53 protein-coding genes and 1 tRNA gene (1 of these 54 only partly in view) are annotated in these 55,971 nt (G+C 61.3%); 20 read left to right on the top strand and 34 right to left on the bottom strand.

Translation table 11 applies throughout. The features are described 5' to 3' along the window. On the top strand, nt 1–42 hold the 3' end of the coding sequence (locus FEV16_RS05140) for an arsenate reductase ArsC (RefSeq protein WP_138166573.1). Its footprint begins 399 nt before the window's first position; 42 of the gene's 441 nt are visible here — the last part of the coding sequence; its start codon lies off the left edge, out of view; the stop codon is at nt 40–42. Between the two features lie 151 nt (nt 43–193). On the opposite strand, the gene FEV16_RS05135 is transcribed toward FEV16_RS05140, so the two are convergent. Further along, nucleotides 194–1,369 carry an amidase gene (locus FEV16_RS05135; RefSeq protein ID WP_138166572.1) on the bottom strand — a complete coding sequence of 392 codons (1,176 nt, stop codon included), beginning with the start codon at nt 1,367–1,369 and terminating at the stop codon, nt 194–196. A 956-nt stretch (nt 1,370–2,325) separates the two neighbouring features. Between FEV16_RS05135 and FEV16_RS05130 the strand changes: the two genes are divergently transcribed. Further along, nucleotides 2,326–3,015, top strand: coding sequence for a type 1 glutamine amidotransferase domain-containing protein (locus FEV16_RS05130; RefSeq protein ID WP_138166571.1), 690 nt, complete (start codon nt 2,326–2,328; stop codon nt 3,013–3,015). 184 nt (nt 3,016–3,199) lie between these two features. Continuing rightward, on the top strand, nt 3,200–3,553 hold the full coding sequence (gene smbP, locus FEV16_RS05125; RefSeq protein ID WP_138166570.1) for a small metal-binding protein SmbP: 354 nt from the start codon (nt 3,200–3,202) through the stop codon (nt 3,551–3,553). 149 nt (nt 3,554–3,702) lie between these two features. On the opposite strand, the gene FEV16_RS05120 is transcribed toward smbP, so the two are convergent. From FEV16_RS05120 to FEV16_RS05105, 3 genes are all read right to left on the bottom strand, one after another. After that, on the bottom strand, nt 3,703–4,002 hold the full coding sequence (locus FEV16_RS05120; RefSeq protein WP_138166854.1) for an antibiotic biosynthesis monooxygenase: 300 nt from the start codon (nt 4,000–4,002) through the stop codon (nt 3,703–3,705). Between the two features lie 1,220 nt (nt 4,003–5,222). Beyond that, nucleotides 5,223–5,300 (bottom strand) — tRNA-Pro (locus FEV16_RS05110). Between the two features lie 47 nt (nt 5,301–5,347). After that, complete coding sequence (locus tag FEV16_RS05105) at nt 5,348–5,947, bottom strand: MerR family transcriptional regulator (protein WP_138166569.1); 600 nt, start codon at nt 5,945–5,947, stop codon at nt 5,348–5,350. Between the two features lie 161 nt (nt 5,948–6,108). Between FEV16_RS05105 and FEV16_RS05100 the strand changes: the two genes are divergently transcribed. Genes FEV16_RS05100 through FEV16_RS05085 form a run of 4 tightly spaced genes read left to right on the top strand, consistent with a single transcriptional unit; the run spans nt 6,109 to nt 9,540 of the window. Then, nucleotides 6,109–7,221: a COX15/CtaA family protein gene (locus FEV16_RS05100; protein WP_138166568.1), complete on the top strand. Its 1,113-nt coding sequence runs from the start codon at nt 6,109–6,111 to the stop codon at nt 7,219–7,221. A gap of 9 nt (nt 7,222–7,230) precedes the next feature. After that, the gene (locus FEV16_RS05095) at nt 7,231–8,148 is read left to right on the top strand and encodes a TIGR04222 domain-containing membrane protein (RefSeq protein ID WP_138166567.1); all 918 of its coding nucleotides are present in this window, start codon (nt 7,231–7,233) and stop codon (nt 8,146–8,148) included. Next, nucleotides 8,135–8,971 (top strand): DUF692 domain-containing protein, encoded by an 837-nt coding sequence (locus tag FEV16_RS05090; RefSeq protein ID WP_138166566.1) that lies wholly within the window; start codon nt 8,135–8,137, stop codon nt 8,969–8,971. The genes FEV16_RS05095 and FEV16_RS05090 overlap by 14 nt, the downstream gene beginning before the upstream one ends. Then, on the top strand, nt 8,962–9,540 hold the full coding sequence (locus tag FEV16_RS05085; RefSeq protein ID WP_138166565.1) for a hypothetical protein: 579 nt from the start codon (nt 8,962–8,964) through the stop codon (nt 9,538–9,540). Before FEV16_RS05090 ends, FEV16_RS05085 begins: the two co-directional genes overlap by 10 nt. A 109-nt stretch (nt 9,541–9,649) precedes the next feature. Here FEV16_RS05085 and FEV16_RS05080 read toward each other — a convergent pair whose 3' ends face one another. The 4 genes from FEV16_RS05080 to pqqB all read right to left on the bottom strand — a co-directional run bounded on the left by FEV16_RS05080 (nt 9,650) and on the right by pqqB (nt 13,391). Next, nucleotides 9,650–10,054: a flagellar export protein FliJ gene (locus FEV16_RS05080; protein ID WP_138166564.1), complete on the bottom strand. Its 405-nt coding sequence runs from the start codon at nt 10,052–10,054 to the stop codon at nt 9,650–9,652. A 175-nt stretch (nt 10,055–10,229) separates the two neighbouring features. Next, nucleotides 10,230–11,702, bottom strand: a complete 1,473-nt coding sequence (gene pqqE / locus FEV16_RS05075; RefSeq protein ID WP_138166563.1) for a pyrroloquinoline quinone biosynthesis protein PqqE — start codon at nt 11,700–11,702, stop codon at nt 10,230–10,232. Further along, nucleotides 11,695–12,465: a pyrroloquinoline-quinone synthase PqqC gene (pqqC, locus tag FEV16_RS05070; RefSeq protein WP_138166562.1), complete on the bottom strand. Its 771-nt coding sequence runs from the start codon at nt 12,463–12,465 to the stop codon at nt 11,695–11,697. Before pqqC ends, pqqE begins: the two co-directional genes overlap by 8 nt. Further along, nucleotides 12,462–13,391 carry a pyrroloquinoline quinone biosynthesis protein PqqB gene (gene pqqB / locus FEV16_RS05065; protein ID WP_138166561.1) on the bottom strand — a complete coding sequence of 310 codons (930 nt, stop codon included), beginning with the start codon at nt 13,389–13,391 and terminating at the stop codon, nt 12,462–12,464. Before pqqB ends, pqqC begins: the two co-directional genes overlap by 4 nt. Before the next feature lie 204 nt (nt 13,392–13,595). Between pqqB and FEV16_RS05060 the strand changes: the two genes are divergently transcribed. After that, a complete protein-coding gene (locus tag FEV16_RS05060; protein WP_138166560.1) occupies nt 13,596–14,816 on the top strand; it encodes an alpha/beta hydrolase in 1,221 nt (406 codons plus the stop codon). Between the two features lie 63 nt (nt 14,817–14,879). On the opposite strand, the gene FEV16_RS05055 is transcribed toward FEV16_RS05060, so the two are convergent. The 14 genes from FEV16_RS05055 to FEV16_RS04985 form a co-directional block, all read right to left on the bottom strand. Next, complete coding sequence (locus tag FEV16_RS05055) at nt 14,880–15,719, bottom strand: phosphatidylcholine/phosphatidylserine synthase (RefSeq protein WP_138166559.1); 840 nt, start codon at nt 15,717–15,719, stop codon at nt 14,880–14,882. A gap of 7 nt (nt 15,720–15,726) precedes the next feature. Beyond that, nucleotides 15,727–16,476 (bottom strand): phosphatidylserine decarboxylase, encoded by a 750-nt coding sequence (locus FEV16_RS05050; protein ID WP_281404842.1) that lies wholly within the window; start codon nt 16,474–16,476, stop codon nt 15,727–15,729. Nucleotides 16,477–16,499: 23 nt separating this feature from the next. After that, the gene (gene glp / locus FEV16_RS05045; protein ID WP_138166557.1) at nt 16,500–17,702 is read right to left on the bottom strand and encodes a gephyrin-like molybdotransferase Glp; all 1,203 of its coding nucleotides are present in this window, start codon (nt 17,700–17,702) and stop codon (nt 16,500–16,502) included. An 8-nt stretch (nt 17,703–17,710) separates the two neighbouring features. Next, nucleotides 17,711–17,896 (bottom strand): hypothetical protein, encoded by a 186-nt coding sequence (locus FEV16_RS05040; protein WP_138166556.1) that lies wholly within the window; start codon nt 17,894–17,896, stop codon nt 17,711–17,713. Next, nucleotides 17,893–18,936 (bottom strand): hypothetical protein, encoded by a 1,044-nt coding sequence (locus FEV16_RS05035; protein WP_138166554.1) that lies wholly within the window; start codon nt 18,934–18,936, stop codon nt 17,893–17,895. Before FEV16_RS05035 ends, FEV16_RS05040 begins: the two co-directional genes overlap by 4 nt. Nucleotides 18,937–19,004: 68 nt before the next feature. Next, nucleotides 19,005–19,484, bottom strand: coding sequence for a cyclic pyranopterin monophosphate synthase MoaC (gene moaC / locus FEV16_RS05030; protein ID WP_138166552.1), 480 nt, complete (start codon nt 19,482–19,484; stop codon nt 19,005–19,007). A 626-nt stretch (nt 19,485–20,110) separates the two neighbouring features. Continuing rightward, nucleotides 20,111–20,902: an indole-3-glycerol phosphate synthase TrpC gene (trpC, locus tag FEV16_RS05020; RefSeq protein ID WP_138166550.1), complete on the bottom strand. Its 792-nt coding sequence runs from the start codon at nt 20,900–20,902 to the stop codon at nt 20,111–20,113. A 119-nt stretch (nt 20,903–21,021) separates the two neighbouring features. Next, nucleotides 21,022–22,041, bottom strand: coding sequence for an anthranilate phosphoribosyltransferase (trpD, locus tag FEV16_RS05015; RefSeq protein ID WP_138166548.1), 1,020 nt, complete (start codon nt 22,039–22,041; stop codon nt 21,022–21,024). A 96-nt stretch (nt 22,042–22,137) separates the two neighbouring features. Beyond that, a complete protein-coding gene (locus tag FEV16_RS05010; protein WP_138166546.1) occupies nt 22,138–22,752 on the bottom strand; it encodes an aminodeoxychorismate/anthranilate synthase component II in 615 nt (204 codons plus the stop codon). Nucleotides 22,753–22,802: 50 nt separating this feature from the next. Then, a complete protein-coding gene (locus tag FEV16_RS05005) occupies nt 22,803–23,915 on the bottom strand; it encodes a site-2 protease family protein (protein WP_138166544.1) in 1,113 nt (370 codons plus the stop codon). Between the two features lie 154 nt (nt 23,916–24,069). Next, the gene (locus FEV16_RS05000; RefSeq protein WP_246657205.1) at nt 24,070–24,570 is read right to left on the bottom strand and encodes a winged helix DNA-binding protein; all 501 of its coding nucleotides are present in this window, start codon (nt 24,568–24,570) and stop codon (nt 24,070–24,072) included. 207 nt (nt 24,571–24,777) lie between these two features. Further along, nucleotides 24,778–25,284: a DUF6163 family protein gene (locus tag FEV16_RS04995; RefSeq protein ID WP_138166542.1), complete on the bottom strand. Its 507-nt coding sequence runs from the start codon at nt 25,282–25,284 to the stop codon at nt 24,778–24,780. Nucleotides 25,285–25,332: 48 nt separating this feature from the next. Further along, nucleotides 25,333–26,862 (bottom strand): anthranilate synthase component I, encoded by a 1,530-nt coding sequence (trpE, locus tag FEV16_RS04990; RefSeq protein WP_138166540.1) that lies wholly within the window; start codon nt 26,860–26,862, stop codon nt 25,333–25,335. Next, on the bottom strand, nt 26,859–28,766 hold the full coding sequence (locus FEV16_RS04985) for a SurA N-terminal domain-containing protein (RefSeq protein WP_138166538.1): 1,908 nt from the start codon (nt 28,764–28,766) through the stop codon (nt 26,859–26,861). Before FEV16_RS04985 ends, trpE begins: the two co-directional genes overlap by 4 nt. Before the next feature lie 209 nt (nt 28,767–28,975). On the opposite strand from FEV16_RS04985, the gene ppk2 reads away from it, so the two are divergent. Together ppk2 and FEV16_RS04975 are read left to right on the top strand one after the other, a co-directional pair. After that, the gene (ppk2, locus tag FEV16_RS04980) at nt 28,976–29,977 is read left to right on the top strand and encodes a polyphosphate kinase 2 (protein WP_138166536.1); all 1,002 of its coding nucleotides are present in this window, start codon (nt 28,976–28,978) and stop codon (nt 29,975–29,977) included. 335 nt (nt 29,978–30,312) lie between these two features. After that, the gene (locus tag FEV16_RS04975) at nt 30,313–30,750 is read left to right on the top strand and encodes a hypothetical protein (RefSeq protein ID WP_246657183.1); all 438 of its coding nucleotides are present in this window, start codon (nt 30,313–30,315) and stop codon (nt 30,748–30,750) included. Between the two features lie 2 nt (nt 30,751–30,752). On the opposite strand, the gene arsB is transcribed toward FEV16_RS04975, so the two are convergent. Genes arsB through FEV16_RS04960 form a run of 3 tightly spaced genes read right to left on the bottom strand, consistent with a single transcriptional unit; the run spans nt 30,753 to nt 32,686 of the window. Beyond that, complete coding sequence (gene arsB / locus FEV16_RS04970; protein ID WP_138166535.1) at nt 30,753–31,820, bottom strand: ACR3 family arsenite efflux transporter; 1,068 nt, start codon at nt 31,818–31,820, stop codon at nt 30,753–30,755. Between the two features lie 3 nt (nt 31,821–31,823). Further along, nucleotides 31,824–32,351, bottom strand: a complete 528-nt coding sequence (locus FEV16_RS04965; RefSeq protein ID WP_138166534.1) for an arsenate reductase ArsC — start codon at nt 32,349–32,351, stop codon at nt 31,824–31,826. Next, nucleotides 32,348–32,686 carry a metalloregulator ArsR/SmtB family transcription factor gene (locus FEV16_RS04960; RefSeq protein ID WP_138166533.1) on the bottom strand — a complete coding sequence of 113 codons (339 nt, stop codon included), beginning with the start codon at nt 32,684–32,686 and terminating at the stop codon, nt 32,348–32,350. Before FEV16_RS04960 ends, FEV16_RS04965 begins: the two co-directional genes overlap by 4 nt. A 117-nt stretch (nt 32,687–32,803) precedes the next feature. Here FEV16_RS04960 and tpiA point away from each other — a divergent pair, with 117 nt between their 5' ends. From tpiA to ndk, 3 genes are all read left to right on the top strand, one after another. Next, on the top strand, nt 32,804–33,556 hold the full coding sequence (gene tpiA, locus FEV16_RS04955; protein ID WP_138166532.1) for a triose-phosphate isomerase: 753 nt from the start codon (nt 32,804–32,806) through the stop codon (nt 33,554–33,556). 88 nt (nt 33,557–33,644) lie between these two features. Next, a complete protein-coding gene (locus tag FEV16_RS04950; RefSeq protein WP_138166531.1) occupies nt 33,645–34,730 on the top strand; it encodes a hypothetical protein in 1,086 nt (361 codons plus the stop codon). Between the two features lie 73 nt (nt 34,731–34,803). After that, complete coding sequence (gene ndk / locus FEV16_RS04945) at nt 34,804–35,226, top strand: nucleoside-diphosphate kinase (RefSeq protein WP_138166530.1); 423 nt, start codon at nt 34,804–34,806, stop codon at nt 35,224–35,226. An 89-nt stretch (nt 35,227–35,315) separates the two neighbouring features. Here the strand turns inward: ndk and FEV16_RS04940 are convergent, their stop codons facing one another. The 3 genes from FEV16_RS04940 to purM are packed head-to-tail and all read right to left on the bottom strand — an operon-like array spanning nt 35,316 to nt 37,758. Then, nucleotides 35,316–36,029: a glutathione S-transferase family protein gene (locus FEV16_RS04940; protein ID WP_138166529.1), complete on the bottom strand. Its 714-nt coding sequence runs from the start codon at nt 36,027–36,029 to the stop codon at nt 35,316–35,318. After that, on the bottom strand, nt 36,026–36,697 hold the full coding sequence (gene purN / locus FEV16_RS04935; RefSeq protein WP_138166528.1) for a phosphoribosylglycinamide formyltransferase: 672 nt from the start codon (nt 36,695–36,697) through the stop codon (nt 36,026–36,028). Before purN ends, FEV16_RS04940 begins: the two co-directional genes overlap by 4 nt. After that, a complete protein-coding gene (gene purM, locus FEV16_RS04930) occupies nt 36,694–37,758 on the bottom strand; it encodes a phosphoribosylformylglycinamidine cyclo-ligase (protein WP_138166527.1) in 1,065 nt (354 codons plus the stop codon). The genes purN and purM overlap by 4 nt, the downstream gene beginning before the upstream one ends. Before the next feature lie 146 nt (nt 37,759–37,904). Here purM and FEV16_RS04925 point away from each other — a divergent pair, with 146 nt between their 5' ends. From FEV16_RS04925 to FEV16_RS04915, 3 genes are all read left to right on the top strand, one after another. After that, entirely contained in the window at nt 37,905–38,984 is a 1,080-nt protein-coding gene (locus tag FEV16_RS04925) for a hypothetical protein (protein ID WP_138166526.1), read from the top strand. Nucleotides 38,985–39,150: 166 nt separating this feature from the next. Continuing rightward, the gene (locus tag FEV16_RS04920) at nt 39,151–39,867 is read left to right on the top strand and encodes a cell cycle transcriptional regulator TrcR (protein WP_138166524.1); all 717 of its coding nucleotides are present in this window, start codon (nt 39,151–39,153) and stop codon (nt 39,865–39,867) included. A 157-nt stretch (nt 39,868–40,024) separates the two neighbouring features. Beyond that, on the top strand, nt 40,025–41,683 hold the full coding sequence (locus FEV16_RS04915) for an acyl-CoA synthetase (protein WP_138166522.1): 1,659 nt from the start codon (nt 40,025–40,027) through the stop codon (nt 41,681–41,683). A gap of 114 nt (nt 41,684–41,797) precedes the next feature. On the opposite strand, the gene FEV16_RS16810 is transcribed toward FEV16_RS04915, so the two are convergent. Further along, the gene (locus FEV16_RS16810) at nt 41,798–41,965 is read right to left on the bottom strand and encodes a hypothetical protein (RefSeq protein WP_171015136.1); all 168 of its coding nucleotides are present in this window, start codon (nt 41,963–41,965) and stop codon (nt 41,798–41,800) included. A gap of 310 nt (nt 41,966–42,275) precedes the next feature. Here FEV16_RS16810 and FEV16_RS04910 point away from each other — a divergent pair, with 310 nt between their 5' ends. Beyond that, the gene (locus FEV16_RS04910) at nt 42,276–44,102 is read left to right on the top strand and encodes an ABC transporter transmembrane domain-containing protein (RefSeq protein ID WP_138166520.1); all 1,827 of its coding nucleotides are present in this window, start codon (nt 42,276–42,278) and stop codon (nt 44,100–44,102) included. Nucleotides 44,103–44,109: 7 nt separating this feature from the next. On the opposite strand, the gene FEV16_RS04905 is transcribed toward FEV16_RS04910, so the two are convergent. Further along, nucleotides 44,110–46,137: an adenylate/guanylate cyclase domain-containing protein gene (locus FEV16_RS04905; RefSeq protein WP_138166518.1), complete on the bottom strand. Its 2,028-nt coding sequence runs from the start codon at nt 46,135–46,137 to the stop codon at nt 44,110–44,112. 202 nt (nt 46,138–46,339) lie between these two features. Between FEV16_RS04905 and guaB the strand changes: the two genes are divergently transcribed. After that, nucleotides 46,340–47,827, top strand: coding sequence for an IMP dehydrogenase (guaB, locus tag FEV16_RS04900; protein WP_138166516.1), 1,488 nt, complete (start codon nt 46,340–46,342; stop codon nt 47,825–47,827). 513 nt (nt 47,828–48,340) lie between these two features. On the opposite strand, the gene FEV16_RS04895 is transcribed toward guaB, so the two are convergent. The 4 genes from FEV16_RS04895 to FEV16_RS04880 form a co-directional block, all read right to left on the bottom strand. After that, the gene (locus tag FEV16_RS04895) at nt 48,341–49,435 is read right to left on the bottom strand and encodes a helix-turn-helix transcriptional regulator (RefSeq protein ID WP_138166514.1); all 1,095 of its coding nucleotides are present in this window, start codon (nt 49,433–49,435) and stop codon (nt 48,341–48,343) included. Between the two features lie 123 nt (nt 49,436–49,558). Next, nucleotides 49,559–49,957 (bottom strand): cytochrome C, encoded by a 399-nt coding sequence (locus FEV16_RS04890; protein WP_138166512.1) that lies wholly within the window; start codon nt 49,955–49,957, stop codon nt 49,559–49,561. A gap of 15 nt (nt 49,958–49,972) precedes the next feature. Next, nucleotides 49,973–51,046 carry a metallophosphoesterase gene (locus FEV16_RS04885; RefSeq protein WP_138166510.1) on the bottom strand — a complete coding sequence of 358 codons (1,074 nt, stop codon included), beginning with the start codon at nt 51,044–51,046 and terminating at the stop codon, nt 49,973–49,975. Between the two features lie 66 nt (nt 51,047–51,112). Continuing rightward, entirely contained in the window at nt 51,113–52,255 is a 1,143-nt protein-coding gene (locus FEV16_RS04880; protein WP_171015135.1) for a cytochrome c peroxidase, read from the bottom strand. Between the two features lie 381 nt (nt 52,256–52,636). Here FEV16_RS04880 and FEV16_RS04875 point away from each other — a divergent pair, with 381 nt between their 5' ends. Next, entirely contained in the window at nt 52,637–53,674 is a 1,038-nt protein-coding gene (locus FEV16_RS04875; protein WP_138166506.1) for a cytochrome-c peroxidase, read from the top strand. A 137-nt stretch (nt 53,675–53,811) separates the two neighbouring features. Continuing rightward, nucleotides 53,812–55,251, top strand: coding sequence for an acid phosphatase (gene acpA, locus FEV16_RS04870; protein ID WP_138166504.1), 1,440 nt, complete (start codon nt 53,812–53,814; stop codon nt 55,249–55,251). The last annotated feature ends 720 nt before the right edge of the window (nt 55,252–55,971 follow it).

Here is a 55,971-nt window from a genome sequence, read left to right as displayed (position 1 = left end):
ATCAATGATTTGCTCGGTCATGGTCCGCAGCCGAGCGGGTGAGTAAAGCCGCATCTCTTGCGCTACCCCATGCCATTCCCGACGCGCGAAGCGTGATCGGGAATCCAGAATTGCAATAGACATATGCTCTGGAGTCCCGGTCAGTCCTTCGGACTGCCGGGAATGATGACCCGCTGTCCACAACAGGGAAAACTCAAAGCGATTTCTTCATCTGTGCGCAGAACCGCTGCGCGAAGGCGATCAGCGCGCGATCCGAGCCGCGGCGGCCGATCAAGGAGAGCGCGACCGGCGCTTCCGTCGTCGGCAGCGGGAGGCTGATCTGCGGCAGGCCGAAAAAGCTTGCGATGAGAAAGAGGCGCATCATCTGATAACGCTTGGCGTCAAGCGTCTCTTCGCTTTCGGCGAGCAGCGGCGACCGGAATGGCGTCGTCGGCGATACGATGAAGCCATTTGCGCCAAGGATGGCGTCAATTTTCTTGCGCGCTTCGTCGCGGAAGGCCTCGGCGGCCTTCTTTTGATCTGCGGTGACTTTGGCCGCATAGGCAAAGCGTTGCTCGACGCCCTTGCCGAAGGTCGGGCTGTTCGCTGTGATCCAAGCGCCATGCGACGCCCAGGCCTCAAAGGCCTGCATGTTGCGGAAATGGCCTAGCGCCGTCTTGAAGAAATCCTCGCCGAGCGTCGCTTCGCGCCAGGGGCCGAACGACTTTAAGGCGTCGATCGGCTGCGCCGCCGCCGACGCGAAATCCATTTCGACGCCGGAGAAGGCGTCAGTAAGAAGAACGGCTTCTTCGACCTTCGCGTTCTTCTTCGTTTTCGGCAACAAGGCCTCGCCGACTGACGCCATGACGTCGATGTCGCGGGCGAACCAGCCGATCGCGTCGAAGGATGGCGCAAGCGGGATTATTCCATCCATCGGAACTGCGCCGTGCGACGCGCGAAAGCCGAAAATCCCGCAAAAGGCGGCCGGCGCGCGGCAGGAGCCGGCGGTGTCGGTGCCGATGGCGAAATTCACTTGTCCGGCGGCGACGGCGACCGCCGAGCCTGATGACGAGCCGCCGGGATGCCGATCCTGTGCGGCCGGATTGATCGGCGTCCCGTAATGCGGATTGGCTCCGAGGAGGCTATAGGCCATCTCGTCCATATGCGTCTTGCCGACGAGCCGCGCGCCTGCACCAAGTAAGCGATCGACAACTGGCGCGTTGCGCTCGGCGGAGCTGTGAGTCTTCGCCCAAGTCGGGTGTCCGTTCGTCGACACGTGCCCTGCAACGTCGATGTTCTCCTTGACCACGAAGGTCGCGCCGGACAAGGGTCCCGGCGTTTCCGAGCTCTGATTGAGAACGACGGAGAGCGCGCCGAGATCGACTTTCATCGCGGCATCCTTCCTTAGCTCTAGAGTCGGCGGGCGCGGCGGGAACAAAATTGCGCCTGAGCAAGAATATAACCAAGAATGTGGCAAGACGAAATGCGTGGCGGGCGGTCCGGCTGTTGCGCAATCCATGGGCCTACGCCAGAGTGTTCGCGGCGGCGCACAGTGGAGAAGCGAGATGGATGAATTCGGCGGCGGCTTTCTGCGCAATGCGATGATTGGCTTTGCGCTGGCTCTGGCCTTTTCCATCATCTACGTCTGGTACACGCGATAGGCCGCGCGTGCTCAATCGCCTCTAAACTATCAGCGGCTTGCGATCATCAGCCCTATGGTGGGGGCCGAAAGCGTGGAAGCCGAAAGCAAACCACCAACAAAAAATCTGTAATAGGTCTGGGGCTGCCGTTCGCCGGCAAGGCGGCTTGCGCGATGTCGCGCCTACGCATTTGCAGAGGCAGCTCACGTTCGTCTGGTTTGGAATGGCGCCAGCGTGTTCTGCTACCGCAGCATCCGATAAATGACGGTGAACAGGGTGGCGTTGACCGTCGCCAACATGGAGACGATCAGCAGCGCCTCAGCTACCCGGCCATAATCTCGCTGGGGAGACATTAACGCCTCGCGACATTGCAGAGCGGCATGCTAGTTAGAGCGGCTCCGCCGAACGACAATGCGTATTCGATTTGACGTCGTGCAGCGTCGTCTCTTTAGCGATAGCGTCGCAGAGGCGTTTCGCCTGATCGGAACATGCGCGTCACGATCTGGTTATCGCCACGTGTTGAGCGGCGATAAACCTTCAAAAAGCCGAGCGGACATGAGCGGCGCCATTGGCGCGCCGTCTGGAGGCGATCCTGGCCTGTGACCTCTATGCCTCGTAAGGCTTCGCGCGAGTTTCGATCAGATCGATTTGTGGCAGCGCTGCGTTGATCGCATTCGCAACGCACTCGCAAGCAAAGGAGACAGCGATGAAAGTCCTGATGGTCCTCACGTCGCATGATCAGCTCGGCGACACCGGCCGCAAGACCGGGTTTTGGCTTGAGGAGCTGGCGGCGCCTTACTATGCGTTTAAAGACGCGGGCGCGGAAATCGTCCTTGCCTCGCCTAAGGGCGGCCAGCCACCGCTTGATCCAAAAAGCAACGAGCCGAATTTTCAGACCGATCTTACGCGCCGGTTCGAAGCCGACGCCGCCGCGAACGCTCAGCTCGCTTCGACGCTGCGTTTGGACAGCGTTAAAGCCGCGGACTTCGACACCGTATTCTACCCTGGCGGACACGGTCCGATGTGGGACCTCCCTGAGAACCCGAACTCGATTAAACTGATCGAAGCGTTTTTGGCCGCCGGCAAGCCCATCGCGCTGGTCTGTCACGCCCCTGGCGCGCTCCGTAACGTCAAGACGCCCGAAGGGCGGCCGCTCGTCGAAGGCAAGAAGGTTACTGGTTTCACCAATAGCGAGGAAGCCGCGGTCGGGCTCACCAAGGTTGTTCCCTTCCTGGTCGAAGACGCGTTGACGTCAGAAGGCGCCAAGTTCGAGAAGGCTGGAGACTGGCGCCCCTTCGTCACGACTGACGGCTTGCTGATTACCGGCCAGAACCCGGCCTCTTCAGGGCCTGCGGCCCACGTCCTGATCGACGCGTTGAACACGAAGGCGCACTAGCGCCGGCGCTGTTTGAGGGGCGCGGCAGTTCGGTCCGCGCGCTTTTACAAGGACAGGCTGAAATGCCATGTGCGACTCTGCGCTGCTTCAGCCCTGTCGCGATCACGGCTAGGCGCTAGGTAGCTCGATGTAAGCCAGGCCGCACCGACCCTGGCGGTTTTGTCGAAAGTGATAGGAGAGCACCATGGATAGACGTGTATTCCTGCGCGCTTCAATCGGTACCGCGCTCGCCGCCCTTGTTGTCCCCAGCACTGCGCTTGCCGAAGACCATATCGCCGAGGCCATAGCCGAAATTAATAAGGCCATCCCCTATGGCGAGGAGCCGGCTCATAGCTCGTCTTTTGTCGAACACATCGACAATGCGATCGATCATGCGGTGATGGCGCAAAAGGCGCAGGCCAATCGGCATGTCAAACGGGCGATCGGTTATCTGCGCCGGGCGCGCAAGGTGGCGTATGGGACGCACTTGCTGAAATATTCGCGTAGAGGCGCATCGTTGGCGAAGAAAGCGCTGGCGCAACTTCAGGCGGCGGGGTGAGCCTGCCGGCTAACTGAACCCACGCTTCAATGGTCGGAGTGGCGGGATTTCGTACCCACGACCCCTTGTCCTACAGAGTCGGCGCCCACCTCCGTCGCATGAGAACGCCCCGACCGTGGATGCTACTACGGCGGGGCGTTTTTGCTTTTTCAGCCAAGCTTTGACGCCAGCACGTCAACTTTCTCGATTTTCGGCGACTCTGAGAAGATCTCCGGCGCCTTTGCCATAAGCGCTTTCGCGACCTCCCCGGCAAGATGTGCGTCTCTACCGGCTTCGTCGTTGAAGACGTCGAAAATGCCGAAAATGGTGGGCGAAATCCGGATTGCGAACCATGACACGGTGCCCGGCTCAGCTTCAACGAGCGGCAGCGCCGACTTCAAGAATGCTGCAACCTCGTGCTCCTTCCCGGTCTTCGCTTCCAGCGTCGCCAAGATGCCAAATTTTATCATCGCGCCCTCTTTGGGATTTGCGCCCCCCGATCCATAGATCGCATTGGACGGCGTATTTTCCACGACGGCATGATCGGACACTCGGCCCGTGCGCTGCCGCCATGCCGGTCTCGCCACGCCTTCAATCGGCGCCTTGTGCAGGACTCGCGAGCCTGCCGTCGTCTCTTTCCGCCGTCAGCGCCCGCGCGATCGCCTGCGCGCCGGCCTTGGCGTCGGCGCTCGAAAGGCGCTTTGACAGCCCTGCGGCGCGACGTTCGTCATCGAAATAGACATAGGCGAGCGCCTTCCCATTAGTCGCTAGACTCGCCCAGGGTGTAATTTGGAATCGGGGTGAGAAGAGAATTCGCGCTTAGTCTCGATCGTCCCAGTCGCCGTGTCGTCGATAGCCATACCCGCCGCCACTCCAGCCCCCATAACCGCCGCCCCAGCCGCCATTGCCGTCATGACCCCCATAACCGCCCCGGCCCTCGTAACCTCCCCAACCACCGCCGCGGCAGCGACGCTGCGGTCCCCATGGGGTCTCCACTATCCAGCAGCGCTGAAGACCGCCGCTGGCAAACTCAATTTGCGCATCCGTGGCTGGCGATTGCGTAGTCGGCAATGCGAACGCGGGGACGGTGGTCGCGAAGCAGCCGGCGAGAGCGAAAGAAATGAAGATAGGTTTGGTATTCCGCATGTGAGTGAGCTCCTAAGCTGCGCATTGCACGACGATGCGAATTAGCCGGTGAACCCGGCATGAATGCTGAGCTCGCTTCCAGCGTCATTCGGCGAGCGCACGAGCGATGGACTCGGCGCTCTTGCGGATCCGCAGCGGCAGGGACGAGCGGGACTTGCGGGGGAGGATGGAGTCGCATGCCGTAAGCTCCTGCGCTCCGCCAACATCGGGCTTCAACTGCATTAGCTATACTCACAACGCACCGGCCAATCCGGTATGACAGGCACTTCCCTGGCGCCGCATTCCCGACAGACGAAGCGCCGCGTCTTCGGAACGTCGATAAGGACGAAGCTGGCGCGGGCCGATCGCTTCGAAGGGCGCGACCCCATAGTGCTGGCAGGCGCGGTTAGCCAAGCGCGCCGCCACCATGGCGCGTTGCGACTCGTCGAGTTGGCGGGCCGGGCACATATGCAGAGTATGTTTGAACCCGTAGTGAATCTATGAAAGGGAAGCCAAAAGCCCCTTGTCTTTTGCGATATCAACTAACTGATTTTATTTTTGAAAATGGTCGGAGTGGCGGGATTCGAACCCACGACCCCTTGTCCCCCAGACAAGTGCGCTAACCGGGCTGCGCTACACTCCGACTGGCGCCGTTATAGTGACGCGGCGCGGCGCTGGCAACGCCGGCCGCTACCGTTTGGTCAGCTTGAGCAGACGCTTGCATTCTTCGAGCTCAGCCAGAACCTCGCGCAGGATGCGCGCCTGCTGCTTGGCGCGTTCGCGCCGCTCGATACGGACCGCAGGCGATTCGAGAGGCGCATCAATCTCGACGAACGGGGCCGTGTCGCGAGGTCGCCTTTCCACGGGATCGGGACGGTCCGCGCGCAGAGCGGGGTCGTCGGCTGATAACGCCTCGTCAGTTTCGTCTTCTTCGTCGTCGGCCGGCTCGATCGGCTCCCAACCGCCTCTTGCGCCGAGCGGGAGGGGCGGCTCGCCTATCGGGAGCTCTCCCTGGCGACGGCCTGCGCCGGCGAGGACAGCCTCGACGCCGTCCTCCTTGAGGATGCGCTGCACGCCCTTGATCGTATAGCCTTCCTGGTAGAGCAGGTGGCGGATCGCGGCCACGAGGTCGATGTCGCGCTGCCGATAAAAGCGCCGCCCGCCCGCGCGTTTTAAGGGGTTGATCTGCCGAAATCGGGTCTCCCAGAAGCGCAGCACATGCGCGGGAAGGTCGAGGCTCTCCGCGACCTCGCCGATGGTGCGCATGGCTTCCTCGCTCTTGCCCGTCACCTGATTCCTCGACTCAAGCGACTCTATTCTTACATCCGCTGCGTCGCTCTTTTCAGCCCAAAATCGGGCCTCGGTTAGAGCGCCGGCTCCAAGGTGTGGACAAGCGATGGCCGCATCCCTTAACTGGCCGCCGTCCTCCGCGTCCCAACCCCCGGCGTCTCATGGAAGATTGGCTGCACTTTCCCCATCCAGTCCCGGCAATTAGGCACCACGCGACCGAAGCGAACGCGATCGCGGTGCGCAATTGGCTGTGGGTCGTCGCGGCGCTGGTCTTTCTCATGGTCATCGTCGGCGGCGCGACACGGCTGACCGAATCAGGCCTCTCCATCGTGCAGTGGAAGCCGGTTACCGGCGTGCTCCCGCCGCTCTCGCAGCAGGAGTGGCAGGAGGCGTTCGAAGAATACAAGCAGATCCCGCAGTATAAGGAACTGTTCCCGGACATGGATCTCTCCGGGTTCAAATACATCTACGCCTGGGAATGGGCGCACCGCCTTCTCGGACGCCTGATCGGCGTCGTTTTCGCGGTTCCGCTCGTCTGGTTTTGGGCGACTGGCCGCCTGCCGCGCCCGGTGAAGCCGAAGCTTCTCGGCGTTCTTGCGCTCGGCGCCCTTCAGGGGGGCGTCGGCTGGTGGATGGTCGCCTCCGGACTCGTCAATCGCATCGAGGTGGCGCAGGAGCGCCTCGCGATTCATCTGTTGCTTGCGGCATTGATCTTTTCCGCCTGTTTATGGGTGGCTGGCGGCTTGGGCCCGCGCGCCGTCTCTCTCGTGCATGAGGGCGCAGGCAGATTGAAGGCCGTGGCGCTGACGATCCTCGCTTTCGTTTTCCTGCAGATTTTCGCCGGCGGCCTCGTCGCCGGATTGCGGGCGGGGCTCATCGACAACACCTGGCCGCTGATGGACGGCGCATTCATCCCGCCGGCCGACGTCTTGTGGCGATTGGAGCCTGTCTGGAAGAACCTCGTCGATAATCCTGTCACTGTTCAATTCTTTCACCGCATGATCGCCTATGTGATCTTTGCTTTGGCGCTGGCGCATCTTCTGGATGCATGGATGAACGCGGAAGGGCGCGCGCGACGCGGCGCCGGGATCCTGTTCGGCCATGTGCTCATGCAGATCGCGCTTGGAATCGCAACATTGGTGCTGGTCGAGCCGCCTTTCGCCGGCACGCCGCATTTGGCGCTAGCGCTCGCGCATCAGGCGATCGGCATGGCGGTCTTGGCGGTTGCGACCCTGCAGGCTCGACGCCTTGCGCAAGACATGGTTACGCACTAAGGCGACGGCGTGCAGAATATTCCTCTCCTCAATCTTCCCGGGCCAGAATTTCTCAATTTCTTCGGCCTCGTCGTCATCATCGTGCTGGCGGGGGCTTATCTCTGCATCCGCCTCGCGGACCGTACGGACCGCCGTCCGCCGCCGCCTGTGCCGCAGAACCCGGATGCGATGGAGGTCGCCTTCCTGCAAGGCGGGGTCAATCAGGTCATTCGAACGCTGGTCTATGATCTTGCGCAGCGCGGCTTCGTCGCTCTTGCCCCTGAGGATCACGTTGTCCCCACAGAAAAGCAGCCGCAGCCGGGCGAGCTGAACGCTATGGAAACGCGCCTGCTCGAAGCTGTGCAGGCGAAGCCGAAGGCGCATAAGCTCTTCGAAGATCACAGCCTGCGGCGGCGGTTACTGGAGTTGATTGCGCCGCTCCGCGCCAAACTCGCGGAGGAGGAGCTGATCAAGCCTCAGTCCATGAAGATCTGGCGCCGCCGCGCGCAGATCGGTGGAATGCTGATCATCGTCGGTCTGGCGCTTGCGAAGATCTATGTCGAATGGGAGAAGGGTTCGGCGAACGTCGCCTACCTCGTCTTTCTCGCCGCTGCGTCCGCCGCCGTTCTTTTTGCGCTCGCCTATGTGCTGACGAGAACGCATGCGAGCCGTCGCGGCCACGCCTATCTCGAAGCGATGCGGCTTGCCTACGGCGGCCGTTTGAAGGAAGCGATCGGTCACATTGGGTCGCCCGGACCGGAGGCGCGCGCCTTCGGCGGCGCCGCGCTGTTTCTCATTGGCCTCTACGGATTCTCGCCGCTTAAAGGCACGACTGAGGCGATGTTCGCCGAAGCTTTCAGCCGCGGCTCGGGAAGCGCTGGCTCCGATTGCGGAACGAGTTGCGGCGGCAGTTGCGGCGACGGCGGAGCGAGCGGTGGCGGCGATTGACGCGCCGGCTCTCGGATCGGGTATCGGTTATCGCCCGCAATTTCGCGCCGATCTCTTCGCTCATCGGGATCAAATCGATTTCGTTGAGATCATCGCCGATCATTATCTCGACGCATCGAAAGAAAAGCTCGACGAGCTCGAGCTTCTAAAATCGCATTTTCCACTCGTTGCGCATGGGCTCGATCTGTCGATCGGTAGCGCAGAGGGCGTTGATTCCCGTTATCTCGATAAAGTGGCGGCGCTGATCGAGCGCATCGATCCGCCCTGGTGGAGCGAGCATTTGTGCTTCACGCGCGCTGGCGGCGTGTGTATCGGCCATCTGGCGTCGCTGCCTTATACGCAGGAAGCGATCGACGTCGTCGCGCGCAACGTTGAATTCGTGCGCAGGCGCATCAAGACGCCGCTGATCCTGGAAAACATCACTTGCGTCGTGCGCATTCCTGGCGGCGAGATGGACGAGCCTGAATTTCTGTCGCGGACGCTGGAAGCGACAGGTTGCGGATGGCTGTGCGACGTCGCCAACATGCATGTGAATGCGATGAATTTCGGCATGGGCCCCGAAGGTGAGTTCGAATGCTGGCCCTGGGACAGGCTCGTGCAAATGCATTACGCGGGAGGACGCGAGCGCAATGGCGTGCTGATCGATAGCCATGATGCTGCGACGAGCGAAGCGGTTTGGACGCTCCATGATCGCGTCGTCGCGCACGCGCCGGTCAAAGCCGTCGTTCTGGAGCGGGATGAAAGGATTCCGCCGTTCAGCGAATTAATTGACGAAGTGGCGCGGGCGCGCATGACGATGGTCGAGAACGGACGATGGCGTTAGCTGAGACGCAGGCGCTGTTGGCGCGCCTCTTCACCGACGAAGATTTACGCCGCGAATTTTTCGAGTCGCCGATCGCCGTGGCGCCGCGGTTCGGTCTAAGCATGCATGAAACGCAGAGCCTCGTTTCGATCGATCGGCGCGAAATGGAAGCCTTTGCGCAGAGCCTGATTGGCAAGCGCGCGCTCTATGCGCGCAAAGCGCTGCCACTCACCGCGCAGGCATTGGGAGATCGATTCAACCCGCTTCTGCGCGAGACGATCCGCGGCGTCGCACGAGACAAGAAACATCGCACAGACGCCGCGGCGTTCGCCGCGCTCATCGACACGCGTATTGCCTGCCGGCGGCTGGAGCCGCCTTGGCTTGCCGATCTCGCGCGTTTCGAGCTCGCCTTCATCGATGCGGGACGTTCCGGCGCAACGCTTTTTTTCCGACGGTTCGACTTCGACGTCGCCTCAGTCGCCAACGCTCTCGCCAGAGGCGAAGAGGTCAATGCCGTTCGCAAGAAAACCTTCGGCGTTTGGGTGCGCCCGCCTCGAGGCAGGCTGCGCTGGCGGCTGCTCGGGCTTTAGAGCGGGTTCCGAAAAAGTTGACAGTCTTTTTCGATGAGAACCTGCTCCAACATTCTGATTTTGAGCGATTCCTTATCGATCACATGATTCCATGTGATCGGGAAGCGCTCTAGGCGCGGCGAAACGCCTCCGGCATCTCGGCATGGCGCCGCTCGGCGACCACATCGATCATGCGCTCGGCGCCGCGATCCCGCGCCTCCTGGCTTTGCGCCTTGGCGAAATCTTCGCTCGCCTCCTTGAACTGCGCTTCAGCCTCTTCAAGCTGCCCGCGTAGTTCGCCGATTGACGCAAGGATATTGTCGCGTCGCGTGCGCGCCGCTCGCGCATAGGTCGGATAGGCGAAATGATTGGGGTCGTTGATGTTGGCGCGCCGCTCTTCCTGGCCAATCTCGCGATCGAGTTCATTGGCCATGCGCGTGAATTCGCCGATCATCGTATTGAGCTGGACGACGCGCCGACGTTTTTCCTCAGCCTGAAAACGTTTCAGACGGACAAGCGTATCCCGCGACTTCATGCGACAAACTCCGTTACGCCACTTATGCGAAACAAATTCTTAACTCCGCGAGACGGGCCTTAATATGCCTCGCGGAAGTTGCTCTTTTCTTACCGGCTTGAATTTTTTGTTGGCTGCCCCTGCGCCCGATCTCAAGCGCGGGGCGCGACGACCCTCGCGCGGCGTAGCGATAGGTTTACGCCGGCTCTTTGGCGCGCGCCGTTGACGCCGCGGCGCCGCCATAACGGCGGTAGATGAAGTCCGGCGCGGGCGCGTGCGATTCGACTTCCGCGTAAGCGGCGAAGCGCGCATGGTCAGGAGAGAGATGGCAGGCGGGGTCCGTCGCTGTCGCGTCGCCGGCGATCGCGAAAGCCTGGCAGCGGCAGCCGCCGAAATCGATTTCGCGGCGGTCGCAGGAACGGCAAGGCTCCTTCATCCACTCCGTGCCGCGGAACGCGTTGAACGCCGCGCCAAGCCGCCAGATGTCGCCGAGCGGTTTCTCGCGCACGTCGTCGAAGGTCAGTCCCGGCAAGGTCTGCGCCGCGTGGCAGGGCAGGGCCTTGCCTGACGGCGTCACCGCCATGATTGATCGGCCCCAGCCGCCCGTGCAGGCCTTCGGTCGCTTTGCGTAATGGTCGTGGATGACGAAATCAAAATTCAACACGCCGGCGAGACGCTTCTTTGCCTCATCCACGATTCCGACCGTTTCCATGAAGGCTTCGCGCGTCGGAATGAGCGCCGCGCGATTCATCTGCGCCCAGGCGTAATATTGAATATGCGCGATCTCGATGCGCTGCGCGTCGACCTCGACGGCGAAATCGATGATCTGCGGCAGATGCGCGATGTTCTGCCGGTGCATTGGCGCGTTGATCGTCAATCCCATGCCGAATTCGCGCGTCCAGCGCGCGACGTCGCGCTTTTTGGCGACGCCATCCTGATAGCCTGAGATGCGGTCAGCGCTCTCTGGAACGACATCCTGTATGGAAACCTGCACGTGATCGAGGCCGATCTCGGCGAGACGCTGCAAGCGCTCGCGCGTGAGCAGTACGGCGGAGGTGACGAGATTGGTGTAGAGGCCCGCGTCGACCGCATGCGCCAGTATTTCTTCAAGATCGCGTCGTGCGGTCGGTTCGCCGCCGGAAAGATGCAGCTGCAGTGCGCCGATCGACGCCGCCTGACGAAAAGTTTCGCCCCATTCGTCGGCGGTGAGCTCAACGTTCGAGCGCTCGAGTTCAAGCGGATTGGAACAATAGGGACATTGCAGCGGGCAGCGATGGGTGAGTTCGGCGAGCAGTCCCGCGGGCCCGCCCGCAAATGGCGCGATTGAACTCGCGAAGGCCGAAGGCGCGGGCGCCGAATACTCATCCGGCCCGTCGCGCAGCAGCCGTTTGTCCGCGAGCCCTTGCAACAGCGTCGTGACGTCGCGCGTGATGATTTCGATCGGCGCCGCATATTGCTGCGCAAGCCGCGCACAAAGATCGGCGACGCGCGTTACGCCGTCGATCGCGCGCAGAACGATGAGCCCAATCGGATCGAGCTCATAGGCGCGCTCGGGCGCGAGAATGACCGTTCGGGACCGCGCGCGGTCTTCGTGCAGCCGCGCGTAACGCGTGAAGGCCGGACGCGAGTCAAGGCCGATCACGAACCGCGCGGCGTGCGCCTCAGACATTTGTTTCCCCTGGCCGCCAGGCGCCGGGCGGGATCAGTCCGGGCGTGACGTAGGCGTGATGTAATGCGTCGAGCTGCGCCCACAAGACGTCGCATTTGAACCGAACGGCGCCGACGCAGGCCTCCTGTTCGGCGCGGGTTTTGGCGTTGTCGAGCACATAGCCGAGCGCAAATTCGGAATCGCGCGGCGCCTGGGTCAGCCGGCGCTTGAAATAGGCCATCACATGGTCGTCGACGAAATCGTAGTTTTCGAGCATTCCGGCGATGCGTTCACGGTGGATCGACGGCGCGAAGAGTTCGGTCAGCGAAGACGCGACCGCGACTGTGAGCGGCTGCTCGACGACGTAGCGCACATAGGCTTCGACAGCGAATTTGGTCGCGGGCAGGGCGCCGCGGCGAGAGGTGACGTAGTCGCGCGAGAAGCCGAGCGCATCGGTCAAAACCAGCCAGCGCTCGATGCCGCCGCCTTCTTCGCCCAGTCCATCGTGATCATGGATGCGATGTATCCATTCGCGACGCAGTTCGCGGTCATGGACGCGGCTCATAAAGGCGGCGTCCTTGCGCGGCACCGCCTCCTGGTAACAATAACGGTTAAGCGCCCAGGCGGCGACCTGCTCCTTCTTGAGCTTGCCGCCGTGCAGCAGCTTATGGAACTCGTGCTTGTCGTGATAGCGCTCTGCGCCGACGGCGCGGATCGCGGTTTCGAATTCGTTGCGGGTGAGCGGCGCAGCCTCGCGCCAGTCAATAGCTACGATCTCGTTCACAGGTCGACCTCCATGCCATCTTCGCCGATTTCCCAGCCGGCCGATTGCGCAGTCGCGTATTCGCTCGAAAACTCGTTGAGAAGCGGATTAGAATTGTTGATGTGCACGTAGATCTTGCGCTTCACGTCGAGCGGCTCGAAGGCGGCGATGGAGCCGTCCTCGCCGCTAACGTTGATATGGCCCATGCGCGAACCGGTTTTGCCGAGCAGGCCCTGTTCGATCATCTCGTTTTCGTGGAAGAGCGTGCCGTCGAAGAAGACGAGCGAAGCGCCGCGAAGCCGTTCAGTGAGCGGCCCGTCGAGCTTTGCGCAGCCCGGAATGTAGAAGAACGACTCGCCGGTCTCGGTTTCGATAATTTCGAGCCCGAGCGTGTCGCCCGCACTCGTGCCGAAGTTCGGCGCGTTGGCGTTTTCAAGGTAGAGCGCGATTTTGCCGGGAACGGGAAAGGCCCGGATCGCGAGCCCGAGGTCCAGCCCAGCGCCGCTAACGGCGACGGTCTCGTCCATGCGCAGTTCGATACGCGGCACGAGCTGAGTTTGAAGTATCGTGAAGATCGGATTGGCGCCAAGCGCATCGAGAACGCGCCCCGCTGCGTAGAGGCTGAACGGCTGCGCTTCGCGCATGTTGAGAAGACCGGCGACGTGATCGACGTCGCCATTTGTCAGCGCCACGGCCTTTATCGGGCTCGCGCGCAAGCCATTGTCGGAGCTCGGCGCAAGCTCGGGCGTCGCTGAGATTTGCTGGCGCAGATCGGGAGAGGCGTTGAGCAGCAACCAGTCTTCGCCATTGGCGCTGACCGCCAAGGAGGACTGCGTGCGGGCCATAAAGCCGGGCGTTCCTGCGCGGACCGCACGGCAATTGGCGCAATTGCAGTTCCATTGCGGAAAGCCGCCGCCGGCGCCCGATCCCAAGACCTTGATTCGCATTAGTGTTTCCGACATTGCGGCTGCTCCGCCGTCGGGTCTCCCTTACGTTATTTTCTTGGCACTATGCGCAGGTGGTCAGCATTCGCGCAAGTGCGACCGATTTGCGCGGGCTACATGAAATATCGAGACTTTTTCCCTATTGAGACGGGCGTCTCGCCCCGCTTTGGTCGCTTTCTCAGGGCAAAAGAGATTAGGGAGAGGCTGATGCCTCAGTCGAAGCGCGTCGATGTCTTGAACAGACGCCGGATCGAGCCAAACAATTTGCGCAACTTTTTGATGAACATGCTCACGCGCTTATGCGCGCTTCTTGCTGCGGCGTCGCTTGCAGGCTGCGTGTCTGATGGCATGCGCATGGTTGATGGCCATGTGAACAACGCCGTCTCTCTCGTCGCCGGACCCCAGGGAGAGCCGGCGAACGTCGCCATTTTCGTGGCTTCGACCCGACGCTCTGAAGGCGCGGCGGATGACGGCCGCGCGCATTTTTCGCTGACGTCGATCGGCGTTCCGCTCAATCATCACGCCGGAAATGTTGAACGGCCGAGCTTCGGCGGCGCCGATCGACGGCGCCATTTCACGGTGCTGTCGAAGCGCAATATGGATGAGCAGGAGTTTTGCGGCGAGGTCGCCTCGCATGTCTCCGGCCGCATCGGCAATTCGCGCGACGTGCTGCTTTACGTGCACGGCTTCAACACCAGCGCCGACGACGCGCGTTATCGGCTGGCGCAGATCGTCGCGGACGGGCGCTTCTCCGGCGTTCCCGCGCTCTTTGCCTGGAATTCCCGAGGCGGGCTCTTCAACTATGAGTCCGACAAGGAAGCGGCTACTGTTTCGCGCGACGCGCTCGAGAAGCTCATCATCGATCTGTCGCACACGCCTGGGGTCGGCCGCATACATGTGCTCGCTCACTCGATGGGCGCGTGGCTGACGATGGAGACGCTGCGCGGCGTCGCGCAGTCCGGCCATGCGGATCTCGACGGCAAGCTTGGCGAAGTCATGCTGGCGGCGCCCGACATCGATCTCAATGTTTTCCGTCAGCAGGTGGCGCGCCTCGATCCTCGGCATGTCTCGATCTTCGTCGCCAGCAATGATCGCGCGCTGTCGCTCTCCTCGCGTATCGCCGGCGACCGCCCGCGAGTGGGCGCCATGAATCCGAATAGTGCTGAAGACAAGGCGGAGCTCGATCGGCTCGGCGTCGCCGTGCACGATATTTCGTCTTTCTCAACCGATTTCGTCGGTCATGGCGCGTTCGCCGAAGCGCCCGACGTTGTGCGAAAGATTGGCGCGCAGTTGACGGCGCCGCGCCCGGCGGAGGCCGAGACGCAGGCCGTGATCGATGCGCGCGGCGCAGCCTCTACCGAAGCTGCGCCTGCGCCGCTCAATCAAAAGGTCGAAACCCAGCCGCTGGCGCCGCTCGCCGCACGGTGAGATTGCCTTTTCGCTGCCGCGACCGCAAAGATCGTTTTTGATTTTATGGCCGCTACCTGGCCGTTACGCCTCTGTCGGCGCCGCCTTATCCGCCTCGGCTTTCGCGAGCCTGTTGTAGCGCCGCACGCTAAGCGGAATGGCGGCGAGGAAAGCGACGCTCAGCACAGCGAGCAACTCCATCGGATAGATCGCCAGCAGCAGCGCCGTAACGCCCACGCCGAAAAGCACGGGAATCACCAGATCGCGCGGTATGCGCCCGATGCGCTTGCCGGAGAAGTGCGGGATACGGCTCGCCATCAGAAAGGCGATGCCCAGCACATAGACGATGTAGAAGGGCGTCAGCGCCTTGGAGGCCGGGAGCTCCAAAACAGAGAAATGCAGATAGAGCGGCAATAGCACCGTCACTGCGCCCGCCGGCGCCGGCATGCCCACGAAGAATTCCGCGTGCCAGGCCGGCTTTGTCGGATCGTCGATCATCACATTGAAGCGCGCGAGGCGCAGCGCGCAGGCGATGGCGAAGACGAGCACGGCGAACCAGCCGAGTCCTTTGATTTCATGCAAGGTCCATAGATACAGCAGCAGGCCGGGCGCGACGCCGAAATCGACGAAATCCGACAGCGAGTCGAGCTCGGCCCCGAAGCGCGAAGTGCCTTTGAGCGCCCGCGCCAATCGGCCGTCCAAGCCGTCGAGCACCGCCGCCGCCATCACCGCCGTGACGGCGGTCTCAAACCTTCCTTCGATTCCGTAACGGATCGCGGTCAATCCCATCGACAGTGCGAGCAGCGTGACGAGATTGGGCAGAACGATGCGCAAGGGAATGTTGCGGAAACGCAGCCGGCGCCGTTCGGAGGGCGTCAGGGATCCCTCTTGCGCATCGCGCCCGGAGAAGAAGGGATCGGCCATGGCTTGTTCAACCTGCCTTGAATGTCAGCGCCGCGGCGCCCGCTGTCATGTCGGCGAGTATCGTCTCGCCGGCGATGGCGCGCGAACCGACGGCCACCATGGGCCGCGCCGATGACGGCATGTAGACGTCGACGCGGGAGCCGAAGCGAATGAGGCCGAAGCGGTCGCCCACGCCGATCTGTTCGCCTTGCTTGACGAATCCGACGATACGCCGAGCGACCAGTCCCGCAATCTGCACCACGCCGAAGCGGCCGAAAGGGGCGTCGATGACCATGCCGCTGCGCTCATTGTCTTCGCTGGCCTTATCGAGGTCTGCATTGAGAAAGAGGCCGGGCTTATAGGCAATTTTCGATATGCGGCCGGTGATGGGCGCGCGATTCACATGCACGTCGAATACGCTCATGAAGACAGAAATGCGCTGCATCGGCTCGGCGCCGAGTCCGAGTTCGGCCGGCGGCAGGAAGAAACCGACCGCGCTCACGACGCCGTCGGCGGGCGACACGACCAGTCCTTCGCGCAGCGGCGTGATCCGTTGGGGATCGCGGAAGAAAAAGGCGCACCAGGCTGTGGCGATAAAACCGATCCAGCCGAGCGTCGGCGACAGCCAATCGAGCAGAAAAGCCACGACCGCGAAACCGGCAATGAAGACATAGCCTTCCGGATGGATCGGAACGAGCGACTTGCGGACGGAATCGATGATCGACATGCGGGCCTGCTTTACGTGGCGCGCGCGTTCTTTGCCATGTTGCGGCGCCAAAGTCACGAACGCGCGTCGTGGGATCAGGGCAGCCGAAGGATGCGGCAGGGATCGCCTTTCGCCGCCGCCGGCGCGTCCGGCTCGCGGATCAGCAGCGCTTGGGATTGCGCCAATTCTGTGAGGAGCGAGGAATCCTGCAGCGGCTGCGGCGTCGCGACGAGCCGCCCGTTTTCACCCGTCGAGAGCCGCGCGCGCATATAGTCGCGCCGCCCCTTGTTGGCGGGGAGATCACTCCCTGCGATCGCCGTCTCGCTACGATCCGCGCCGGCGTCCGGGTCGCCCTGTAGAGCACGAAGAAGAGGCTCGAGAAACACCAACGCGCAGACAAAAGAAGCGACCGGATTGCCGGGAAGGCCGAGAATGTGTGTTTCGCCGAGCGCCCCGTGGATCAGGGGTTTGCCCGGGCGCATCGCAATTTTCCAGAAGTCGAGCGACATGCCCTGGCGAGCGAGCGCCGGACGCAACAGATCGTGATCGCCGACCGACGCGCCGCCGAGCGTCACCAGAACGTCCGCGCGCGCCTCGCGGGCGAGGCCGATGCCGCGTTCGAGTTCTGCAAGATCGTCGCGGAAAATGCCGAGATCGACGACCTCAGCGCCGGCCTCTTCGGCGATGGCGGCGACAGCCAGATTATTGCATGAGATGATCTGCGCGGGACCGGGCTCCGCGCCTGGCGGCACAAGTTCATCCCCTGAAGCGATGATGGCCACGCGCGGGCGGCGGGCGACTTGAACCGAAGCATGGTTCATCACTGCCGCGAGCGCGAGTTCGGCGGGGCCGAGCCGCACGCCGGCGGCGAGCGCGACCGCGCCTTGGCGAAAGTCGAGGCCGGCTTCACGGATATGAGGACCGGGCGGGGCGCTTGCCGTCAACACGCCGTCGGCGACGCGGGCGTCTTCTTGCAGCAATATCGCATTTGCGCCTTGCGGCACTGGCGCGCCGGTGAAGATGCGCACGGCTTCGCCGGCCCGAAGCGCCGCTCCATAGCTGTGGCCTGCGGCGCTCTCGCCGACGATGCGCAGCGGCCCGGCGGCGAGATCCGCGGCGCGCAGGGCAAAGCCGTCCATGGCCGAGACGGCGACGGGCGGCTGAGTGCGGCGCGCGACGAGGTCAGCGGCCAGAGTGCGGCCTCGGGCCTGAGCGAGCGGCGCCGATTCTTCGCCAAGGCGCGAAGCGCCCGCGAGCACGCGTGTGAGCGCGTCGGGAACTGTAAGAAGCTTATCCACCCGAAACCTTATCCCCGGTTCGCAACGCGGCGGTAGATGAACGCCACGAGACTCACGCCTGCGAGGGCGATGAGCACGATGACTGTCGCAAGGGCCGCGTCGATGTCGACGCCGGGATAAGCAAAGGAGAACGCCGCGCCAAGAGCAATCGCCAGCAAAAAAACGGCGATGACTTGAGGAAGCGACAATTTCATTTGGGCGCCTCTCCGTCGCTCTTCTTGGCCTCGGCAAAGTGCGCGATGTCCGCGACCGCCGCGCTCACAGGCTGCACCCAGTCCGCGGCGGTCAAGACAATATTCGCGAGCTGCAGATGGAAGTCAGCAAGGCGCGCGCCATCCGAGAATTCTGGACGTTTCACCTGAGCGGCATAGGCGGCGACGAACAGCGGAAAGGCGCGCGGACGCACGTTGGTGAGATCGACGAATAGGAAGGGCGGCGGCAAGGGCGAAAGATCGCTGATCTTGGTCGCGTAGGTGAGGATATAGGGACCGCCGGAAAGATCGTTCTCGCACAGCTGCGCGACCGCTGGCGCCGGCTTGTCGCACAAATGGAACAGGAGGCGCTGCGCCAAGGCGAAATCGTAGTTCTTGTCGAGAAAGGTCTTGATGGCCGCGGACTCGACATCCGCTGGAAAGGCAGCCTGGCCGCGGGCGCCGGCCTTGGTCGGTATATAGAGGACGTTGATCCGCTGTTTTGCCTCCGCAACGTCCGACGCCGCCGGAAAACGGCCCACGAGTTCGCGGAGAAAGGCGACGGCGCGGTCGCTGGGCCGAGGCACGATCACATAGGAATAGAGGCCGTAGCCCGCCGTCTCCGCGCCGGGCGCATAAAGAAAGTCATATGCGGTTCCAAGAATGCTTGGCCGCGCCGCCGCACTCCTGTCGCTGCTGCGCGAGGCGGCCGGTCGCTGCGCTTTCGGCGCTTGCGGCTCTGCTCGCGGAGCAATCGTTGGCTGCTCTGCTCTCGGGGCAATCGTTGGCGGCTCGGCTTTTGGCGCATTTGCTTGGGGCGCCGTTCTTGGCGCACTGAGCGAGGAGGGCGCGCGCCGATAGGCGTGCGGATGGCCGCCTCCACCGGATGGGTAGCCATAATAGGATGGACGGTAAGAATAACCCATGCAGCCGCGATAGCAGGCCGCATCGTCGCCGCACTGGCGCCGGCAGTCGCTCGCCCGGTCAGCGAGCGCTGGCGCGCTCATGAACAGCAGCGCAAAGACGAAAATAAAATGCCGCATGGCGGCGCCTCCACCAATCATAAAATATGTCGGCGGTTACGATATCTAGCCTTGCGGCCGAAGTCGAACTATTCGCCGCGGCGCCAGTCGCCGGACTTGCCGCCTCGCTTTTCGATGAGTTCGACGCCTTCGATGCGCATGCCGCGGTCGACCGCTTTCAGCATGTCATAGATGGTCAGACATGCGACCGAGACGGCGGTCAGCGCCTCCATCTCGACGCCGGTCTTGCTGGTGACTGACGCCTCAGCGAGGACGCGCAGGCCCGGCAGCGCCTCATCAGGCGCGATCTCAATCGATATGCTCGACAAGGGAAGAGGGTGGCAAAGCGGTATGAGCTCGCTTGTCTTCTTCGCCGCCATGATTCCGGCGATGCGGGCGACGCCGAAGACATCGCCCTTTTTGGCCTGACCTTCGACGGCGAGACGCAAGGTTTCGCGCGCCATCAGCACTCGGCCGTGCGCTCGCGCCACGCGCGACGTTTCGGCCTTCGCCGACACATCGACCATATGCGCTTCGCCCGACGACGTAAGATGAGTCAGTTTGGTCATAGCGGCGCCTCTTTTTTGATCGTCATAAATACAACCTTAAGTTGCATTCATTAATAGCGTCGAGTATTCTCTTCTTGCTGTCCAGTCTTGCAAGACTGTCACAGTGGTGCGCGGCAGCCATAATTCAATATAGTTAATTAATTTCAAGTGGTTATCGCGCATCAACGACATAGGGGGAATAGATGTCCCAATGTAATTGTAAAGGATCAACAACCATGTCAAATGATCATGTGCCCGATTTTACTGCCGCTGGTTTTACCGGGGCGGCGGCGCCAGACGCGCAGGCCGAAGTCACGCGTTTCGGCGCGCAGGCGGATTTGGGGGGCGTTCAGGCCCTGGCCCTTTCTGTCTGCGTTGGCGCAAGCTACAATCCACAAACGCTCAAGTCTGTTTCAACATCCCCATCTACGGCAACTTTTGCGTGAAATTGCCGATCTCAATTCCCGTCGGCGGTTCAATCAAGGTCTGTGCGCAGACATGCGGAAGCTTCATTCCGACAGGACTCAAGGCGACGATTTATGTCAACGGAAGCGCGGTGAAGACAATCATTCTTTTTGGCTTCTGCTGATCATCTAAAAAGAACAAAGCGGCGCGCCTCTGTGTGCGCCGCGTTCGCATGCTGCGCGTCACCCCTGTAGTAGCTCCCGCGTCGCCCGTTCAACATCCTCCTGACGCACAAGACTCTCGCCGACGAGGAATGTAAAGATGTGCGACTTTTCCAGACGCAGGCAGTCCTGATGCGTGGCAATTCCGCTTTCGGCGACAATGATCTTGTCGCGTGGAATGCGCTCCGCGAGCCGCTCGCTCACTTCAAGCGACACGTTGAAGTCGCGGAGGTCGCGATTGTTGACTCCGATTAGACGAGTCTCCAGCTTTAACGCTCGATCAAGCTCCATCTCGTTATGCACTTCTACGAGCACGTCCATGCGCAGATCATGTGCAGCGGTGTTCAGCGCCCGTGCTTCGTCGTCGTCGACAGCCGCCATGATGATGAGGACGCAATCCGCCCCGTAAGCGCGCGCCTCATAGACCTGGTAAGGATCGAACATGAAATCCTTGCGCAGCGCGGGCAGATGCGTCGCCTTCCGCGCGGCTTCCAGGTCTTCGAGCCTTCCTTTGAAGGAGGGCGTATCCGTCAGCACCGAAAGACAGGCTGCGCCGGCGGCTTCATAGGCGCGCGCCAGCTTCGGCGGATCGAAGTCCGACCGGATGATCCCCTTTGACGGGCTCGCCTTTTTGATTTCGGCGATAAGCGCAATGCGTCGCTCGTTCAGTTTTTGCTCGATCGCATGGACGAAGCCGCGCGGCGGATCATGGTCGCGCACATTGCGCTCGAGCGTCGCGAAGGGCATGCGCACCTTGGCCTCGGAAATCTCCGTACGTTTGTAAGCTTCGATTTTTCTGAGAATATCGGTCATCTGCTCGCCTGTAGCGAAAGCCTGATAATCGCCCTCGCTTGGATTTCGGGTTTCATAAGCGAGTGCGCCTCATGGATAGCCGATAAACGGGCGCAATCCTATCCTGATCGGGAAGCTTCTCAGGCCTCTCGATTGGAGTAGCGGATCAAGGTGTCGAGCTTCTCCCGCGCTGCGCCGGAATCGAGCGCCGCCTCGGCAAGCGCCACGCCCTCGCGCACATTCGCGGCGCGTCCGGCGACGATCAGCGCCACCCCAGCGTTGAGCGCGGCGACGTCTCGATAGGCGTTTTTCGCGCCTTCAAGAACCGCGCGCAGCGCTCTTGCGTTATGCGCCGCATCGCCGCCGACAAGCTCTTGCGTCGTCGTGCGAGGCAATCCCGCATCCTCAGGCGAGAAATCAAAGGCGCGGATTTGACCGTCTTCGAGCGCTACAACATGGGTCACGCCCGTCGTCGTCGCCTCGTCGAGCCCATCGCTGCCATGCAGCAACCAGACGCGCTTGGCGCCGAGCTCGCGGAGCGCGCGGGCTAAGGGCTCCAACCAGTCGCGTGAGAAGACCCCGATCGTTTGCCGCTCAACCCTCGCCGGGTTGCACAGCGGACCAAGCAAATTGAAGATCGTGCGGACGCCGAGCTCGCTTCTCACCGTTGCGGCGTGGCGCATGGCAGGATGATGCGTCGTCGCGGCCATAAAGCAAATTCCGGCCTCTCGCAGCGATGAGGCGGCTGCGTTTGAAGAAATTCCAACTTTGACGCCGAGTTCGCCGAGCACGTCGGACGCGCCTGACAGCGACGAAGCCGCCTTGCCGCCATGCTTGGCGACGATCGCTCCGGCGGCCGCGGCAATGATCGCGGCCAGAGTGGAAATGTTGTAGGTGCCGGCGCCATCGCCGCCGGTCCCGACAATATCGATTGCGCCAAGCGGCGCTTCAACCGGCGTCATCACGGCGCGCATCGCTTCCGCAGCGCCGATGATTTCGTCGAGCGTCTCTCCGCGCAGTCTCAGACCCATGAGAAAGGCGCCCAGCTGCGCTGGCGTGGCTTCGCCCTGGAAAATCAGAGAAAACGCAGCCTTTGCCTCATCGCGCGCCAGCGGCGCGCCCGAGGCGAGCACAGCGATGTATGATTTGAAGTCGGTCATGTGAGGAATAGTGAGTAGTGAGCAGTCAGTGGCAAATAGTGAATGGAAGTCCATTTCTTCATGTTGTTCACTACTTACTATTCACTACTCGCCTCGTCACGCCGCCTTCTCGCGGCGACGCGGTCCCTCGTTCCATTCTCGCGCCAAGTCGAGAAAGTTCTGCAAGATCTTATGGCCGTGCTGCGAGGTGATGCTCTCGGGATGGAACTGCACGCCATGCGTCGGCAGCGTCTTGTGCGATAGCGCCATGATGAGCCCGTCCGGAGTCTCGGCGGTGATCCGAAGGCAGTCGGGAAGGGTGTCGCGGCTGACGATCAGCGAATGATAGCGCGTCGCCTGGAAAGGTCCTTCAATGCCTCGAAAGACGGCGTCGCCGTGGTGCAGGATCGTCGCCATCTTGCCGTGAATCGGCAGGGGCGCGCGAATGACGTCGCCGCCAAAAACCTCGCCGATCGATTGATGGCCGAGACAGACCCCAAAGATCGGCACGGTCTCGGCGGCGGCCGAGATCAGTTCCATGCATATGCCCGCTTCGTGCGGCGTGCATGGACCCGGCGACAGCACGATCGCGTCGGGGCCGCCGGCCAATACCTCGGCGACCGAAACGGCGTCGTTCCGGTGTACGGTGACGTTCGCGCCCAACTGGCCGAAATAGTGGACCAGATTGAAGGTGAAGCTGTCGTAATTATCAATGAGGGTGACGTTGGACATTGGCTTGGGGTCGGCGCCGGTTTGACAGTGCAATAGGCCGATGGGCGGGCTTAGGCAACCGTGGGAGGGCTGTCGTTGCGCGGCGAGAAGCGCCAGTCCGGCCGGACCTCTTTGATCATCATGATTTCGGCGAGCGATTGGCGGGTCAGAAGCCCCAGCAGTCGCCCCTCCGCGTCTGTTACGCCGACCGCCTCTCCTCCTGTGAGCTTGGGCATCGCGGCGTCGATCGTGTCGCGAACATCGATCGTCGCCGTTTCGCGCCTCATGAAGGGCGCGACGGGCGCGCCGGGATCGGAGGCCCGCAAAGCCTCAATGATGTTCGAACGGGACAGGAAGCCGCTCAGACGGCGTGAGGCGTCGACGACCGGGAATTCGTCTTGGGACGTCGCCAGGAGGATGTCGACCGCTTCACGTATGCTCGAGCCGCGGTCAATCACAGCAATGCGCGTCTCCATTGCATCGGCGGCCTTTAGACCGCGGGCCGCCTCTGCCATCGTGGTCATCTGCGCTTCGCCGGCGGCAGCGATATAGACAAAAATCGCGATGAACAGGAGCAGCGGATTTCCGAACAATCCGAGGAAACCCAGTACAAAAGCGAAGCCCTGACCGATCAGCGCTGCAATGCGCGTCGCACGCTCCTTGCCCATCCAGATCGACAGAGCGGCGCGCAGCACACGGCCGCCATCCATCGGAAAGGCGGGAATTAGATTGAACGCGGCCAGGAAAATATTGACCACCGCAAGGCGCTCCAACAGATTCGTGGAAGGATCGCCGATCTTGATTGCGTTCGAGACGTCAACGGCGCCGACAAAAAGCATCAGTGAAATCGCGATCACGACGTTGACCGCCGGACCCGCCAGCGCGATCAGCAGCTCCTGTCCAGGCTTGTCGGGCATCTTTTCCATGTCGGCCACGCCGCCGATCGGCAGCAGCGTGATCACCGGCGATACGATCCCGAACCGTCGCGCGGTCAATATATGCCCGAACTCATGCAGCACGACGCAGATGAAAATCGCGACGATAAACAAAACGCTGTCGCGAGCCGCGACGGCCCCGCCGCGCTGGTACGCCGCAAAAGCGATCCAGCCCAAAAGCAGCAGGAAGGTGATGTGAATGCGCACGGCGGTGCCCATGAAGGAGCCGATCGTGACGGACCATCGCATTGGGCATCTCGCGGTTGTGGTTAACTGCGGGTAAAATAGGACCGACAGGCCGTTTGCGCTAGGTCGCGGGCGCAAAACGAAAAAAGGCCGGCAAGAGCGTGCTTGCCGGCGATAGATGCGACAGAAGGCGAAGACGAAGAACCTAGAGGTCGCGTCAGAGCCGATAACGGACCTGATCGGTCCAGAAGCGCTCCAGCCGCGAAAGCGACGTGTTCAGGCTGCGAAACTCGTCGCAGGAGACGCCGCCGATCTGTTCGACCGTTTGCGCGTGCTTCTCGTAAAGCTTCGATATGATGTCGTGAATCTCTTTGCCCTTCGGGGTCAGGCTGATGCGCACGGAACGGCGATCAAGCCGTGAGCGGGCGTAATGCATATAGCCCATCTCGACCAGCTTCTTGACATTGTACGAAACATTAGAGCCGAGATAGTAGCCCCGCGTGCGCAACTCGCTCGCGGTCAATTCCTTGTCGCCAATATTATAGAGCAGCAGCGCCTGCACGGAATTGACCTCGCCGAGATCCCGGCGGTCGAATTCGTCCTTGACGACATCGAGCAGACGGCGATGAAGGCGTTCGACGAGCGTGAGCGCTTCGAGATAGACGGGCTGGATCTCGCTGGCGCGATCCTCGCGGGCCCGAGGGGCGGTATTGGTCATGGCGCTCATCGTCTTCTCCATCACGGCGGATGCGTCATGCATCTCTTGATCGGCGTTCGATGAGATCAAATTAGATCGAGGCAGATGAAAGGCAGTTTAAACAATAGCCTGAATCGCGCGTTTACCGCGAAAGGCCTGTTTGCGGTGAATGAGAGATGAACTTAAAGATTCGATTTACGCTAATGCTCCTCTAACAGAGCTTGCGGTTTAAGAGGGTTGCGGCGGCTTTCTGTCGAATCTGCGGCGCCGGCGGCGTTCATGCATGCGCTGCGCCTCGACGTCGCGTCCGGCTTCAAAGGTCAGTCCGAAATACATGGCGATCAGCACGGCGTTGACGCCGATGAGCCAATAGCCGCCCATGAAGAAGCCAGGCATGCTGAGCGTTAAGAAAATCTGCGCGCTTGCAACAAGCAGCCACAACACGCCGCCCCAGGGCGTCGCGAGCCACAGGCCCACGCCGGCGATGAGATCCAGCACCGCAAAAAAGATAACGGCGAAAGCCGCGCTCTGCGGCATGGTTTCAAAGATGGAGCGATCAGCGGCAAGGATGATCCGCCACTGCATCAAGCCTTGCACAAGCCAAAACAAGGCGACGATGCGCATAAAACGCGAGAGCAACACGCCCCATTTCGCGGCGTCGCCGCCATTGGGCTCGCCAACGCGGATGGCGCGATAGGGATCGTCGCCGTCGTCGTAGATCGTTGGGCCGTCCATCAGATGCGCCGCCGCCTTTTCTACGCCCGTGCGCTTTTACGAAAGCCGCTATTGCCCGCGTCGCGAGCGGGTTGCAAAGCGAACCGCTTCCTCGGCCGCGCGAAACAGCGCTTTCGCCTTGTTGACGCATTCGCGATGTTCATATTCCGGTTCGCTGTCGTAGACCACGCCGGCGCCCGACTGCACATGCATCTTGCCGTCTTTCACGATCGCTGTGCGCAGCACGATGCAGGTGTCCATTTGCCCGCCAGCGCCGAAATAGCCGATGCAGCCGCCGTAGATGCCGCGCCTGTCTGTTTCGAGTTCGTCGATGATTTCCATCGCGCGGACTTTCGGCGCGCCTGAGACGGTGCCGGCAGGAAAACCCGCAGCGAGCGCGTCAATGCAGTCGTGGCGCGCGTCAAGCTCGCCTTCGACGTTGGAGACGATGTGCATCACGTGACTGTAGCGTTCGATCGTGAAACTGTCAGTGACGCGCACTGTGCCAGTCTTTGCGACGCGGCCGACGTCATTGCGGCCGAGGTCGAGCAGCATCAGATGTTCGGCGCGCTCCTTTTCGTCAGCGAGGAGATCCGCCGCAAGACGCTCGTCCTCCGCCTTCACGTCGCTGCGCCAGCGCGTGCCGGCGATCGGACGGATCGTCACCTTGCCGTCGGCCACGCGCACGAGGATTTCGGGGCTCGAACAAACGATCTGGAATTCGCCGAAATCGAGAAAGCAGAGAAAGGGCGCCGGGTTCACCCGGCGTAGGGCGCGATAGAGCGCGAAGGCAGGCAAAGCGAAGGGCGCGGTGAAGCGCTGCGACAGCACGACTTGAAAGATGTCGCCGGCGCGAATGTATTCCTTCGCCCGCTCAACCATCTCAAGAAAACGGGGCTCGGGCGTATTGGAAATTGGCTGGTCGGCGAGAAGCTGTGCATTCGCGCCGCTCTCCGGATGCTCAAGCGGCGCCTCCAGCGTCGCAACGATCTTGTCGAGACGCGCGAGCGCCACCTCATAGGCCGCCTTCGCCGCGACGCCGGCTTTGGGCCGAGCGGGTGTGACGATGGATATTTCGTCGCGAACCGTATCGAAGACGATCATCACGGTCGGACGCACCAGAAGTGCGTCGGGCGCGCCGATTCTGTCTTCCTTGGCCGGCCCGAGGCGCTCCATTTGGCGCACCATCTCGTAGCCGAGATAGCCAAAGACTCCCGCCGCCATGGGCGGCATCCCCGCCGCCAGGGGAACGGCGGACTCGGCGATGAGCTGACGCAAGGCGACAAGCGGCGCCGCGTCGCAGGGCGTAAAGGCGGCGGCATCGTCGAGCGCCGCGCGATTGATTTCCGCCTTGTCGCCCACGGCGCGGAAAATCACGTCGGGGTCGAGGCCGATCATCGAATAGCGGCCGCGGGCGGCGCCGCCTTCGACCGACTCGAGCAGGAAGGCGGGCCCGCGCCGGTCGCGTGTGACTTTGAGATAAGCTGAGACGGGCGTTTCCAGATCGGCGACCAGCCGGGTTATGACGAGCTGGGGCCGAGTAGCGTCGTAATCGGCGCTAAAGGCGTCGAAGTCAGGCTCGAACTGCGCGCCGGTCACCTGTCGCGTTCCGCTCCGGTCGCGGCTTCGAGCGCCCGCTGATTGATGTCGACGCCGAGCGCCTTCTCGAGACCGCCGACATATTGCTCCAGCAGGTCGTTATAAAACGCCGGCTTGAGTTGCTGAGCGATCGTCTTCGATTCGATTGAGTTCGGATCGAAAACGGGAGTCGTCGAGTCACGCACGAAAAACACCAAGCGCCCGTTGTCGACGACGATGGAGCCGGCGTTGCGCGGCGCAACGTCGAAGAATTGAACGATGACGTTGTTATTGAAGTCTGGACGCGCTTCGCGCTTCACGTCATTGGCGCGCTGGACCTTAACGCCGAGCTCTTTGGCGACCTCTTCGATCGGCTGGCCCGAGTTCAGCTTCGCGACAATTTCGTCGGCCTTGGCGGCGAGCGCCTTTTGCGCCGCATCAGTTCGCATAGCGTCGGCGACGGCCGGCTTCACCTCGTCAAAAGTCTTCTGTCGAGCGGGCTCGATGCCGTTGACCTCATACCAGACATAGCCGCCGTCGCGCGTCGCGACGGTGTCGTTGTCGACGCCGACGTCCGAAGCAAACGCCGCCTTCACGAGGTCCGGTCCCGCCGGAAGGTTGGCGATCGCCTTGCCGTCGCGGTCATTGCCGGCGTCGTCGACGGCGTCATAGACTTTCGTCTCCAAGCCCACGGCTTTTGCGGCTTCCGATAACGTCTTGCCTGACGCGCGCTGATCCTCAATCGCCTCGTGGAGCTTACGCACTTCAGGCGTCGCGCGCTGCGCGGCGATTTCGGCGCGCAGTTCGGGCTCCGCCTGTTCAAAAGTCTTGCTGTAGACTGCGGGGCTGATGCTTTTGACCTGAGATACAACGGCGCCAAATGGCGTATGAACCGGCTCGGTCAGTCCCGGTTGCGGAAGCGCGAAAACGGCGGCGCCCACCTTTGCATCGCCAAAATCACGCTGCTCGACGAGTCCCAGGTTCACGTCTTTTGGATTGAGTTTCAGCTCCGCGACGAGCGCGTCAAAATCGGCCCCCGCTTTGAGCTTCGCGAGCGCTTCTTCAGCTTCCTTGTCGGTCTTGAAGACGATCTGCCGGACCTCTCGCTTTTCCGGCGTTCCATAGCGCTTCGACTTCACTTCGTCGTAAAGCTTGCGCGCGTCTTCGGGAGATACGCTTTCGGGCTTCCCGATCGCAGAAGCGCTGACGACGAGCGTCGTCAGTTTGCGATACTCTTTGGCGCGGAAGGTTTGCTCTCGCTCGTCGAAGTATTTTTTCAGCTCCTCGTCAGAGGGCGCCGGCGCCGCGCTGACCAGCGAAGGCGGCAAAATGACGTAATCGATCGTCCGCGACTCGTTGCGGAAGTGATGAATCGCCTCGAGCATCAATTTTGGCGGTTCCACTCCAGCGACGACGATGTCAGTGATCATCTTGCGGAGATAGGCGTTCTTCTGATCGGCGACGAAGCCGCGCTCCGTGTAGCCGGCGTCGTTAGCGATCTGTTTGAAGCGCGCCGCGTCGAATTTGCCATCTGGCCCCTGAAACACTTTTTCGGAAGCAAGCAAGCGCTGGGTGGTTTCGTCGCTTGCCGCCAGTCCGAGCTGGCGCGCCTTCTGATCGAGTGCGACCTCTGTGACGAGACGCTCCAAAATCTGGAGGTCCAGTCCCGACTGACGCGCCTCTTCATTGGTGATCGCGCGCCGCATCCGCTGCTGGATGCGGCGAAGCTCGTCCTGATAAGCGTTGCGGTAGGCTTCAACTGAGACTTCGCCGCTGCCGACGCGGGCGAGCCGCTGGGTTGTCATGCCGCGAAACACATCTCCGACGCCCCAGATCGCGAAACTGATGACGATGACGCCCATCACCAGCGCCATAATGGCGCGACCGATCCAGTTCTGCGAAGCGACGCGCAGGCCTTCCAACATGAGTCTTGCTTTCCTTGGGTGCGTTTGAGCCGGTTCCCCGGCTTTTGGCGGCGGACTATAGGGAGGGGGCGGGCGCGTGGCAATGCGCCTGAGTTTAGCCCGCTGACGCGTCGAAATAGGGTATTGCTTTTGTATTTCGGAAGCTTGCAGTGTCGCCGACGACCCGAAGCCGCGGCTGAGCCGCCGGGCAGAAGAATGGGAGTTGATTGATGGACGAAACTGCCGAGGCCGCCACGAAGGCTGGCGCAGATGCTCCCGTCACGAAAGTCGAGGCTGAGCCCACCCTCCTTCGAGGGGTCGAGCACGCTGGGCGCCCCCATGCGCTGCACCAGGATGTCCGCCGCCTGCGCGCCGATTCCGAGGCGATCCGCAAGGCGTTCGAGTCCGGTGAATTTCCTTACAAGACTCGCCTGAGCGAGAAGGTCTATCTGCGGCACATGGAGCTTCTCCAAGTGGAACTCCTAAAAGCGCAAAGCTGGGTGAGGGAGACGGGCCAACGCATCGTCATGCTGTTCGAAGGTCGCGACGCGGCCGGCAAGGGCGGCACCATCAAGCGCTTCATGGAGCATCTCAATCCGCGTGGCGCGCGGGTTGTCGCCCTGGAGAAGCCATCCGAGCGCGAGCGAACCCAGTGGTATTTCCAGCGTTACATCCAGCATCTGCCTGCGGACGGCGAAATCGTTTTCTTTGACCGCTCCTGGTACAATCGCGCCGGCGTCGAGCGTGTGATGAATTTTTGCACGCCGAATGAATATCTCGACTTCATGCGCCAATGTCCGGAACTGGAGCGCATGTTCGTCAGTTCCGGCATTCGTCTCTACAAATACTGGTTTTCGGTGACGCGCGAAGAGCAGCAGCGCCGTTTCCGGTCGCGCATGAACGATCCGCTGAAGCAGTGGAAGCTCTCGCCGATCGATCGCGCGTCGATGAACAAATGGGACGATTACACCGAAGCGAAGGAGGCGATGTTCTTCTTCACCGATACGGCGGACGCGCCCTGGATCGTGATCAAATCGGACGACAAGAAGCGCGCGCGATTAAATTGCATGCAGCACTTTCTCGCGAGCCTCGATTATCCGAACAAAGACCATAGCGTCGTACACGGGCCCGATCCGCTCATCGTCGGCTCCAGCGCCCATGTCATCGGCCGCGACGAGCACATCCTGGGCAAGTCGCTTGCAATGGATGTCGAGAAGAAGCGGAAACGCTAACGCTAACGCTCAAGGCGCCTTAAATCCGACAGGCTTGTTCTGCATAGGTCGCGCGTTGCAAAAAGCGCGCGCATTCCAATTGTCGAGCCGAAGCCATTTAGGGCGTGTGCGAGTCTCGACAAGCCCTTTCTTCAAAAAAATTTAACCACAAAGTTAAGGCCCCGCTTGCTCTTCAGATAACGCTTGTTTATTAATGGGACGCTGAAGCTGGAAGAGGCGTGAGTGGAGCCCTTCCCCTTCCCGAAGGGCCCGAGACAAGCGCTCGGTCGACTGAGCCCTGACAGCCATTCGGCGGCACAGCCGCCACCATACGAGCGCCCCAAAAAGGAACTCCTATGCTGCGATCTCTCGGTCTTGCAGGAATGATGACGGCTGTCCTTTTGACAACGCCCGCGAACGCCTTTGATGTCATGCGCCCTGACTACGGCGGACGCGTGGAGCAATATCAAGCCAGGCTTGCCAGGGCGGAAGCTCGGGGCGAGCAAATCAGAATCGGTCCGACCGAATGCGATTCCTCGTGCACGCTCTATCTGGCGGCCCATAACTCATGTGTTTCCGAAGGCGCGGTCTTCGGCTTCCATGCGCCCTGGTTTGGCGGTCCCGAGGGGGGCGTCGTCGATCCGCGCATGACCGCGGTCTTTGCCGCGCACTATAAGCCCGCGCTGCGTCAGGCCTTCCTGGCCCACGTCCACCGCCACGGCAATCAGGCGCCGGGCCCGATGCTGCGCATCACCGGCCGTCAGCTTGCGGCGTACGGCTACCGCCTCTGCTAAGCTCAAGGTAGGTCAATTGGCGCGGAGACTCGATCGGACGATCGAAGCGCTCCGCGCTCATACCAACCTTTGGTCTGGTTAACGATCCAGACCACGCTTAGCATCACCGGAACTTCAATTAGGACGCCGACGACAGTGGCGAGCGCGGCGCCGGAATCAAAGCCAAAGAGGCTGATCGCCGCCGCGACCGCGAGTTCAAAGAAATTGCTCGCCCCGATCAGCGCCGAAGGGCCGGCCACGCAATGCGCCTCTCCCGCTGAGCGATTGAGGAGATAGGCGAGCCCGGCGTTGAAATAGACCTGGATCAGTATCGGCGCCGCGAGCATGGCGATGATCGCCGGCTGCCGGATGATCTGTTCTCCCTGAAAACCAAAGAGCAATACCAGCGTCGCGAGCAGCGCGATGAGCGACGCCGGGCCGATCCGCGCGAGCGTCTGGGCGAGACCTTTTTGCCCCCCTGTGGCGAGCAGCCGTTTGCGCGCGATCTGGGCGATGATCACCGGAACGACGATGTAGAGGACGACAGAGAGAAACAGTGTGTCCCACGGCACGACGATCGATGAAAGTCCAAGCAGCAAGCCCACGATCGGCGCGAAAGCCACGATCATGATCGCGTCATTGAGCGCGACCTGACTCAGCGTGAAATGCGGTTCGCCTTTGGTGAGATTCGACCAGACGAACACCATGGCGGTGCAAGGCGCGGCCGCGAGCAGGATGAGGCCGGCGATATAGGAGTCGATCTGATCTGCAGGCAGATAGGGGCGAAAGAGATAGCCGATGAAAACCCATCCGAGCAGCGCCATTGAAAAGGGTTTTACAGCCCAATTGACGAGGAGCGTCACGCCAATCCCGCGCCAGTGACGGCCGACTTCGGCAAGCGCGGCGAAGTCGATTTTCATCAGCATCGGGATGATCATCAGCCAGATGAGCGCGGCGACAGGCAAATTGACCTTCGCAATCTCCATCGCGCCGATTGCGTGAAAAACGCCCGGCAGAAAATGGCCGAGCGCGACGCCGACGACGATGCAGAGCGCCACCCAGAGCGAAAGATAACGTTCGAAGATGGTCATGGCTTACTCCGCGACGGCGTTTCGTGAGGTTGCGCCGTCCATCTCGCCGATCTCGCGCAGGCGGCAGCTGATGGCGAGCCGATCGAGACGATGCAGCGGAATGGCGCAGAATTGATCGATGCGATTGCGGAGATAGCGAAAGGCGGTGGCGAAGGCGCGCTGCTTCTCTATGTCGCTTCCCTCCACCGCCGCCGGATCTTCTATGCCCCAATGCGCGGTCATCGGCTGACCGGGCCAGGCGGGGCAGGCCTCGCCCGCCGCGCTGTCGCAGACGGTGAAGACGAAATCCATGCGCGGCGCATTTGGTCCGGCGAACTCGTCCCAGTTTTTCGAACGATAGCCTTCAATAGGAAAACCCATCGTCTCCAGCGTCTTGAGCGCGTATGGATTGACCGCGCCCTTGGGGTGGCTGCCGGCTGAAAACACGTTGAACCGGCCTCCGCCGCGCGCGCGCAGCAGCGCTTCGGCCATGATCGAACGCGCGCTGTTGCCGGTGCAGAGGAACAGCACGTTATAAATCCTGTCCGTCATTCGTGAGACTCACATTTGATGGCTGCAAGAGAGTCGGCCGGCGCGCACGTCGCGCCGCCGCAACAATCTTCGGCAAGAAAGCGCGCCAGCGCATTGAGCCGCGCAAGATCGGCCCGATAGACGATGCTGCGGCCCGCGCGCGCGCTCAGCACGAGCTTCGCCTGAGACAAGACGTTGAGATGGGCGGAGAGCGTATTCTGCGGGACGCAGAGCGTGCGTGCGATGTCGCCGGCGGGGAGCCCCTCGGGCTCATGCCGGACGAGCAGACGGAAGGCCTCTAGGCGCGTTGGCTGCGCAAGCGCGGCAAGACAAGCGAGAGCGGCTTCTATTTCCATAATTCCAGATATATCGAAATAAATGACGGCGCAATGACATTGCCCGCCAAGCTACGCCGGGCGCATTGTGGCTGCCCTTCGCCGTGTTACCCCATCCTGAACGTCAGGAGCGCTTCGATGACCCGACGCCCGCTCGTCGCTGGAAACTGGAAAATGAACGGGCTGCGCGGCTCGCTCGCCGAGATCAAAGCAATGGACGCCGCCTATGACGACGCGCTGCGCGGGCGCGCTGAGCTCATTGTCTGCCCGCCGGCCACGCTGATAGCGCTTGCGCGCGATATCGCGGCGGGGGGAGGGATAGGCCTCGGCGGCCAGGATTGCCATGCCGCGCCCAGCGGCGCCCACACGGGCGACATTTCCGCGGAAATGCTGAAAGACGCCGGCGCGTCCTATGTCATCGTTGGCCACAGCGAGCGCCGTTCGGATCATGGCGAAACCGACGCCGACGTACAGGCGAAGGCGGCCGCGGCTTTGCGCGCCGGGCTTACGCCGATCATCTGCGTTGGGGAAACGCGCGCAGAGCGGGAGGCGGGCGAAGCCTTGAGCGTCGTCGGCGCGCAGATCGACGGCTCCCTCCCCGCCGACGCCCCAAGACATATCGTCGTCGCCTATGAGCCCGTATGGGCGATCGGCACAGGCTTGACGCCGACCGTCGATGACGTCGCCGAAATGCACGCCTTCGCGCGCGAGCGCATCGAAGCCCGGCTCGGCGGCGGCAAGAGCGCGGACATTCGCATTCTCTATGGCGGCTCTGTGAAACCGTCGAACGCTCGCGAGTTGATGAGCGTTCCAAATGTCGACGGCGCTCTTGTAGGCGGCGCTAGTCTATCAGCCAAAGATTTCATCGGCATCGCGAACGCCTATCGCTGAGCAAGCTGGACAATCAGATCATGGCCGATAAAGTCGCCGTTTAGAGGAGCACGGCTTTTTCGAAATTGATTGGATAAAGGGGCATCGCATGGACCCGAATGATTTTGGCGTCATCGAGCTGGTTGACGCAGATCGCGTCTATCCCGGCTCGCGATTTAGCGAAGTTCGTGAGGCAGTTTTCGCCAATCCCTATCAAAAGGTCTGGGGCGCGCCTGGGGAGCCGCCGCTCCCCTTCGTGATGCCCACCTTTCTAGACATGTTGCGCGTGCTGTGGAGGGGGAGGCACTACCTGACGCAGGCCGCCGAGCGATCGGTCGATGCGCGTAGCGATCTTAGGTGGGGGCCTGACGGGAAGGGCTTCAGACGCATCGTGCATCCCTGGGGCGTCGTTCTGACGGGACTTTGGGAAATCACCGAGGAGAGCGACTACACCGGCTATTTCCAGAAAGGCAGCAAGGCGCTGATCGTCGCGCGCTATTCCAACGGCGGCGCTGTGCAGCGCGGCAAGCCGCGCGGGCAGGGCATCGCCGGCAAGCTCTTCCCCACCACAGACCCAAACCATAAGGAGCCGTTGCAGACGGCGAATTTCTTCACGATCGACGACATCGTCGGCGCGTCGACGCGCCATATCAACGACGTCGATTTCGTCAATGCGCCGAACGTCACGCTTTCGAATGATTGGTCGACCTCGCCAATCGTCATGACCGCGGGCGTCGTCTTCGCGATCACCGATAAGGATCCGACTGAGCGGCAGCTCCACGAGATCGCCGAGCTCGGCAAGCCTCGTGACCTTCCAACCCGCGCGCCGCGTTTCATGCGTTTGAAGCTCACGCCGGACCATCCGCGGATTGAAGGAGAGGGACTCGATTCACGCGACGAATTGCTCGCGATGATGTTCGACAAAGGCGATCCGATGCCCAAGCGCAAAATCGTGTTCGCCATCGAAGTCACCGAGGATGGCGAAGTGACCGGCATTACCGGGTTTAAGAAGGGGACGTTCCGCAATTGGCGGCGGATTGGCGCAATTACCTTCGACAACGCCGTCGTTTCCTATAACGGCGATCGCGTCCTGCATTTCCACCATCCGAATTGGCGCATCGATCGCAATGATCCAGCGACGAGGTTCCGGCCTGCGCCACAAAGCGGGGAAGTGGAAAAGGCCGAGGCGATGTAGGCTTGCCGCCTCGCTGACCGCCCGATATAAGCGCGGCGCCTGACTACTCCAACGAATGAGGCGATGCGCTCCTATGGCGATCGAACGCACTTTTTCCATTCTCAAGCCCGACGCGACGAAGCGCAATCTCACCGGCAAGATCAACGCGCTGATCGAAGGCGCGGGTCTGCGCATCGTCGCTCAGAAGCGTATTCGCATGACGCGCGAACAGGCGGAAACCTTTTACGCCGTGCATAAGGAGCGCCCCTTCTTCGGCGAGCTCGTCGACTTCATGATTTCCGAGCCGGTCGTCGTGCAGGTGCTCGAAGGGGAAAACGCCATCGCCCGCTATCGCGAGGTCATGGGCGCGACGAACCCCGCGAACGCCGCGCCGGGGACAATTCGCAAGGAACATGCGCTGAGCGTCGGCGAGAATTCTGTACATGGCTCCGACGCGCCGGAAACTGCGGCGGTGGAAATCGCGCAGTTCTTTTCCGGCAATGAAATCGTCGGCTAAGCGAACGGGATGCCCGCGCTTGTCGCGGGCAGCCCTACACTTCGTCATAGATGGACGGGGGCAAGCCCGGCCATGACGCTTTGGTGAAATTATGCGTTTGCGTTCTCAGGAAAATACGCCCGCATGATCCTGTCGCGATAGGCGACGAGATTGGGCTTCGCGAGCGCCGCATCTCGGACCGCGCTCTCCGCCATTGGCGCTAAGACCGACGCCAGAAAGCCGAAGACGGTCGCATCGGCGCCGCAAGGCTCATCGCCGAACAGAAAGGGCTTGCCGCCGATCAGCGTCGCCAGCGTTTCGATGTCGCGCACGCCAAGCGCGTCAATTTCCGTGGGGCTGTGACGTCCCATGCCTTGCGCCCATAGCGAGTTGGCGATCCTGCGGCGAATGAACCATTTCGCCAAGGGACGCGCGATCGCAGGCACGCTATCGAAAAAGCGCGCCGGACCTCGTTCAAAATTTGCTTCATCCATCCAGCGCGTATGGACGACAATCCAATAGAGATGTTCCTCGCACATCTTCTCGACGCACCAGCCGACGGCTTTTTGTTCATCGGATAAATGTGCGTCGAAGGCCGCGCCGTATTTCTTTTCGATGTGAAAACGGATGAAGGTCGAATCCGCGACGATTTCGCCGTCGTCATTGATGTAAGGCTGCTTGCCCTTCGGCGCCTTCGAGAATCCACTGCGGTCTTCGACATAGTCGAGCCCCGCCAACTTCAAGAGAACCATTGCCTTCATCACGAAAGGCGATGCGTCTGGCAGCCCGGCGACGGGGCGAAAACAGTAAAGCGTGATCGTCATGAAATTCTCCTGGGCGCCGCCGCGGCGTCAGGAACGATAAGCGCCGTCTCTTGCGCCGTCGGCGCTCCAAGCACGCGATTGCCTTCGACCCGCACCGCGCCCGACGCCACCAGCCGCAGCGCCATCGGATAGATGAGATGTTCCTGCATAAGCACGCGGGCGGCGAGCGTTTGAGGCGTGTCCTCGTCGAGCACGGGCACGGCGGCTTGCGCCACGATGGGCCCTTCGTCCATTTCAGGCGCGACGAAATGCACGGTGGCGCCGTGAATCTTCACGCCGTCGGCGAGCGCCCGCTCATGCGTGTCGAGCCCACGGTAGGCAGGAAGAAGGGCGGGATGGACGTTCAACATGCGCCCGCCCCAGCGGCCGACAAACCAGGGCGTGAACATGCGCATGAAGCCAGCGAGGCAAATGAATTGGATGCGATAGGTCTCGAGCACGATTTGCACCGAACGCTCGAATTCCTCGCGTCCCGCGTAAATCTTATGATCGACCGCGGCTGTGGCGACGCCGGCGGCCTTCGCCTTGGCGAGGCCTGGCGCATCGGGGCGGTTGGAAAGCACAAGCGCGATTTCAGCCGGAAAGCTCGGATCCTTCGCCGCGGCGATCAGCGCGTCCATGTTCGAGCCGCGCCCCGAGATGAGAATCGCGGTGCGCAGCCGCGTCACAACCCAAGGGCCCCGCGCGTAACGACTCGCTCTGGGCCTTCCGTCTCGATGATTTCACCGATGCGCGCGGGCTTTTCGCCGACGGCGCGCAATGCAGCGTCCACTTCAGCGGCGGCGGGCGCCGAGGCCACGACCGCCATGCCGATTCCGCAGTTGAACGCGCGCAGCATCTCGTTCTGCGCGATCTCTCCCGTGGCGGCGAGCCAGCGGAAAACCGGCGGTGGATCGAAGGCGGAGAGATCGAGCGCGACGCCGAGTCCGCTTGGCAGAACACGCGGCAGATTGTCGGGAAACCCGCCGCCGGTGATGTGGGCGAGGGCGACGATGTGCGGCGTCGCCTTCAAGGCGGCGAGAAGAGGCCTCACGTAGATGCGCGTCGGCGTCAACAACGCCTTCGCAAGATTGAGGTCGCGCGCGAAAGGCGCGGTGGCGCTCCATGCAAGTCCGGCGCGTTTCACAATGTTGCGCACGAGCGAAAAGCCGTTGGAATGGACGCCGGACGAGGGAAGTCCGAAGACGACGTCGCCAGCGCAGACGTCGCGGGGCAGGAGACGATTGCGCTCCGCAGCGCCTACGGCGAATCCGGCGAGATCATAGTCGCCGCGCGCGTAGAGGCCGGGCATTTCGGCGGTTTCGCCGCCAAGCAGAGCGCAGCCCGCTTCGACGCAACCGGCGGCGATTCCTTTCACCACCGTCGCGGCGGCATTCGGGTCGAGTTTTCCGGTTGCGTAATAATCCAGGAAGAAGAGCGGCTCGGCGCCTTGGACGATGAGGTCATTCACGCACATCGCGACGAGGTCGATTCCGATCGTGTCGTGCAGGCCGGATTCGATCGCGATCTTCACCTTGGTGCCCACGCCGTCATTGGCCGCGACCAGCACGGGGTCGGAAAATCCCGCGGCCTTGAGGTCGAACACGCCGCCAAAGCCGCCGATCTCGCCGTCGGCGCCCGAGCGCCGAGTCGAACGCACGGCGGGACGGATCATGTCGACGAGGCGATTGCCCGCATCGATATCGACGCCGGCTTCCGCGTAGGTGAGACCCGAAACTCTCTCTTGCATATCGTCCTTCGCGCGGTGGGCGCCGGCTAGATGGGCGCAAGCGGCTGCGGCTGTCAAATCCGCCGAAAAAAGCTACGCTCTTGTGCGTTTGCACAAGTTTTTTCGTGGCGCGGCATATTTAAATGTGGCCGCAAAGGAGTAGCGCCATGAAGTCTCGCTTCACCATCGATGATATCGCGGCCGCACGCGACGCGGGCGCGATCGACGCAACGACGTTCGAGCGGCTATCGCAGTTTCTGGTCTCGCAACGCATAGTCGCGACGCAGGCGGCTTCTCAAGCGCCGCGCTACGACTTCGTCAATCTGCTTTGGTATGCCGGGGCGCTCATCGTGCTCAGCGCCATGGGCCTGTTTTCCACGACCGCCTTCGGCTTCTGGGGCGACAAGGCGCTGCTCGCCACGGCGATCGTCTATGCCGCCCTGTTCACCTTGGCTGGCGCATATCTGTGGCGCAAGCGCGGCCTTCGCACGCCGGGCGGACTGCTCGTCGCCTGCGCGGTCGGCATGGCGCCGCTCGCGATCTTCGCGCTGCAATCCATGTTCGGCGTCAGCCCGGCGGGAGAAGCGCGTCCGTATGGCGACTTTTACGTGTGGGTCAAATCGAGTTGGCTGCCCATGGAGATTGGAACGATCGTTGCGGCGTGCGTCGCTTTGCTCGCCTTTCCTTTCCCTTTCCTCGTCATGATCATCGCCTTCTCGCTTTGGTTCATGTCGATGGATCTGACGCCGTGGCTGATGGGCGTCCAAGAATTTTCATGGGATCAGCGCGCAACGGTGAGCATGTATTTCGGCCTCGCCGTTCTGGCCGTCGCCTGGCTTATCGACCTCAAGCGTTGGCGTAACGGCGACTTCGCCTTCTGGCTGCATCTTTTCGGCCTGATGGCGTTTTGGGGCGGGCTCACGTCCCAAAACAGCGGCGGCGAACTCGGCAAGGCGCTCTATTGCGCCATCAACGTCGGGTTGATCTTCCTGTCTGTTTTCCTGATGCGTCGGGCCTATGCGGTTTTCGGCGCGATCGGCGTGACGACCTATCTCGGTTATCTCGCGAGCAGCGTTTTCCAGGATTCGATTCTTTTCCCCTTCGCGCTTTCAGGGATCGGCGTTCTGCTCATCGTCTTTGGCCTTTTGTTCCACCGCTATGGCGCCGCCATGGGAGCGGAGATCGGCGAATTACTGCCCTCGCATTTGCGCGGATTGCGCCCGGCGCATGCGCGTGAGCTGGGGTAGGGGGCCTAGCGGCTTCGTGGCGGCTTTTGGCCAATTGATTGCGCTTTGGGCGGATGCAGATTATATAGGCGGCATCCCAACATGGACGGTCGTTCTGTGGGTCGCTGGCGCCGGGCGGCGCGGCGCCGAACGTTCCCGCCATGTCTGATCAAGGAGGCTTCTAAAGATGAGCAACGCCCCGTTGATGCCGAAGGCCACGGCCGTTTGGCTCGTCGAAAATACGTCGCTGACGTTCGATCAGATCGCCGATTTCTGCAAATTGCATCCTCTTGAAGTGAAGGGGATCGCGGACGGCGAGGTCGCGGCGGGCATTCGCGGCCATGATCCGATCACCTCAGGGCAACTCACGCGCGAAGAGATTGAAAAGGCGGAAAAGGACTCCGCCCATCGCCTTCATCTCTCCGTCTCCAAGGTTGTCGTGCCGGAAGTCAAGAAAGCGCGCGGTCCGCGCTACACGCCGCTGTCGCGCCGCCAGGATCGTCCGAACGCGATTTTGTGGCTTGTGCGTAATCACCCCGAACTGAAGGACGCGCAGATCATGCGGCTCGTCGGCACGACGAAGACGACGCTGAAGGCGATCCGCGAGCGCACGCATTGGAATTCCGCGGCGCTGACGCCGATGGACCCGGTGACGCTCGGACTTTGCTCGCAGATCGATCTCGACTTCGAGGTCAATCGCGCTGCAAAGGAGAAGCCGGCGGCGGCCGAGGATCATGGGCAGACGCTGGTGCCAGCGAGCGTCACCACGAGTCCGCGGGCGGAGCCGGCGACGACCGAGGATGTTTTCGGCAAAGCCAAACCAGCGGCGCCGCAGGACGAGGAAGACAACTTCGACGCCGATCGCGTGTTTGGTCGTCTCAAAGACGTCGATTTCGGCGAGTGAAGACGGGAAATTGCGCGCCAGTCCCGATTGATCAACCAGAAGCTCGCGCGTATCTTTTGCACTAAGAGCTTAACCGCCGACTTGCGCATATCGCGTCGGCGCCGCGTCGCCTTCGCCGCGATCATAGTCTCGCCTGGCGAACCTGTGGACTCTCCGGATGACCGACTCGCCTTATGATCGCGACCTCGAACGAAATCCCGCCAATTTTCAGCCGCTGACGCCAATCACATTTCTGGCGCGGGCGGCGGCCGTGTTCCCCGAACGCATCGCGATCATGCACGGCCCGCTGCGGCGCAACTATCGCGACTTTTATGCCCGTAGCCTGCGGCTCGCGAGCGCACTCGAAAAGGCGGGGCTTGGTCGCGGGGACACTGTCTCCGTCATGCTCGCCAACACGCCGGCCATGCTCGAATGCCATTATGGCGTGCCGATGATGGGCGCCGTTCTCAACACGCTGAATACGCGGCTCGACGCCGCGATCCTCGCTTTCACGCTCGATCACGCCGAGACGAAGGCGCTCTTCGTCGATCGCGAGTTCTCTGACGTCATTCGCGAGGCGCTTTCGCTCGCGAAGGCGAAGCCCCTGATCATCGACTACAACGATCCGGAATATGACGGGCCCGGCGAACGGCTCGGATCGGTCGACTATGAGGACTTTCTGCTCTCGGGCGACGTCGATTATGAGTGGACGCCGCCTCGCGACGAATGGGACGCGATCTCGCTTAATTACACGTCCGGGACGACCGGCGATCCCAAAGGCGTCGTCTATCATCATCGCGGCGCTTATCTCACCGCGCTCGGCAATGTGCTCACCGGCGATATGGGCCGTCACCCGGTCTATCTGTGGACGCTGCCGATGTTCCATTGCAACGGCTGGTGCTTCCCCTGGTCGATTTCGGTCAACGCCGGCACGCATGTCTGTCTGCGGCAGGTGCGCGCCGGTCATATCTACGAGTTGATGGCTGAGCATGGCGTCACGCATTTGTGCGGGGCGCCCATCGTCATGTCGACGCTGCTCAACGCTAGCGAATCGGAGAAGAAGCCGCTGAAGCGACCCGCGCGTTTCTTTACTGCCGCCGCACCGCCGCCGCAGGCGGTGCTCGCCGGCATGAAGGCCGCGGGCTTTGAAGTCACGCATCTTTACGGATTAACCGAAACTTACGGCCCGGCGGCCGTCAATGAATGGCAGGACGACTGGGATTCGCTCGACGGCGCTTCGCAGGCCCAAATGAAGGCGCGCCAAGGCGTGCGCTATCTCGTTCTCGAAGATCTCGATGTGATCGATCCCGATACGATGCAGCCCGTGCCGCGCGACGGCGCGACGATGGGCGAGGTCATGTTCCGGGGCAACGTCGTCATGAAGGGTTACCTGAAGAACAAGAGCGCCACCGACAAAGCCTTCCACGGCGGCTGGTTTCATTCAGGCGATCTTGGCGTGCGTCATCCTGATGGGTACATCCAGCTCAAGGATCGATCGAAAGACATCATCATTTCGGGCGGCGAGAACATCTCCTCAATCGAGGTCGAGGACGCTCTGTTTCGCCATCCGAAAGTCCGCGCCGCGGCGGTCGTCGCCGCTCCTGACGATAAATGGGGGGAAACGCCCTGCGCCTTTGTCGAGCTGAAGGATGGCGAAGAGATAACGGCGCAGGAGCTGATCGACTGGACGCGTCAGCACTTGGCGCATTTTAAATGCCCGCGCCATGTTGTCTTTTGCGAACTGCCGAAGACGTCGACGGGGAAGATACGCAAATATGTTCTGCGCGAACGCGCCCGAGAAATCTGGCCGGCGAGTGCGACGACGGCGTCGCTGTAAAGGGCCCCAAAGAAAAGGCGCTAAAAACTGAAGAAGCCAGCAGTCCGCTGGACTGCCGGCTTCGCGTCAAAGGCGGAAGGCCGAAACTTTCCGCACCCTGCTTGTAGCCCTCAATTAGAAGAAGAGGCCGAGGCAGCCGCCCGCAAGACCGCCGACCACGGCCGCAGCGATCGTGTTCGGAATGCCGCCGAGAGCGACAGAAGCGAGACCGCCGAGAATGACGGCGCCGATGCCAGCGAAGACGTAGGTGTTCGTGGTGATTTCGAGTTCTTTCTGAGCCATTGTTCTTCACTCCTCTTAATTTCGTTCCCTGAGTTGCGCCTTGTCCGCCGGCGCATTCTCATCCATACGGGCGCGTCATTTCGACGCAGGCGGGAGGTTAGCACAAGTTCGCGCTGAGTCAATCGCGCATGCGACAGGATGTCGCGGATTTAAGTAACTGATACACATGCATCTTCTACCTACCATAGTTTGTCGCCACTCAAATGAGGAAAGAAATTTTGTTTTTCCACGCGCTTTTGTTGCGGCCTTCCGTTCGTGAATCGCCGCCCCCATTCGTTTTCGTCGAAGACGGACGCTATACCCGCTGCCGATGACAAAAAAGAACGCTGACGTCGATTCCGCCGATCCTGTAGTTCGCAAACCGGATCGCGGTTTTAAGGCAACCTTCGACCCGCTTCGGCCTTTGCTGCCATACGCGCTGCGCTACAAGCGAACGATCGTTTTCGCTTTCATCGCGCTGCTCATGGCCGCGGGCGCGACTCTCACCCTGCCGCTCGCTGTGCGCGGCATGATTGATCATGGTTTTTCAGCCGACAGCGCTGGCGCGGTGAACGCTTACTTCGGAGCGATGATCGCCGTCGCCGCGACTCTCGCGATGGCTTCCGCCACCCGCTACTATTTCGTCATGACGCTCGGCGAACGCGTGGTCGCCGATCTGCGCGCCGATCTCTTCAAACATCTCACGAAGCTCGACGCCGCCTTCTACGACACCGCGAAGACGGGCGAGCTTCTCTCGCGCCTCACCGCCGACACGACGCAGCTCAAATCAGCGTTCGGCTCGTCGGCTTCAGTCGCGTTGCGCAATCTTTTCATGTTTTTCGGCGCCATCGTGATGATGGTCGCTACGAGCCCCAAGCTGGCAGGATTGGCGCTCGCAGCCATCCCTGTGATCGTTCTGCCGCTCATTGCTTCGGGCCGCGCCGTGCGCGGGCGTTCGCGCCATGCGCAGGATACGCTGGCGCAGGCCTCCGCCTACGCCGGGGAGAATCTCTCAGCCGTGCGCGCCATGCAGGCCAATGGCGCGCAGGCGTCCACGACGGCGCGATTCACGCGCGCGGTGGAGATCGCTTATGAGGCCGCCCAGTCCGCGACGCTGCTTCGCGCCTTCGTGACCGCCGGCGCCATTCTCATTGTCTTTACGAGCGTCGTCGGCGTGCTGTGGCTCGGCGCGCAGGATGTGCTCGCCGGACGCATGACGTCCGGCGTCCTGTCGCAATTTGTCCTCTATGCGGTGCTCGGAGCGAGTTCGCTTGGCGAGCTCTCGCAAACCTGGAGCGAACTCTCCGCCGCAGCAGGCGCGGCGGGGCGGATCGCCGACATCCTCGCCATTAAGCCGCGCATTGTTGCGCCGCCGCGGCCGGTTCCTCCGCCCGCGCGCTGGCAGGGGCGCATCGACTTTGACCATGTGCGCTTCGCCTATCCAACTGCGCCGGACAGGCCCGCCTTGCAGAATTTCTCGCTTGTCGTTGAGCCTGGCGAGCGCGTCGCGCTTGTTGGACCGTCCGGCGCTGGCAAATCGACGACCTTTGCGCTGCTTCTTCGCTTCTATGACGTCGACTCCGGCGCAATTGCGCTCGACGGCGTCGATCTGCGCGACCTTGATCCCGCGGCGCTGCGCAAGGCGCTCGCGCTCGCGCCGCAAGATCCGGTGATCTTCGGACTTTCCGTCGCCGAAAATATCGCCTACGGCCGCGAGGAGGCGACAAGCGAAGAAATCATCGCCGCCGCAAAGCGCGCCCAGGCGCATGACTTCATCATGGCGCTGCCCATGGGCTATGACACGCTGCTCGGAGAGCGCGGCATAACGCTCTCGGGCGGCCAGCGGCAACGTCTCGCCATCGCGCGCGCGATATTGGCCGACGCGCCTGTGCTGCTTCTGGACGAGGCGACCTCGGCCCTCGACGCCGAGAATGAGGCGTTGGTGCAAGCGGCGCTGCATGACGTGATGCAAGGGCGCACGAGCCTCGTCATCGCCCATCGACTCGCGACCGTGCTTGAGGCCGACCGCATCGTCGTCATTGACGAAGGGCGCATCGTGGAGCAGGGGACGCACGCGAGCCTGATCGCCGTCGGCGGCCTTTATGCGCGGCTTGCGAAATTGCAGTTCGACACCGACCGGGCCGGCGCAGCAGCCTGAGCGTTTTTCAGCCGTTTGAAGTACCGCCTTCGTCGGAACGGATGCGCTCTATCGCCGCTTTCAGCAGGCTGATCGCCTCGTCCTTATTCGCTTTCGTCAGGTCGACGTCAACGCGCAGGCCTTCGCGCTCTTCGCGAATGACGTCCGTCACGGACGGGGTCTTTTTGCCGATCGCTCTATAGGTGCGGATCGACCCGCTGACCCCCTTCACATGGATCGGCGTTTGCTCTTGCACTTCGATCACGTCTTCCACGAGCACCATTGTCTCGTGAGAAATGAGGATCGCGCCCGGCGCAGCCGCCTCCTCAAGCCGTGCAGCGAGATTCACCTGGTGGCCGATGATCGTGTATTCCATCCGCTCCTGGCTGCCGAAATCTCCTACAGTGCAATATCCCGTGTTGACGCCGATACGGATCTCGAAGCGCTGGTCCAAGCCATATTCGCGCCAGCGTCGCTCCAGCTCTCGCGTCATCGCCTGCATATCGAGCGCCATGAGAAGGCACGCCACCGCATCCTCCTTGACGCCGCGGGTTTCCGGGTCGCCGAAGAAAATCATGACTGCGTCGCCGATATATTTATCGATGGTGGCGCCGTAGCTAAGGGCGAGATTCGCCATCTCATTTAGAAAATCATTGAGCATACGGGTGACGTCTTCGGACTCAAGACTCTCCGCCATTTGGCTGAACCCGACGACATCGGAAAAAAAGACGGTCAGTTTTTTCCGCTTTGCCGAAATGGAAGCGACGGCATTGTTTTTAAAAAGCGTGCTGTAGAGTTGAGGCGACAGATATTTGGAGAGGCGCGCCGATAGTCTTTCAAGTTCTGCATTTCTGTCCTCAAGCGCCTGAGTTCTGTGCGTTACGAGGGCGTCGAGCGTTCGCTCGCGATTGAGAAAATCCAGCGCCATTCTCTTGAAGACGCGCGCCAAATGCCCGACCTCGTCCTGCCGATCTTCGACGTCGGAGAGTTCGTCGGCTGAAAACGCTCTACGCTCGACGTCATTCGCAGCCTTTGCGATCGCCACGACGGGAGCCGTCTGCTTTCGCGCAATCCAGGCCGCCAGGCCGCCGCCGAGCAGGGTCGCGGCCAGTGCGATCGCAAGCGCAGTCTCGATTTGCGACGCGACAAGGCTGTTTAGCCGAGTCGTCGGCATTCTGACGACAGCGGCTCCGATAACGCCGCCGTTTTCGCCATTAATTGGGGAGATGACGCTGAGTTTGCCGGCGCCATGAACCGATTGCGATTGCCCCGTAGCAATGACTGTCCGAACAGGCGCGATCTCTTGGAAAGTCAGCTGACTGCGGTCGCCATTGAGTCGCTCGGCGTTCGGACTGGCGATCAGACTTGCTTCCTTGTCGAAGACGAAGATCGCGTCGATGTCGCCGCCGCCGAGAAGGTTGTCGATGACGCGGGGAAGGCCGATCTGGTCGTCGAATTTTTTTAGAAAGCGGGCGTTGTAGCCGACTTGAACGATCCGCGGCTTATCCGAGCCGCGCACGCCGACATATTTGAAATGCTCGTTGTCGACTTCCCGCTTCCTCGCGTCCTGAACGACTCTGTCCTTCTCGCCGGTCAGGAGGGGCCAGAACTCATGCGCCTGCGGCTGCTGCGCGACAGACGCGCTGAACAGGAAATCGGCCTCCTTATTGCCATGGATATAGGCGTAGCCCTTTTCATCTGTCACCCAGAACTCGTTCAGGATCGTTTTCTCGGTGATCGCGGTCAGCTTGTTGTTGATTTCGGCCGACGTCATTCCCGCCTTTTCCGCGGCCTCGACGAATAGCGCCAGAAGCTCGGCAGAGACGATCATGTGCTGGGAAATCATCCGTTCGACGTCGAGCGGTATTTCGCGCGCGAGGCTCGCGCTCCTCGCCAGAAGTCGTGCGACTTCCTCACCATTCTCATGCGCTTCGGCGAGCATGGTCCGATAGTTCGACCAGGCCAGGAGGGTTGAGGCGACGAGCGTCGCGCCGACGCTGATCGTGGCGACCAACGCAACCAGGCGGGAAGCAAAGCTAAGGTGGGGTAGGCGCATCAATCTCTCGCATTGCGATCATTGCCTTTTGAAAAGAATAGCAAATTTTTTCCAGCAGGCCTTCCGCCGGACGAGGGCGCCTGTCATTTGCCTTCGGCTTGAATAATGCTATGAGCACCCGCCAACCCCCGGCGGCGTAGGCCGTCGAACTTGCATCCCGCGGCTGCCGCGCTTGCATCGCCGCGCAAAGGAGTTGGCGCCAATGGCCATATCGCCCGTCACGTTGACCGAAGCACTGACCTTCGACGACGTGCTGCTGCGGCCAGGCCATTCGCGGGTGATGCCTTCCGGCGTCGACACCACGACCCGGCTGACCCGTGAAATCTCGCTCAATCTGCCGATCGTTTCGGCCGCCATGGACACCGTCACCGAGGCGCGCCTTGCGATCGCTATGGCGCAGGCGGGCGGCATCGGCGTCATCCACCAAAATCTGTCGGCCGCCGCACAGGCGGCGGAAGTGCGCAAGGTCAAGCGCTACGAAAGCGGCATGGTGATCGACCCGATCACCATTTTCCCCGACGAAACCCTCGCCGATGCGCTCGCTTTGATGGCGGGCCACGGCATTTCGGGAATTCCGGTCGTCGAGCGCGCCGGCGACGGCGGCAAGGGCAAGCTTGTCGGCATTCTCACCAATCGCGACGTGCGCTTCGCCCAGGATCGCAGCCAGCCGGTGGCTGAGTTGATGACGAAAAAGCTCGTCACGGTTCGCGAAGGCGTGGGGCAGGCTGAAGCGCAACGTCTGCTCCACGAACATCGTATCGAGAAATTGCTCGTCGTCGACGAGGATTACCGCTGCGTCGGACTCGTCACCGTAAAGGACATCGAGAAGGCGACGCTCCATCCTTTCGCTTGTAAGGACCACGAGGGGCGCTTGCGAGTCGCTGCGGCTTCGACTGTCGGCGACCATGGCTTCGAGCGCGCGCTTCAGCTGATCGACGCCGGCGTCGACTGTGTGGTGATCGACACTGCGCACGGCCATTCGCAGGCGGTGATCGATCAGGTGACGCGGGTGAAGAAAGCGTCGAACAAGGTTTCGATCATTGCCGGCAACATCGCCACCGCCGAAGCCGCCAAGGCGCTGATCGGCGCCGGCGCGGACGCTATCAAAGTCGGCATAGGACCCGGTTCGATCTGCACGACGCGCATCGTCGCCGGCGTCGGCGTTCCGCAGCTCACCGCGATCATGGAAGTCGCAGAAGAGGCGCGCAAAGCCGACGTGCCTGTGATCGGCGATGGCGGCGTCAAATATTCCGGCGACCTCGCCAAGGCCATCGCCGCGGGCGCCGACGTTGTCATGATCGGCTCGCTTTTCGCCGGCGCGGAAGAGTCGCCCGGCGAAGTGTTTTTGTATCAGGGCCGTTCGTTCAAGGCCTACCGCGGCATGGGATCAGTAGGCGCGATGACGGCGGGATCGGCGACGCGCTATTTCCAAGGCGATGTGAAGGAACAGCTCAAACTTGTTCCCGAAGGCATTGAAGGGCAGGTGCCTTATCGCGGCCCGATCGCGCCAATCCTTTATCAGCTTGCTGGGGGCCTGCGCGCAGCGATGGGCTATGTCGGCGCCTCCACGATCAAGGAATTTCAGGAACGCGCGCAATTCGTGCGCATCACCAACGCCGGATTGCGCGAAAGTCATGTGCACGACGTCGCGATCACGCGCGAGAGCCCGAACTATCCGACGGGCGTGTGAGACGCGAAAAAAAGGGGCCGCGCAACGGCCCCATAAAGTATGGGAGAAAAGTCAAGGAGGAAACACTGATCGTAGTACAACTTGAGAAGTTAGCGTGGAATAAGCGAACAATGAGAGTATATGCGCTCGTCCAACTTCTCGCGCCCCTCACTGTTCATCAAAAAGTTACGACGGAAGTAACGTCTCCACATCATTCGAATTGATGATGACGGTGATTTTTTACAAAAAGAGTTGCTGTAGCGAGTCGCCAGCGTCTCAGCGCTTGTTGCGCAAGGGAGAGCGGAGGGCCCCGCAAAGGCCCTCCAAATTTAAGCTAAAAAGCGGTGCTCGTAGAATCGCTCAAAAGGTAAGCTGAAAATTGAGCGTGTAGTCTCGAACCCCGAGTTACTGAAGCGACCGCACAATTTCGTCCGCCCCCTCGACGTCCAAGAAAAACTTTAGCGCGCCAGCAATGCGCCGGCGTCATCCAAATGGATGAGCCGGCCACAAATTATTGAATTCAAATGTATACGCCTATTCGCCTTTTGCGCTATTGAGTGGCGCGAGCCCTCCGAGGAGCGCGACCACTTCCGCTTGGCGATTGCATCCGGTCTTCTCCATCACGCCGCGCAGATGGGTGCGCACCGTGTTACGGGAAACAGACTGGTCTGTGGCGATTTCTTCGAGAGTCTTGCCGGCGACAAGGCCGCGCGCGACACGCGCTTCGGCGGGCGTGAGGTCGTAGAGCGACTGAACCAGTTCAGCCGCTGGCGCCTGTGGCGATCCCACCGGCGTCATCACCAGAACGGCCGCGCAACGCACGAATATGTCGCGCGCTGCGCCCCGGATCGGCACGAGATTGGCGATCATCGGACTTTCTTCCTCGCTCGAGCGCGCGGCGAATGATCTCGGCACCCCAATAAGGTCGTCGTCGAGCGCATCCATCGCCTGACGCAACAGCCCGTCGGCGGATGCATCGACGAGCGACACGCGGTCATGCGCGCGCCATCGAACATATTTGTTCAGCGCGTCGCTCGGGTTGTTGGCCGAGATGACGCGCCCGTCGTCGTCAAGCACGAGCGCAGGAAGTCCAATGAGTCCGAAGGTCTCTCCGGCGACACGGGCGCGCTCGAGCTGCAGGCGCGTGGCGAGAAAAGCGGCGCGCGCAAGATGTGGGCGCAACTCATCTAACTGGCGGATGACTGACGGCTCGACGGGGCCGCGGTCATGCGAGCGTTCGAGGCAGATGATGCCGGTATCGCCGGTCGGCAGCGAGATCGCCGTCGCCGCGCTGTATCCAAGACCACGTGGCCGCAGGAACTCGGAATAGTTGGGATCGCGCTCAAGTTCCTCCGCCGTATAGACGTCGTCGTCGGTGAGGAAACCGGGATGACGGCGGCTGAACAGCTTGCCGCCGCGCGTGCAGTTGCTGAGCCAATCGCCGCGCATGAAATTCTCGACGTGCTCGCAAATCGCCGGAGAGGCCGCCCATCGGGAGACTTTTTCGCGCGACGCGAAGAGCACGCCGCCCTGCGCTTCGGCAAGATGTGAAAGTTCGTCGAGAACGTCCGGCCACATGTCGGGCGCGAAAGAGCATTCGTAAATGCGATCGATGAGTTCTTGAACCATCTTGAATATCTCATATTCGCGGTCACGCTAAAGGCGCGAGCGCTCGATAAACCGTATGCAAACGTGCAGCCGGCGAGATCGTTCCCATCGGTCAGCGAATTTGGTCAGTTGCTAAGAATTCGGTCAGTGTTTGCCGGCGTCGATCGGGACCCCTTTGCGCTCTTTGTATATATAGGCGACGAACGCCGTCATCTTCGGATCATCGGCCGCGAGCGCCGTTCCCTGCAGCGGGTTCCTGATGCACCAGTTCACCATTTCAAAGAGCTGCGCGACCTTGCCCAGTTGCTTTTGAAATTTCGGATAGGTCTCCGGGTGGGTATTGGCGGCGTTAGGATGGCATTGCGCGCAGGCCACGCCATTCGTGCCGACCGCGCCGCTTGTCCAAAGTTCACGGCCTTTCTTGGCGACCGAATCGAATTCGCCTTGCCAGCGGTCGACGTCCGCCGCCGTAAACTCATCGGCGCGTGTTGCCGGCGAAAGCAGCACAGCGCCCAAAACAAGCGCAATCGCATAGCGGCGCATGGTCGTTCTCCTCAACTAGTAATGCAGTTGCGGCGCCTTTCGGACGATCGCTTCTTGATATCTCTTGTCGACGGGCTTTCCGAGCTTCGGATCATAACCGACGACGCGCTCTTGGTTGTCCCAGAGCTGATAGCGCGCTGTGACGCGGCCCGAGTTGACGTCAATCATCTGCCAGCCTGTGGCGTCGCGTTCGAAGAAGGGATCGGCCCGATTCATCGGAACGGTGAGCACTGGAACATGCGCGCCGGCCTGTGCATAGGTGTCGGGATAGGGCCAGGGCCAGGCCGTCGCCATCACCGCGTTGAAGGAGATGTTGCCGATCTGATTGTATTGGATCTGGTGCACATGGCCGTAGATCACGCTGACGGTCTTGAACGGCTGCAACAACGCTTGCACCTGCTCGGCGTCGTCGGTCCAGAAATTCCAACCCTTGTAGATTTTCTGCAGCGGAGAATGCGAGAAGACGATGAGCGGCGTATCCTTCGACACTTTGTCGAGATCATCCTTGAGCCAGGCGCGCTGCTTTTCGCCGACCATGAATGGGGAGCCGTTGGGGTTATCAAGGCCCGCCATCTCAAGCATGCGCTGCTCGGCCGTCGGCCAGCGATGGAACGTCCATTCATCGGTCGTGATAATCGAGTTCAACACGACGAAATGCACGCCCTTGTGGTCGAAGCTGTACCAATGCGGTCCATAGAGCTTCGACCAATATTCGCCGAGGTCGAGATAATAGTCGTGCTCGCCCATGACGCAGTGGAGCTTGCCCTTGAGATGCGAAAGCATCTCAGCGCCGTGGTCGAGCTCATCTTTCTTGCCGAGTTGCGCGAGATCGCCGCCAAACATGACGAAATCGGCCTCAGGCAAGATGAGATTGGCCTCGGCGACGGCGCGCTTCAGGCCCATGTCCCAGTTGCGCACGAAGCTCGCGCCTTTGATCTGCTGGATGTGCGAATCGGAAATGTAAGTGAAGCTGAAATCTTCGCGCGTTCCGCCAAAGGCGAGGCGCACCATGGAGATCGGCAAGGTCGTTAGGGTTCCGGCCGCCGCGCCGGCGGCGATCACGCTGCGCCTGGTGATGAGTCTGGACATCTCTATCCTCCCTCGCGGCTTCGCAGTTCTTTAAGACGCCGCTTGCTTTCTCTTGCGCATTGAATCTTATTTCGTCTGCGCCGCCACATAGGCCGGGCTCGTCAACGTCTCCAAGAACGCCACGAGATCGTCGATCTGCTGATCCTTCAGATCCAGCGGCCGGATGCCGCCCGAGAGATAGGGATTGACCGGCCACGGATCGCCGGGGCTCTTGCCGCCCTCATTGTAGTGCTTGACCACGTCTTTCAGCGTCTTGAGCGAGCCGTCGTGCATGTAAGGCGCGGTCATCGCGATATTGCGCAGAGTCGTGGTCTTGAAGGCGCCGATCTCATCGAAGGAGTTCGTCACCGCGAAGCGGCCAAGGTCCGAGACCTTCGGATCGGCGAGCACGGTCTTGTCGACGGAGGCGCCAGCCGCCTTCGCCTTGAGGAATTCGGCGGCGAGACGAGGAATGTCGTCTTGAATGCGATTGATGCCAACGCCGATATTGTGGAACCTGTTGTCGGTGAAAAGCGCCTGATTCTGTTCGATAACATGGCAGGAGACGCAGCGTCCCTGAGAGACGTAAATGTCGAAGCCGCGCTTGGCTTGATCGCTGATCGCGTTGCGGTCGCCGCCGAAATACCATTTGTCGAAAGGCGAATCGCCGGAGACGATCGTGCGTTCGAAACTGGCGATCGCCTTCTTGACCTCATCCATTGTCACGTCGCGGCCGCTCTTACCGAACGCCTTCTTGAAACCATCGATATAGGCCGGGTCTTCGCGAACGATTTTGAGCACTGGCTCGTGATCCGGCAGTCCCATTTCCACCGGGTTCACCATCGGATGCTGTGATTGCTCCTCAAGCGAGGGTGAGCGTCCGTCCCAGAACTGCGACGTGTAATAGGCGGCGTTGATCACCGTGGGCGCGTTGCGCGTGCCGGTGAGCTTGTTATGGCCCTCCGAAACCCGCAGCGGACTGTCGGTGAAGGCTTTTTTGTCGTTATGGCAGGTCGAGCAGCTCACAGTGCCGTCGATCGAGAAGCGCGAGTCATGGAAGAGCTTGTCGCCGAGCGCGATCTTCTCCGGAGACTGCGGATTGTCGGCGGGAATCGGGACCTGGGGCAGACCGAGCGGCTCGGCGAGCGCCCATCCGCCAAGAAGGAGCACAGCAAGCGGAAGCGCAACAAGCGTTCTGTCCACGGACTTCCGGACATCAGAAATGTGCATGATCTCCCTCCGCTGCCGCTCGGCTTGTCGCCGACTCTTGTTTTCACATTAAGTTTGCTCTGCTTTTAGCGGCAGGGCAAGTCATCGCTGTGACGCTTGGCGGGAAAATCAAAGAACTCTCTCCGCGAATATTCGGTCTCGTCAGTAATCATTGTGCAATGCGCTAGAACCGCGTGGCGGAGCGCTACGCCTTATCGTTTGATCTGCAGTTTTCGCTTGCCGGCTTCCTGTCATGTTCATGCTACACTGAATTGTTTTTAAAGAGGGTCGACATCGCGCGGCCTTCCGCCGTCGACGCGGCTGTGATAGCTGACGGCCCTGAAAGGCCATTTTCGCGACGCGGCAGCAGCGCCGCGAGACATCAACTGCAGGAGGAAAGGAATGCATTTGACTCGGTTCGCCGCATTCGCGGCGACTTTGCTGGCGCCGACCATGGCCGCGGCGGGCGATCTACGTGCCGACGCCAACGCCGCCTTCAAGCCGATTGATGCGGCGAGCGTCGCATCGGTCGTTAAGAACAATGAGATTACGCCTGCGAAGATCGAACTCGGATCCAAGCTCTTTTTCGATCCGCGGCTTTCGAAGAGTCAGATCATCAGCTGCAACAGCTGTCATAATCTCGGAACAGGCGGCGCCGACGCTGGTCCTACATCGATTGGCCATGGCTGGGCGAAGGGTCCGCGTCGCGCGCCGACGGTGCTCAACGCCGTGTTCAATGTGGCGCAGTTCTGGGATGGCCGCGCCGTCGACTTGAAGGCCCAGGCCAAAGGTCCGGTGCAGGCCGACGTGGAAATGAACAATACGCCGGCGCAGGTCGAGAAGACGCTCAGCAGCATCCCGGCTTACGTCACAGAGTTCAAAGCGGCTTTCCCTGCCGATTCCAATCCGGTGAGCTTCGATAATATGGCGAAGGCCATCGAAGCTTTTGAGGCGACATTGACCACGCCGAACTCACGCTTCGACAAATTTCTCAGAGGCGACGTCAGCGCGCTGAATGATATGGAGAAAAAGGGGCTGCGTCTCTTCCTCGATAAGGGCTGCGCCGGTTGCCATGGCGGCGTCAATATCGGCGGCAACGGTTATTTTCCCTTCGGAGTCGCTCAAAAGCCGAGCGTCGAGATCCTTCCCGTCGCCGATAAGGGTCGCGCCAAGGTCACGAACGACCCGGCGGATGAATTCGTCTTTCGATCTGCGCCGCTTCGCAACGTCGCGCTGCGCGCGCCTTACTTCCACACCGGCTCTGTCTGGACTCTGGAAGAGGCGGTCGACCTTATGGCCAAAGATCAGCTCGGCGAAAATCTCTCTGCTCAGGACGTGAAGGCGATCGTGGCCTTCCTCGAAACTCTTAATGGCGACCAGCCGAAGGTTGCGTATCCCGTGCTGCCGCCGCGTTCCGCCAACACGCCGCTGCCGCAGTAAGGCGTCGAGCGTCGTTCGCGCATTTTCGAAGGCGGGCGCCGATCGTCGGTTGGCGCTCGCCTTCGCTTGTCACACTATTGGGTCGGCGGTTCACTAAATTCCGCGCTGCGCGAAAGATGCGGAAGGAACGCCAGAAGATGAAAGTCATTACGCTCTTCAAAATTTTGCTTGCGATTGTCGCGTCGGCTGCGTGCGCGCCTGTGGCCGCGCAGGAACAGATCAATCCATTCGCGCGCATAGGTCATATCGTCGTTATCTTCACCGAGAATCGTAGCTTCGATCATGTTTTCGGGCTGTTTCCCGGCGCCGAAGGCGTCAATTCCGCTCAGCATCCGCCGCAAGTGGACTTCGAGGGACAGCCGCTCGCCGCGCTGCCGCGTCCGCGCGCCGACGATCGGTTTCCGCGACGCTTGCCCAATGCGCCGTTTCGCCTCGAACCTTACGTCGACATCGATGGCCACACCATGGACCCGGTGCATGACTTCTATCTCGAGCGGGAGCAGATCGACGGCGGGAAAATGGACCGCTTTGTCGAGGCCTCGAACGCCGGCGCGCTCGTCATGGGCTATTACGACGGCTCGCAGCTGAAACAGTGGGCCTTGGCGAAAGAATTCACGCTGGCCGATCATTTTTTCCATGCGGCCTTTGGCGGCTCGATGCTCAACCATTTCTTTTTAATCTGCGGTTGCGCGCCGGTCTTCGACAATCCTGTGGAGTCCACGAAGAAGAAATTTCTGTCGAAGCTGACGAGCATCAAGGATTCTCAAGGGGCGGATCTCACGATTCGCGACCGCAAAGAGGACTCGCCGAAAAGCGTGCTTGACGGGCCGCCGCGTCATAAGAACCTTGGCCCCCTGACCATGGAACTGGAGGCGATCGGGACGCTTCAACCCGGAAATCCGGTTTCCAAGCACGACAAGACGGAGCCGCAGGAGCGGCTTCCTCCTTTGCATATGCCGACGATCGGCGATCGGATGACAGAGAAAGGCGTCACCTGGGCCTGGTACGCGGGCGGCTGGCGCGATGTCGTCGAGGGGCGCCTCAAGCCTTACGGCGAAGGCAAGCCCGACTTTTTTCAAACTCACCATCAGCCGTTCGCGTATTTCGCCAATTACGCGGAAGGCCAAAAAGGACGCGAGCATCTTAAGGACGCAGACGATTTTTTCTGCGCTGTGGACAAAGGCGATCTGCCGCAGGTGAGCTTTTACAAGCCGCTTGGCGTGTTCAACGGGCACCCCGACTATTCCGATCTCGCCGCCGGCGACGCCCATGTCGCCGCGGTGATCGAAAGGCTGCGCAAGAGTCCCAATTGGGCCGACATGCTGATCATCGTCACGGCGGATGAAAACGGCGGCTTCTGGGATCACGTTGCGCCGCCGGAACGAGATGCGTACGGCCCGGGAGCCCGCGTGCCGACGCTGATCATCTCGCCTTTCGCCAAGAAGGGCTTCGTCGACAAGACCGTCTACGACACGCTGTCTATTCTACGCACCATCGAGCTCCGTTTCGGCGTTACGCCGCTTTCCGACCGGGACGCGAAGGCGACTGACCTGCGCAACGCCCTAATCGCGCCATGATCTCGAAGGTCTGGCGTTCAAAAAAGCTTCTGTCCGTCCGGCGAGGCTAAGGCAATTAACAGCCACGGTTCGGCCAAAAAATCGCCGTTTATGGCGCCACGCAATATAATAATTTGATTTAAAACAGTTTTATGCATAGGCGCGCGAGCCGCCACGTAATGCTACCAAGCCCGATCAGGTAGCCTATTTCCTATTCACTAGGGTTGCATTGGCTATTCGATAGATTGTTTTGCTCTATACGGATGGGTATTGTGTGCGGAGGGGGTTATTGGAATTGTTGCGGCACGCTGAGCTGGGTCTGCGGTCCGCTCTTTTAAAGGGGCGGGTTTCAAAGATTTTGGCTTAGGCGGCGACGTCGGTGTTCGTCCGATAACAACAAGCAGCCGGGTTCTGGGGATATTGGGGGGTGCTCGCTTGCAGCGAGGATTTTCCCAAGGATTTTCGGGAAGGCTGCGGCAAGACAAGGGCGGGTTTGCGTGTTTTCGAGAAGACGCGCTTTCGCTTTACTTGAGAAACGAGGACGAAGCGGCTCCGTTGTGGGAGGCGGAGCGATACCGGTCACGCGCAATTCCCTGGGAGCACATTGGAGGAGAAAGGTATGAGCTCGACGACTGACACAGCGGCCCGGGCTGCTGCTGGCACGGAAGCTGTAGTAGACCTTAAGGGCATGTGGATCGGCCTGGCCGTTCTGAACGGGTTCTATCTGGTCGTTCGGATTTA

Origin of the sequence: Methylocystis sp. B8 (genome assembly GCF_005771425.1) — a bacterium.
GTDB lineage: Bacteria > Pseudomonadota > Alphaproteobacteria > Rhizobiales > Beijerinckiaceae > Methylocystis.
The sequence above is the reverse complement of the archived record's forward strand: the minus strand, read 5'-3'. Positions and strand labels throughout refer to the sequence as shown.

What these genes read in the sequence shown, in the direction of transcription:
- FEV16_RS05135 (WP_138166572.1), bottom strand. Translation starts at nt 1,369, where the DNA reads ATGAAAGTCGATCTCGGCGCGCTCTCCGTCGTTCTCAATCAGAGCTCG.
- FEV16_RS05130 (WP_138166571.1), top strand. Translation starts at nt 2,326, where the DNA reads ATGAAAGTCCTGATGGTCCTCACGTCGCATGATCAGCTCGGCGACACC.
- smbP (WP_138166570.1), top strand. Translation starts at nt 3,200, where the DNA reads ATGGATAGACGTGTATTCCTGCGCGCTTCAATCGGTACCGCGCTCGCC.
- FEV16_RS05120 (WP_138166854.1), bottom strand. Translation starts at nt 4,002, where the DNA reads ATGATAAAATTTGGCATCTTGGCGACGCTGGAAGCGAAGACCGGGAAG.
- FEV16_RS05100 (WP_138166568.1), top strand. Translation starts at nt 6,109, where the DNA reads ATGGAAGATTGGCTGCACTTTCCCCATCCAGTCCCGGCAATTAGGCAC.
- FEV16_RS05085 (WP_138166565.1), top strand. Translation starts at nt 8,962, where the DNA reads ATGGCGTTAGCTGAGACGCAGGCGCTGTTGGCGCGCCTCTTCACCGAC.
- FEV16_RS05080 (WP_138166564.1), bottom strand. Translation starts at nt 10,054, where the DNA reads ATGAAGTCGCGGGATACGCTTGTCCGTCTGAAACGTTTTCAGGCTGAG.
- pqqE (WP_138166563.1), bottom strand. Translation starts at nt 11,702, where the DNA reads ATGTCTGAGGCGCACGCCGCGCGGTTCGTGATCGGCCTTGACTCGCGT.
- pqqB (WP_138166561.1), bottom strand. Translation starts at nt 13,391, where the DNA reads ATGCGAATCAAGGTCTTGGGATCGGGCGCCGGCGGCGGCTTTCCGCAA.
- FEV16_RS05060 (WP_138166560.1), top strand. Translation starts at nt 13,596, where the DNA reads ATGCCTCAGTCGAAGCGCGTCGATGTCTTGAACAGACGCCGGATCGAG.
- FEV16_RS05055 (WP_138166559.1), bottom strand. Translation starts at nt 15,719, where the DNA reads ATGGCCGATCCCTTCTTCTCCGGGCGCGATGCGCAAGAGGGATCCCTG.
- FEV16_RS05040 (WP_138166556.1), bottom strand. Translation starts at nt 17,896, where the DNA reads ATGAAATTGTCGCTTCCTCAAGTCATCGCCGTTTTTTTGCTGGCGATT.
- FEV16_RS05035 (WP_138166554.1), bottom strand. Translation starts at nt 18,936, where the DNA reads ATGCGGCATTTTATTTTCGTCTTTGCGCTGCTGTTCATGAGCGCGCCA.
- moaC (WP_138166552.1), bottom strand. Translation starts at nt 19,484, where the DNA reads ATGACCAAACTGACTCATCTTACGTCGTCGGGCGAAGCGCATATGGTC.
- trpC (WP_138166550.1), bottom strand. Translation starts at nt 20,902, where the DNA reads ATGACCGATATTCTCAGAAAAATCGAAGCTTACAAACGTACGGAGATT.
- trpD (WP_138166548.1), bottom strand. Translation starts at nt 22,041, where the DNA reads ATGACCGACTTCAAATCATACATCGCTGTGCTCGCCTCGGGCGCGCCG.
- FEV16_RS05010 (WP_138166546.1), bottom strand. Translation starts at nt 22,752, where the DNA reads ATGTCCAACGTCACCCTCATTGATAATTACGACAGCTTCACCTTCAAT.
- FEV16_RS05005 (WP_138166544.1), bottom strand. Translation starts at nt 23,915, where the DNA reads ATGCGATGGTCCGTCACGATCGGCTCCTTCATGGGCACCGCCGTGCGC.
- FEV16_RS05000 (WP_246657205.1), bottom strand. Translation starts at nt 24,570, where the DNA reads ATGACCAATACCGCCCCTCGGGCCCGCGAGGATCGCGCCAGCGAGATC.
- FEV16_RS04995 (WP_138166542.1), bottom strand. Translation starts at nt 25,284, where the DNA reads ATGGACGGCCCAACGATCTACGACGACGGCGACGATCCCTATCGCGCC.
- FEV16_RS04985 (WP_138166538.1), bottom strand. Translation starts at nt 28,766, where the DNA reads ATGTTGGAAGGCCTGCGCGTCGCTTCGCAGAACTGGATCGGTCGCGCC.
- ppk2 (WP_138166536.1), top strand. Translation starts at nt 28,976, where the DNA reads ATGGACGAAACTGCCGAGGCCGCCACGAAGGCTGGCGCAGATGCTCCC.
- FEV16_RS04975 (WP_246657183.1), top strand. Translation starts at nt 30,313, where the DNA reads ATGCTGCGATCTCTCGGTCTTGCAGGAATGATGACGGCTGTCCTTTTG.
- arsB (WP_138166535.1), bottom strand. Translation starts at nt 31,820, where the DNA reads ATGACCATCTTCGAACGTTATCTTTCGCTCTGGGTGGCGCTCTGCATC.
- FEV16_RS04965 (WP_138166534.1), bottom strand. Translation starts at nt 32,351, where the DNA reads ATGACGGACAGGATTTATAACGTGCTGTTCCTCTGCACCGGCAACAGC.
- FEV16_RS04960 (WP_138166533.1), bottom strand. Translation starts at nt 32,686, where the DNA reads ATGGAAATAGAAGCCGCTCTCGCTTGTCTTGCCGCGCTTGCGCAGCCA.
- tpiA (WP_138166532.1), top strand. Translation starts at nt 32,804, where the DNA reads ATGACCCGACGCCCGCTCGTCGCTGGAAACTGGAAAATGAACGGGCTG.
- FEV16_RS04950 (WP_138166531.1), top strand. Translation starts at nt 33,645, where the DNA reads ATGGACCCGAATGATTTTGGCGTCATCGAGCTGGTTGACGCAGATCGC.
- ndk (WP_138166530.1), top strand. Translation starts at nt 34,804, where the DNA reads ATGGCGATCGAACGCACTTTTTCCATTCTCAAGCCCGACGCGACGAAG.
- FEV16_RS04940 (WP_138166529.1), bottom strand. Translation starts at nt 36,029, where the DNA reads ATGACGATCACGCTTTACTGTTTTCGCCCCGTCGCCGGGCTGCCAGAC.
- purM (WP_138166527.1), bottom strand. Translation starts at nt 37,758, where the DNA reads ATGCAAGAGAGAGTTTCGGGTCTCACCTACGCGGAAGCCGGCGTCGAT.
- FEV16_RS04925 (WP_138166526.1), top strand. Translation starts at nt 37,905, where the DNA reads ATGAAGTCTCGCTTCACCATCGATGATATCGCGGCCGCACGCGACGCG.
- FEV16_RS04920 (WP_138166524.1), top strand. Translation starts at nt 39,151, where the DNA reads ATGAGCAACGCCCCGTTGATGCCGAAGGCCACGGCCGTTTGGCTCGTC.
- FEV16_RS04915 (WP_138166522.1), top strand. Translation starts at nt 40,025, where the DNA reads ATGACCGACTCGCCTTATGATCGCGACCTCGAACGAAATCCCGCCAAT.
- FEV16_RS16810 (WP_171015136.1), bottom strand. Translation starts at nt 41,965, where the DNA reads ATGGCTCAGAAAGAACTCGAAATCACCACGAACACCTACGTCTTCGCT.
- FEV16_RS04910 (WP_138166520.1), top strand. Translation starts at nt 42,276, where the DNA reads ATGACAAAAAAGAACGCTGACGTCGATTCCGCCGATCCTGTAGTTCGC.
- FEV16_RS04905 (WP_138166518.1), bottom strand. Translation starts at nt 46,137, where the DNA reads ATGCGCCTACCCCACCTTAGCTTTGCTTCCCGCCTGGTTGCGTTGGTC.
- guaB (WP_138166516.1), top strand. Translation starts at nt 46,340, where the DNA reads ATGGCCATATCGCCCGTCACGTTGACCGAAGCACTGACCTTCGACGAC.
- FEV16_RS04895 (WP_138166514.1), bottom strand. Translation starts at nt 49,435, where the DNA reads ATGGTTCAAGAACTCATCGATCGCATTTACGAATGCTCTTTCGCGCCC.
- FEV16_RS04890 (WP_138166512.1), bottom strand. Translation starts at nt 49,957, where the DNA reads ATGCGCCGCTATGCGATTGCGCTTGTTTTGGGCGCTGTGCTGCTTTCG.
- FEV16_RS04885 (WP_138166510.1), bottom strand. Translation starts at nt 51,046, where the DNA reads ATGTCCAGACTCATCACCAGGCGCAGCGTGATCGCCGCCGGCGCGGCG.
- FEV16_RS04880 (WP_171015135.1), bottom strand. Translation starts at nt 52,255, where the DNA reads ATGCACATTTCTGATGTCCGGAAGTCCGTGGACAGAACGCTTGTTGCG.
- FEV16_RS04875 (WP_138166506.1), top strand. Translation starts at nt 52,637, where the DNA reads ATGCATTTGACTCGGTTCGCCGCATTCGCGGCGACTTTGCTGGCGCCG.
- acpA (WP_138166504.1), top strand. Translation starts at nt 53,812, where the DNA reads ATGAAAGTCATTACGCTCTTCAAAATTTTGCTTGCGATTGTCGCGTCG.